Genomic DNA, 57061 nt, shown 5'->3' with positions numbered 1-57061 from the left:
GCGCCGACCTATGTCGACACCGCCATGTCGCGCGGCGGCTTTACCGACGACACGCTGATGCCGCACTGGATGGAAGGCACGCCGATGAGGCGCGTCGCCACCGCCGAGGAGATTGCCTCCACCATCCTGTTCCTGTCGACCGACGCCTCCAGCGCAATGACCGGTTCGATCGTGGTCGTAGATTGCGGATATACCATCTGGTAATTACGGGAGCGCGTCACGCCGGGGCCGGACGCCCTGCCTACATTCGGCGGTACATGTCCGGGGTGCTGACGGAAAGGACGATCCGGCCACATGGATACTCAGGCGACGAAACGCGTCGAAATCATTCCCGCAAAACGCCGGGCCATGATTCTCGAATATGTTCGGCGCAACGGGACTGCTTCCATTCAGGAACTCACCGAAAACATAGGCGGGTCGCCGTCGACGATCCGTCGCGACCTCGAACAACTCACCGAGGGCGGATATCTGGAGCGTACGCATGGCGGCGCGCTTCTCGTTCCTCCCCTGCGCGCCACATTCGAGCGTGAAACCTCGCTCAACGCGCATTTCCAGCATCGCCAGAAAAGCGCCATCGGCGACCTTGCCGCGCAGAGGCTGCGGGGCGGCGAGAGCGTGATCTTCGATTCCAGCTCCACCGTGGTGGAAGCGGTCAAGGCCGCCGCGTTGCGCCAGATCAACCTGACGGTGGTGACGAACAGCATCGAGATCGCGCGGATCGGCGCCAATGTTCCGCAATGGCGGGTTATCGTCGCGGGCGGCACGGTGCGCCCCGCGTCGCACCTGCTGGTCGGCGAGCCGGGCGAATCCTTCTTCGAGAACATTCATGCCGATGTCTGCTTCATCGGCACCTATGCCGTCACCGGCTCCCGGCTCACCGACGCGACGATGGAAGTGGCGGCGATCAAGCGGGTGATGATCCGCTCGGCGCGGCGCACGATCCTGCTTGCCGACAGCTCGAAGTTCCAGGCGCCCGCCTTTGCCACGTTTGGAGATCTATCGCAGATCGCGGAGGTCATCAGCGACGAAGGCATCGACCCGGCCGTCGCGGCAAGCATCGCCAGTTTTGGGCCGAACCTGACCGTTGTTCCGGTCCCGGCCCAGGAGGAATAGCCTCTCTTGGCTAGGCCGCGTTAGCTCGGTCCACTCCTACACCGCAGCCGCCAGGGCGCATCGCTGGATGCGGCGCGGCGACAATCTCGCCGTAGGCGCGGCAGTGGCCGCCAGCGCTTCGTTTGGGATGTCGACGGGCACCGATCCCCTCATTCTCAACCGCGCGCCGGTCCATCGCGGCGAGGACCGATAGCGTCCGGCTGGCCGCAGGAGAGGGATAACTTTCAGGAAGATAACCCTGACCGATGCCGACAACGACAGCCGCGCCTGAGCCGGCCTGTCCGACGATCGTCGAATAATCATCGATTTTCGAAAATCGCGATTGGCAGCCTTACCGAAATCGTGAAACTTAACTCACGAGTAAAGAAATCCGAAAACGTTGGATCGTCAATGGGAGATTTGCGATGCTGCAAGAGCGCATCGAAGGGCGGTGGCTCGACTGCTTCCGGCGCGTGTTCGCGCTGAACGCGATCGGCAGGGGGACGCGGGTCGCGATCCTGTCGGAGACGCAGTCGCGTCCGGTGCTGGTCCATCTGTCAGAACTCGCCCTGCACGATCTCGGCGCCGAATTCTGCATGATCCAGATGCCGACGCCACGCCAGACCGCGCCGGTGCCGGTGAAGTCGACCGGCACGTCCTGGGCGATCCAGGGCAACCGCGCCGTCATCGAGGCGCTGAAGCTCTGCGAGGTGATCGTCGACTGCACGGTCGAGGGGCTGATCCATGCCCCCGAATGGCCGGAGATCGAGGCGGCGGGCCGCACCCGCCTGCTGGTCGTCACCAACGAGCACCCGGAGATCCTGGAACGCACCGAGCCGACGGCGGAGCTCGGCCCTAAGGTGGCGCTCGGCGTCCGCATGCTGCGCGACGCCAGCGAGATGCGCGTCACCTCGCCGGCCGGAACGGACCTCGTCATCGACCTCACCGACGCTCCCTGCGGCGGCACGCCGGGCTTCGGCACGACACCGGGCGCTGTCGCGCACTGGCCGGGCGGCCTGTGCCTCGCCTTTCCGGGGAAGAACTGCGTCAACGGCCGGATCGTCATGGATATCGGCGACATGAACCTGACGTTCAAGACGACGCTGACCAGCCGCATCGACTTCACGATCGAGGACGATTTCGTCACCGCGATCAAGGGCGACGGCGTCGATGCCATCCATTTCCGCGAATACATGGAAGCCTGGGACGACCGCAACGCCTACGGCATGAGCCATGTCGGCTGGGGCATGCATCCGCGCGCCCGCTGGGTGTCGGCGGCGATGTACGACAAGCGCGACATGCAGGCGGTGGAGTTCCGGGCGCTCGCCGGCTCCTTCCTGTGGTCGACCGGCGCCAACCAGTATGCCGGCCGCTACACGCTCGGCCATTTCGACCTGCCGATGCGCAACTGCACCATCACCCTGGACGGGACCGTCGTCGTCAGGGACGGCGTCCTGCAAGGCGAACTGGCGCTCTGACGCCTGCGGAGAAAAGCATGAGCGATATTGCCGACTATTACGATCTCTCCCGCATCCGACCCGAGGTGCAGGCCAAGCTGCGGCTGGTCAACGAGCTGGGCCGGGAGAAATTCGCGGGCCGGGCCAAGGGGATCGATGACGACGCCTCCTTCCCGGTCGAGAACTACCGGGATCTGGCGGCGGAAGGCTTCCTCGGCCTGTGCATTCCGGAAGAGTTCGGCGGCTGGGGCTTTTCGATGTTCGAATACGCCATGGTCGGCGCCGAGATCGGCAAATATTGCGGCGCCACCGCGCTCACCTTCAACATGCACAACTCGTCGATGGCGTGGTCGCGCTTCATGTTCGACATGCCCAACCTGACGCCGCAGGAGAAGGCGGCTTTCGCGCCGCTGCGCGAGCGCCAGTTCCGCCGCGCCATCGCGGAGAAGGCCATCTATTCGCAGCCGATTTCGGAAGGCGGCCAGAACTGGACCTCGAAGCCGAACCAGACGCAGTGCCGCAAGGTCGACGGCGGCTGGCGGATCAACGGCTTCAAGAAGTTCGCGTCGCTGGCCGGCTATTGCGACTACTACACCATCGTCTGCACCGAGGTCTTCGAGGGGCAGGAGCCCCGCCACGAGGACACGATGCTGTTCGTCGTCCACAAGGATGCGCCGGGCTTGAGCGTCAGGGGCGAGTGGGACCCGCTCGGCATGCGCGGCACCAACAGCCGCGACCTGATTCTCAAGGACGTCTTCGTCACCGAGCGTGACCTCTTGATGCCGCGCGGCATCTTCAACAAGACGCTGCCGAACTGGCCGCACATGATGATCACGCTGTCGCCGACCTATATAGGCGTGGCGCAGGGCGCCTTCGACTTCATGGTGGACTATCTCAAGGGAAAAATCCCCGGCCAGCCGCCGATCGACCGGCGCATGTACGCCACCAAGCGTGTCGCCGTCGGCAAGATGTATGCGCGCCTCGCCAACATGCGCGCGCTGTGGTGGCAGGCCTTCGGCGAGGCGAAGGGGTTCCCGAGCAAGGGCGAGGTGCTGCGCATGTATGCGGCGCAGTACAACGTCATGGAGGGCGCGGCCGAGATGACGTCGATGGCGATCCGCACCTGCGGCGGGCAGTCGATGCTGAAGTCGCTGCCGCTGGAGCGCATGTATCGCGACAGCCGCTGCGGCGCGCTGATGCTGCCCTTCACCTCAGAGATCATGGAAGACTACCTCTCGGTGCTGGCGCTCTACGACATGGACGAGATCGACTCTGCTCCGGGCGATGAAGGCGGCGCCCGCATGTCGCTGTGGCGCGGCGAGCACGGCGCCGCGCGGTCGGCCCGGTAACGCCCATGGCGCGCGAGACGGTCGAGGTCGTCGGTGTCTCTGCCGCCTCGCCGGAGGCGGTGTGGGCCGTCGTCTCCGACTTCTGCGGCAGCTGGCACCCGGCGATCGCCACCATCCGCGCCGAGCGCGATGGCGGCGGCGCGCTTGTCCGCGCCTTCACCGTCCATGGCGAGGACACGCTCTACCGCGAGCGGCTGACCTGGTTCAGCGACAGCGACCGCACGCTCGCCTACACCCATGTCGAGGGAATCGCCGGCGCCGAGGCCTATGACGGCCGCATCGCCGTCAGCGCCGGCGAGCGCGGCGGCAGCGTCGTGCGGTGGAGCGCGGCGGTTGAGGCGGCCGAGCCGCGGCTGGCGGAGATCTGTGCCGGCACTAAAGCGATCTTCGAGGCGGGGCTTCAGGCGCTCGCCGAGGCAGCCGGAAAGGCCGGCGCCGAGCCGGCAAGGCCCCTGCCCGCCCCGGTCGCCATGCCGGAAACTCGCACAAGGCACGGCACGCCCCCTCACCAGCCCTCCGGGTCACCTCTCCCCCACGTCGTGGGGGCGAGGGGTGGTGCCAGGCCTGCGGCCGGCGCTGCTGTCCCACGCGGCGCGGGGGCAGGCTCATATGAGTCTACCCCCACCCCTAACCCCTCCCCACAAGGGGGAGGGGCACCGGCTGGCCTCTCTGCCAGATGCCAATCGTCGACGGTTTCGCATGGCATAGCGGCCGCAAAGTCCCCCTCCCCCTTGTGGGGAGGGGTCAGGGGTGGGGGTACGAAGCAGCGAAATTCATCGCCGTTTGCCTTATGCGATTGCCCTGCCCGCGGCGTGGAGGACATCGTCCTTGCTGGCGACCCGGACCTCGCACTGAGTGTAGCTCCGGGTCCCGACCATGGGCCGCTCTGCCTGTTCCTGCACGGCATAGGCGGATCGCGCCACAACTGGCTGCCGCAGTTGCAGGCCGCCGGCAGCCTCATGCGCGCCGCCTCTCTCGACCTGCGCGGTTATGGCGGCAGCGGGCTCGGCCGGCATCAATCGACGGTCGACGATTACTGCGCCGACATCCTTCGCGTACGGGAAGAACTCGGCGCGGATCGGCTGGTGCTGGTCGGCCTGTCCTATGGATCGTGGATCGCGACGTCGTTCGCCATGCGTCACCCGGAACTGCTGGCCGGGCTGGTTCTGTCCGGCGGCTGCACCGGCATGTCGGAGGCCGGGCCGGAGGAGCGCGAGGCGTTCCGCGTCAGCCGGCAGGTGCCGCTCGACCAGGGCCGGACGCCGGCCGACTTCGCGCCGGCGGTAGTGAGCGTGCTTGCCGGCCCGAACGCTTCGGACGACGTCAGGGCGAAGCTTTTCGAATCGATGGCGGCGATCCCTTCGGCGACCTATCGCGATGCGCTGGCCTGCTTCACCGATCCGCGCGAAAGATTCGATTTCTCGCGCCTGACCATGCCGGTGCTGATGATGACCGGCGAGCACGACCGGCTGGCCCCGCCGGCCGAGATCCGCGGCGTCGCCGAGCGCATCCTGGCCGAGGCGCGACGGCCGGACGTGCGCTACGAGACGATCGCCGATGCCGGGCATGTCTGCAACGTCGAGCAGCCGGAAGTCTACAGCCGTATCCTGCTCGATTTCCTCGGGAGGCTGCCGCGATGACCGCGCTGCCGAAACGCCAGCAGAACAGGATCGAGCGCGAGCGGCGCATTCTCCGGGCTGCGCTCAAGGTCTTTTCCGAAACCGGCTATTCCGGCGCGACCATGGACGCGGTCGCCGTCGAGGCGGGGCTCTCCAAGCCCACGCTCTACCAGTACTTCCAGTCCAAGGAAGCGCTGTTCTCGGCCATGATGCTGGGCGAGCGCGACCGCATGCTGGACGTGTTCGAGCATCCTTCGCCCGGCGGCATGGTCGAGGATCTCCTGGGCTTCGCCTGGGACTACGCCGACACGGTGATGCGGCCGGACATGCTGTCGCTCGCCCGGCTCATCGTCGGCGAGGTGCAGCGCTTTCCCGAGATCGGCCGCGCCTACCAGGAGGTCGGCCCCGACCGCCTGCTGCGCGGCATCATGGATTATCTGGACGGCCAGCGGCGCGCCGGGCGGCTGGCCTTCGAGGATGCCGAGCTTGCCGCCCAGGACCTGTGGGGCCTCATCCTCTCGGCGCCGCGCACGCAGGCGCTCTACATGCCCGACCGCCAGCCCTCGCGGGCCGAGATCGCCCGCTACGTCAACAACGGCCTGCGGGTCTTCCTGAAGGCCTATTCGACCGATCCCGAGGGCGACCTCGCCGAGCTCGAGCCGCTCATCCGCGCCCATTCCGTCAAGCAGGTGGACCATGACAGTTGAGGACTACCTGGCCGACCCGGCCAGCCGCTTCGCCACCGTGGCGATGACCGACACCAATGGCCTCCTGCGCGGGCAGATGGTCTCGGCCGGCAGCCTCAGGGGCATCATGAAGAACGGCATGGGCATGTCCCCGGCGCAACTGGCGCTGGACCCGACCGACGCGATGCTGACGATCCCCGGCGTCAACGACGACAGGGGCGATTTCCACGACGATCCGCTGCAGGTCGATCCCGCCTCGGCGCGCCGCCTGCCGTGGTCGAAGCCGGGGCACGACCTGCTGGTGCTGTCGAACTACACCGGCGCGTCGGCGAAAATCTGCCCCCGCGCCATCCTGAAAGCCGTTCTCGCCCGTGCCGCCGAGGCGGGGCTGGTGCCCAAATACGGGATGGAGCTGGAATACACCCTGTTCGACGAGACGCCGGAGAGCGCCAGGGCGAAAGGCTACCGCAACCTCAGGACCGCGACGGCGCATGCCAGCCACGACCTCATCCTCTACCAGGTCGTCCAGACCGAATGGTACGAGGCGGTGGCCGCGATGTGCGAGCCGCTGAGGATCGACCTCGCCAAGATGCACGAGGAGATCGGCGCCGGCTTCATGGAGGCCTGCATCGGCGCCGGCGAAGGCACCGAGCCTGCCGACCAGCTCGTCCTGCTGAAGAACTTCATCCGCGCGCTGGCGCTGCGGCAGGGCCGGTCCGTCACCTTCATGCCGCGCTGGAGCGAGAAGGCCGACAGCCAGTCGATCCATCTTCACGTCAGCCTGAAGGACAAGGCCGGCAAGCCGCTGTTCTGGGACGAGAAGGAGAAGAACGGGGTCAGCCGGACGTTCCGCCACTTCCTCGGCGGCCTGCAGGCCTATGTCGGCGACCTGACGCTGGTGTTTCAGCCGACGGTGAACAGTTTTCGCCGCTTCGCGCCCGGCACCTTCGCGCCGCCCGGCCTGACCTGGGGCTTCGAGAACCGCACCACCTGCTTCCGCCTGGTCGGCCACGACGCGGGGTCGCTGCGTGTCGAGAACCGCCTGCCCGGCGCCGATTGCAACCCGTATCTCTCCGCCGCCGCCACCATCGCGGCGGGCGTCGCCGGCGTCATCGGCGAGATCGAGCCCGATCCGGAGACCATCGGCTCGGGCTATGCGCAGGAGCCGGGCCGCGACTTCGCCCGCTCCATGCCGGAAGCGATCGAGCGACTGCGCGGCTCCGCCTTCGCCAGGGACTGGCTGGGCGAGTGCTTCGTCGAGGCCTTCACCTCCACCCGCCAGTGCCAGCACGACGAGTTCCGCCGCAAAGTTCCCGACGTGGAGCTGGAGCGGTTCTTCGATCTCGGGTGAACGCCATGGATGCCGACCTGCGCACCCGCTTCGTCGAAGGCATGAGCCGTGTGGCCGCCGCCGTCACGGTGGTCACGACCGACGGCGACGCCGGCCGATACGGGGTCACGGTCTCATCGATGACGTCGGTCTCGGCCGATACGAGCAAGCCCTCGCTGCTGATCAGCGTCCACCATCTGAGCCCGGCCTGCGAGGCGATCCGGCAGAACCGGCGGTTCTGCGCCAACGTGCTCTCCGGCAACCAGAGTTTCGTCTCCGACCTGTTCTCCGGCCGGCTCAAGCACCTCAACGAGGACCGCTTCGGCGCGATCGCCTGGCACGGCGGCGCGACCGGTGCGCCGATCATCGACAATGCGGTCGTCTCGCTCGATTGCGAGCTGAAGACCGCCCTGCTCTGGGGCACGCATTTCATCTTCATCGGCGAGGTCGAGCAGATCGACCTTTCCGCGCAACGCTCGCCGCTCGTCTACGCCAACCGGGGCTACCGGCGCGCCATCCCGATCGCGCCCGATGACCATCAGCCGCAACGGCCGGAAAACCAGCTGCATATCGGCTTCTTCATCACCCTCGGCCCCCAGCTCGTGCCGACCCTGGTCGCCGATTTCACCAGGGAAAGGCCCGACGTCGACATCCGCCTGCTGGAAGCGGATCACGACGATCTGGTCGAGCAGATGCGCGCCGGCCGGATCGAGGCCGCGATCACCTTCGGTCCGGTGGAAGAGGCCGACCTCGACGTGGAACTCATAAGCCCGCCCGCCCCTCATGTGCTGGTGGGCACGATGCATCCGCTGGCCGCGCGGTCGAGCCTCAGGCTGGCCGATCTCGCCGAGCTGCCGATGATCATGCTGGACTATCCTTCGGTCCGGACGGCAACCGCCGCCTTGTTCAAGCGCAACCGGCTCCAGCCGCTCGTCCGCCTGCAGTCGCCGTCCTTCGCCATGGTGCGGGGACTGGTCGCGCAAGACCTGGGATATTCGATCGTCCCGCAGCCGCCGCAATCGAGAACCGGGCCCGACGGCAAGGAAATTCTGGCCATACCGCTGGAGGAGGATTTTCCGGAGGGCGCGGTGGTGGCGATCGCCCAGCCGGCGGATCGCCGCAGCCAGCTGGCCGGCGACTTTCTCGCAAAGTGCAGGGCGGCCTTCGGGCATGTCCGCCAAGACAAGAAAATCCCGGTTCGACCGGGGCCAGCCGGCTGAACGGGCAACAGCCGGCGCAGGAACCAACCGCGCGGCCGGATGGATCGACAACGGGGAATACAGCTCAGAGGGGACTATGGACATGAGTAGCGTGGGGACCAATCAACTTCGCAGGAATTCGCTCGGACTGATCGCCGTCACCTTCATGGTGATCTCGGCGGCGGCGCCGCTGACCGGCGTCGCCGGCGCGATGCCGCTGGCGTTCATGCTGGGCAACGGCACCGGCATTCCGGCGACCTTCATCTTCGTGACGCTGGTCATGCTCGCCTTCGCGGCCGGCTACGTGGCCATGTCGCGGCACGTCACCAATGCCGGTGCCTTCTACGCCTATGCCGCGCGCGGCCTCGGCGGCCGCACCGCGGGTGCAGTGGCGATCGTGGCGCTGGTCGCCTACAACGCCATGCAGTTCGGGCTGATCGGCCTTTTGGGCGGCATCGCGGCCGGCGTCTTCGGCGAATTCGGCCTGGTTCTTCCCTGGTGGGGATGGAGCCTCGTCGCAATCCTTCTCGTCGGCTTCCTCGGCTATCGGCAGGTGGACCTGTCGGCCAAGGTGCTGGTGGTCATCGTCGCGCTCGAATACCTCGTCGTGCTGATCGTCGATTTCGCCATCATCGGCGCCGGCGGGGCCGCCGGACTGTCGCTGAACCTCTTCGACGCCAATGCGATCTTCTCGGGCTCGCTGACCGCCGCCGTGCTGTTCTGCCTCGGCTCGTTCATCGGCTTCGAGGCGACCACGATCTACGCCGAGGAGGCGCGCGAGCCGGAAAAGACCATCCCGCGCGCAACCTATCTGTCCGTGCTGATGATCGGCATCTTTTTCGTCTTCACCACATGGCTGATGATCGTCGGCATCGGCGCCGACCAGCTCGTGCCGACCATCCAGGGCTACGGCGACCCCTCGGCGCTGTTCTTCGATCTGGCGGGCCGCTATGTCGGCGGTCCTGTGCCCGCGATCGCCGGCGTCCTGCTGGTGTCCAGCCTGTTCGCCGCGCTTTCGGCCTTCCACAACTACATCGCCCGCTACAGCTACGTGGCGGGACGCGAGGGACTGCTGCCGGCCGCGTTCGGGCGCACCCATGACGACCATCAGAGCCCTCACATCGGCTCGGTCGTCCAGACGATCGGCGCGCTGCTCGTGCTGGCGGTCTTCGCGGGCCTCGGGCTCGATCCGATGCTCAACATGTTCACCTGGATCAGCCAGGTGGGAACGCTCGGCGTCCTCGGCATGATGACAGTGACCTCGCTCGCGGTGATCGTCTTCTTCCGCGGCAAGGCGACGGATGCTTCGGCCCTGGCGACCCTCATCCTGCCGGCGGTCTCGGGCCTGATCATGGCGGCGCTGTTCGTCTACATCTTCCTGCATTTCGGCGACCTGACCGGCACGACGGGCGGTGCCCTCGGCATCGTCCTGCCGTCGCTGATCCCCCTAGCCGCGGTCGTGGGCTATCTGCTGGCGGTCCGGCTGGAGAAGGCCGATCCGGCCCGCTTCGCCCGGATGGGCCAGAACCGGTGACGGCCCTGCATTGCCGATTTCACCTTCAACGGGACGGAGGACCATCATGAGCACCAGCGCGCCGAGCGAGCGGACAGCTTTCTATTTCGACGAAAAATGCCTGTGGTTCAGCGCCGGACCGGCGGCGCTGGTGCTGCCGGTCGGCGGCTGGGTGCAGCCTATGGCGAGCGGCGGCCACGCGGATTCGCCCGAGCCGAAGCGGCGCCTCAAATCGCTGATGGACGTGTCCGGCCTGACCGATCGGCTCGACTGGCGCAAGGCGCCCGCCGCCACGCGCGAGGACCTGCTGCGCATCCATCCGGCATCCTACATCGACGCCTTCAAGGCGATGAGCGACGCCGGCGGCGGGGCGCTTCATCCCACCGCGCCGTTTTCGGGCGGCGCCTTTGAGATCGCGCAGCAGTCGGCCGGCCTCGCCATCCAGGCCGTCGTCGACGTGGCTGATGGAAGCTGCCGCACCGCCTATGCCGTGACCCGGCCGTCCGGCCACCACTGCTCGCCGGACACGTCCATGGGCTTCTGCATGTTCGCCAATGTCGCGCTGGCGGTCGAAGCGGCCAGGGCAAGGCACGGCTTGAAGAGGATCGCGGTGCTCGACTGGGACGTGCATCACGGCAACGGCACGGAGGCCTGCTTCTACGGGCGCGGCGACGTGCTGACCATTTCCATCCACCAGGAACATTGTTTTCCGCCCGGTGCGTCCGGCGGCGCTTCCGACGCCGGAGCGGGGGACGGCGCGGGCGCCAACATCAACATCCCGCTTTGGCCCGGCAGCGGGCACGACATGTACCTCGCCGCGATGGAAGGCATAGCCTTGCCGGCGATCCGCGAATTCCGTCCCGACCTGATCGTCGTGGTGAGCGGCTTCGATGCCAACGGCGTCGACCCGCTGGCCCGCATGCTGGCGACCAGCGAGACCTTCCGCACGATGACGCGGCTGGTCAGGCAGGCCGCCACGGAGCTGTGCGGCGGCCGGCTGGTCATCGTCCAGGAAGGCGGCTATGCGGAGACCGCCGTGCCCTTCTGCGGCGTGGCTGTCCTGGAAGAGCTTGCCGGCGTGAGCACCGGGGTCGTGGACCCCTATCTCGGCCTGGTCTCGCTCCAGCAGCCCTCGGCGGCGTTCAACGCGGCCCAGCTGGCCGTGCTGAAGCAGCATCCGCGCTATAGCGCGGTCCCCGGCGAAGCAGCCCCGGCAAGCTAGCGGTCCCTCCGAGTGGCAGTCGGACCGCCAAGGTCCGGCCCGCGGTCTGTCAGTCCAAAGCGCGTCGCATCGAATCGAATTCGCACGGCACGCTTTGGTTCTCACGCATCATCCCCAAATCGATCCGCCTTGTTGCGGATATAACTTGAATGCTATAATCATATTTTAGCGCGCGGCTTTCGCACGGGATCCCTCGGGCGACACCGGGATCATCCCAGCATGGAAGCGACCTTCAGTCCGAGGATGCACAGCTCGACACACGGGTTCTCCGTGGTCGGCGCATTGAAATGGCGCATGTGGAAAGGCGTCGTCGCCGACGTCTGGGAAGTGGATTGCGCCGTCGATGCGCGCGGCGACTATGTCTCTCCGGACCCTCGCCTGTTCGTGGCGCTTGAGCTCGGCGCCGGCGGCTCCTTCGTCCTCGACCAGCCGGAGATGCGCAGGGTCGACCGGCACGACGCGCCGCTGTCGATGAGCTTCGTGCCGGCCGGAACGCCAATCCTCGGCAGGGCCGAGGGGCTGAAGCGCATGAAGCACCTCGACCTGCACTTCTCGGAGACATCGCTTCTGCAGCGCTTCGGACGCGCGCTGGACCGCGACCGGCTGCGCGAGCCCCGGCTGAGCTTTCAGGACCCGCGCATGGCAAACCTCGCGGCCGCCATCGCCGCCGAATGCGACAACGCCGATCCCTTCCACGATCTCTACGGAGAGGGGCTGGTCAACGCGCTGCTGGCGCTGCTTTTCAAGGTCGAGCGCGAGGCGGGACGGCCCAGGGCCGCGCTTTCGCGGCAGCAGTTGCGCTGCGTCACCGAATTCATCGAGGAGCATTGCTTCGAGCCCATCCGGCTGTCGGATCTTGCAGCACTTGCCGGCGTTTCCGAGAGTTACTTCAGCCACGCCTTCAAGGCCGCGACGGGCGTGCCGCCGCACCGCTGGCACATGCAGACGCGCATAAGGCGCGTCCAGGATCTCCTTTCGCCTGGCTCGGTCCTGACAGAGGTCGCGGCGATGGCGGGATTTGCCGACCAGGCGCATCTGACCCGCGTCTTCAAGGCGGTGGTCGGCGTGGCGCCGTCCACCTGGATGAAGGCGACTTTCGCGCGAAAGCAGTGACATTTCTGCATCATCGACGCGACGAGAACGTCGAAAACGCCAAAAACGAGCAAGAAGGACAGGAACGTCCAAGCCCCACGATATAAGTAGAGTTATGGAGTCCACTTATTCCGGCGCGGTGCCCGCGACGGGGTTTGGGGCTTGCAAGGGGCAATTGATGCGTAGATTTCGTAGTTTCCTGGCATGCGGCGTGTCCGCCGTCGCTTGGCTTTCGCCGGCCATGGCGCAAGACAACGGGGCGACCGTGCTGCAGGAGATCACCGTGCAGGGCGAAGGGACCGGTCAGGAAGCCGGCGTCGGCCCGGTGAACGGCGTCGTCGCCAAAAAGACGCTGACAGGCTCGAAGGTCGCGACCGACATCAAGGAGATCCCGCAGTCGGTTTCGGTCATCGGCCGCGAGGAGATCGACGAGCAGGGCGCGCAGAAGGCCGACGAGGCATTGCGCTACACGGCCGGCGTGTTCGCGCAGCCCTTCGGCGCCGACAGCGACACCAACTGGATCTACATCCGCGGCTTCGACGCCACCGCGACCGGAACCTACATGGACGGGCTGCAGCTCTTCAGCTACGGCTTCGGCGGCTTCTACGTCGATACGTTCGGGCTGGAGCGGATCGAGGTCCTGAAGGGCCCGGCATCGGTGCTTTACGGCGGCTCCAATCCCGGCGGCCTCGTCAACTATGTCAGCAAGCGCCCGACCTTCGAGCGCAAGCGCTACGTCGAGACGGGCGTCAACGACGCCGGCAACGTCTACATGGGCTTCGACGTCGGCGACGTGACGAGCGACGAGGTCGTCAGCTGGCGCGTCAACGGCCGCGTCGCTGGCGGCGATACCTACAGCGACGACCAGGACGGCTGGCGCGGCTTCATCTCGCCGAGCATCACCTGGCAGCCCGACGAGGGCACGAGGCTTACCATCCTCGCCAACTACACCCATATCGACGAGAACCACGGCGGCGGCAGCTTCCTGCCCTACGACGGAACCGTTCGGGACTACGTCGCCGGAGGCGTGAACTACGGCCGCATCCGCCCCGACTTCAATCCGACTGACACGGACATCGACGAATACAAGCGCGACCAGGGCGGGATCGGCTACGAGTTCGAGCACGCTTTCGACAATGGCTGGACGGTCCGTTCGAACGCCCGCTTCGGCGCGGCCGACATCAACGAGGTCAGCGTCTATCCGTTCGGCTGGGTTGCCGGGACGCCGAACCTGACGCTCATCGACTTCGGCCACGACTCCCAGGTGCGGACATTCCTCGCCGACAACCAGATCGAGGGCAGGTTCGAAACCGGGCCGGTCGAGCACACGCTGCTCGCCGGCGTCGACTACAAATATTACAATCTCGACCATGTGCAGGCGTCGACCTTCGGCCTCACCGCGATCGATCCCTTCACCGGGGAAGTGACGGGCACGCGCGGGGACCGCGCGGTGTACCTCAACCAGGAGATGACGCAGAAGCAGGTCGGCGTCTACGTCCAGGACCAGCTGCGCTTCGCCGACGGCTGGCTGGTGACGCTCAACGGCCGCTATGACTGGGTGGCCACCGACGCGGACAATCGTCCCAACGCCTATGGCACGCCGGCGGATTTCTCCAAGGACGACGGCGCGGCGTCGGGGCGCGCCGGCCTCGCCTATGAGTTCGACAACGGGCTGACGCCCTATGTCAGCGTCGCGACCTTCTTCAATCCGATCTTCGAGACCGACGTGCTCACCGGCCGTCCGTTCGATCCCGAGGAGGGCGTCCAGTACGAGGCGGGCATCAAGTACACGCCCACCTTCATCGACGGCTTGTTCACCCTGTCGGTGTTCGACCTGACCCGCCAGAACGTGCTGACGGCCGAGGCGCCGTCGGCCGAAAATCCGTTCCCGAGCAGCGTCCAGACGGGCGAGGTGCGCTCGCGCGGCTTCGAATTCGAGAGCAAGGTCAACATCACCGAGGACTGGAGGCTCACGGCCGCGGTCACCGCCTACGAGCTCAAGGTAACCAAGGACGCCAACCCGGCTTTGGTCGGCAAGCAGCCCTTCCTCGTGCCGGAGGTGATGGCGTCCATCTGGACCGACTACACCTTCCGGGGCGACGCCTGGTATGACGGCGTCAGCATCGGCGGCGGCGTGCGGTATGTCGGCTCGTCCTATGCCGACAGGGAGAACACGCTGAAAGTTCCGGACGTGACGCTGCTCGACCTGAAGGTCGGCTATAGCCGAGACAATTGGGGCGTCGACCTGAACGTCAGCAACGTCTTCGACAAGGAGTATGTTTCGGGCTGCCAGGGCGTCAACGTCTGCAGCTATGGCGAAGGGCGGTCGGTGAAGTTGAAGGCACACGCCAGCTGGTAGGCGGCGGCACCGCCGAATGCATGGTTGGCGGGAACGGCGCGAGCCGTTCCCGCCGCTTTTTGACAGGAACAGGATGATCCCGGCCAGTTCGAACGAGCCCCTCTACCGGATCGATGGCGTCAGCTTCGCCGTGGGCGGTCGCGCCATCCTGCAGCCGCTCGACCTGACGCTGGAGCGCTCCCGCATCTATGCCCTGGTCGGGCCGAACGGCTCGGGCAAGAGCTCGCTGATCAAGCTGCTTGCGCGCCAGCAGGCGCGGAGCGGCGGCGTCATCCGCCTGCTCGGCAGGGACATCGCCGGCTTCGGCGAGCGCGAGTTCGCCCGCACCGTCGCCTACATGCCGCAGTTCACGCCGCCGGCCGAGGCGATGACGGTGCGCGAGCTGGTGGCGCTCGGGCGTTTCCCCTGGCACGGCACGCTCGGGCGGTTCGGCGATGAGGATCATGCAAAGGTCGAAGAAGCGCTGCGCCAGACCGACCTGCAAAACTTCGCCGAACGGCTGGTCGACAGCCTGTCCGGCGGCGAGCGCCAGCGCGCCTGGCTCGCCATGATGCTGGCGCAGGACACGCGCTGCCTGCTGCTGGATGAGCCGACGTCGGCGCTCGACATCGCGCATCAGGCGGAAATCCTTGCGCTGGTCCGCGAGCTGGCCGGCAAGCGCGGCATCACCGTCATGGTCGTGCTGCACGACGTCAACATGGCCGCGCGCTACTGCGACGAGATCATCGCACTGACCGGCGGCCGGGTCTTTGCCAGGGGCGCGCCGGCGGAGATCGTCCGGCCCGACGTGCTGGCCGCGGTCTACGGTGTCGCCATGGGCACCAGCCCGCATCCGCGGACCGGCGAGCCGCTGGCCTATCTGATCTGAGCCGCATGACCACACCCATCACCAGACGTTGCCTGCTGGCTTCCGCGCTTCTGTCCGCGGCATTGCCCGGCCGGCTGCGCGCGGCGCCCCAGAGCGTGGCTGTGATCGACTGGGGCATGCTGGAGACGACGCTCGCCCTCGGCGTTCAGCCGGCGGCCGGGACCGAACTCGTCCAGTTCCGGCAGCTCGTGGTCGAGCCGGAGCTGCCCGAAACGATCGCCGACCTCGGCCTGCGCGGCACGCCCAATTACGAGCTGCTGGGCCTCGTCGCGCCGGACCTAATCGTCATCTCGAATTTTTACGAATACCAGCGCGCCGCGCTGGAGCGCGTCGCGCCGGTCCTGTCCCTGCCGGTCTACGAAGCCGGAAAGCCGCCCTATCCGCTTGCCGAGCAGGCGGCGGTCGCGCTCGGCGATGCGCTCGGAAGGGTTCAGCAAGCGGCCGCACTCGTCGACGACACTGCCAACTTCGTGGCGCAGTGCCGGGAGATTCTGCGCCCGCTCGCCGCGCGGCCGGTCTTCGTCGTCAATCTCGGCGATTCCCGGCATTTTCGCGCCTTCGGTGCCGATTCTATGGCCGGCGACATGCTCGCCCGCCTCGGCCTCGCCAATGCCTGGACCGATCCGACCAGCTACAGCGCCGCCGCGCCGGTGGGCATCGAAGCGCTGGCGCGCCAACCCGACGCGGCGATCGTCGTGATGGCGCCGCTGCCGCCGGAGGTGGCGCGCACGCTCGTCGACAACGCACTGTGGAACGCGCTGCCGGCCGTGCGGCAGGGCCGCGTCGCCGTCATCGACCCGGTCAACCATTTCGGCGGCCTGCCGTCCGCCCGGCGTCTTGCGCGCCTGCTCACCGATGCCGCGTCGCAATGGGGCCGCGATGGCTGAGCGCCGCACCGTCCTGACGATGCTTTGGGGCCTGCTGGCCGCCGCGGCGCTGGCGCTGTTTGCCCGGCAGGTCGCGGCCGCGTGGCCAGATCCGGCAGTCGCCGGCATGGATGGCGACCTGCAGCGGGTTATCCTCTGGTACACGGTGCTGCCGCGCGCCGCGGTGGCGATCCTGGCGGGCGCCGCGCTCGGCCTCGCCGGCCTGCTGCTGCAGCGCGTGCTGCGCAACCCGCTGGCAGAACCCTCCACGCTCGGCATCTCCGCCGGCGCCCAGCTCGCCATGGCGGTGGCCACCCTCTACGCGCCCGCCGCGATGGCCTGGTCGCAGGGCGCGGTCGCCTTCGCCGGCGGCGTGCTCGCGGTGGCGATCGTCATGGCGCTCACCTGGCGACGCGGCCTCGAGCCGGTGTCGGTGGTGCTTGCCGGCATGATGGTGGCGCTGACCTGCAACGCCGGCAGCGCCGCCCTGATCCTCGCCAATGGCGACTACCTGTTCTCGCTGTTCATCTGGGGCGGCGGCTCGCTGGTGCAGCAGAGCTGGAGCCCGGCCGTGGCGATCGCCCCGCCGCTCTGCTTCGGCGTGGTGGCGGCGCTGCTCATGCTGCGGCCGCTGTCGATCCTCGGCCTCGACGACGCCTCGGCGAAGAATCTCGGACTGGCGCTGAATGCCACGCGCCTGCTGGTCGTCGCGCTTGCCGTGTGGATCGCGACCACCGTCGCGGCGGAGGTCGGCGTCATCGGCTTCGTCGGCCTGGCGGCGCCGGCGCTGGCCATGCTGTCGGGCGCGCGCAGCCTGCGCCAGCGGCTCGTCGCGGCGCCGCTCATCGGCGCCATCCTGCTGTGGCTGACCGACGGGCTGGTGCAGCTCGCCGCCGGCCAGGGCGGCGAACGGGTGCCGACGGGCGCGGCGACCGCACTGCTCGGTGGGCCGCTGCTCCTGTGGCTGCTGCCCCGGCTGAAAATGTTCGAGTGGCCGTCGCTCAGCCGTGCGGCCGCCACGGCCCGCCGCAGCGACACGCCCGGCCGTGTGCTGCTGCCCGTCGCCATCGGCACGCTGACGGCAGCGGCCGTGGCGCTGCTCGTCGGCCAGAGGCCGGAGGGCTGGTTCGTCGCGACCGGCCCGCTGCTCTCCGAACTCTGGGAATGGCGCGTGCCCAGGCTCGCGCTTGCAGCGGCGGCGGGCGGCATGCTCGGCGCGGCCGGCGTGGTCATCCAGCGCATGACCGGCAATCCGCTGGCGAGCCCGGAGGTCTTGGGCGTCGGCAGCGGCGCCGGCGCCGGCCTCACCGCCGTGATCCTGCTGGACTTCACGGCGGGGCTGGGCTGGCAGCTCGCCGGCTCGGTCGCCGGAGCGTTCCTGGCGCTGCTCGCCATACTGGCGACGGCGGCTCGCAGCCATTTCGGCCCGGAACGGCTGCTTTTGGCGGGCGTCGCCATGAGCGCCCTGTTCAGCGCCGTCTTCACGGCGGTGATCTCGCTCGGCAACGCCCAGTCCTACATCCTGCTGCGCTGGCTGAGCGGCTCGACCAGCGGCGCGACCATGCCGCAGGTGTGGATGGCGGTCGTCCTGCTCGCCGCGACCTGCCTGCCGCTGCTCGCCGTGTCGCGCTGGCTCGACATCCTGCCGCTCGGCACCGGCACGGCGCGGAGCCTCGGCCTGCCCTTGCGCTGCGCCCGGCTCGTCCTCGTCTCGCTGACCGCCCTTATCACCGCAGGCGCGTCGATGTTCGTCGGCCCGCTGAGCTTCATCGGCCTGATCGCGCCGCATCTGGCGCGGCTGTGCGGCCTTGCCGGCGCGCGTCATCATCTCGTCGGCTCGATCCTGTTCGGTGCGGCGGTGATGATGGTGTCGGACTGGCTGGCGCGCATGGTGGCCTTCCCCTATCAGATGCCCGTCGGCCTGTTCGCATCGCTCATCAGCGGACCCTACCTGGTCTACCTGCTCGGCAAAGGAGTCTCGCGTCATGGCTGACATGCCCCGCTTCCTGAAGGCGTCGGCGGAGATCGCGCTGGCCGCGCCCGAGGAGGTCATGAAGCGCCTGTGCGCGCATTTCGCCGAGTACGGCCGCGCTGAAGTCCAAGGCCGGTGCGCGCGCATCGACACCGGCTTCGGCGTGGCGGAACTCGAAGCCTGCGAACGCTGCCTGAAAATTTTTGCCGAAGGCCGGGACGACACCGCGCTCGCCTATGTCAAGCTGGCGGTGGCCGAGAACCTGCTCCACCTCGCCGCCGCGGACAGGCCGCGCATCGCCTGGCAGGGCGACGGCGCCGCCGGCAGCCCCCTGCCCTATTTCCGCGAAATGCGGGTGGCACGCGCCGTCGACATCGGCCCGCACATGCGCCGGCTCACCCTGTTGGGACGCGATCTCGGCCGCTTCGCCGCGGGCGGCCTGCATGTGCGCCTGCTCATCCCGCGCGACCGCGACGCCGCGCCGGCCTGGCCGGTGACGGGCGAGGATGGCCGCCCCTCATGGCCGAGCGAAGCGCGGCCGGACGTGCGCATCTACACGATCCGCCGCATCGACGTGGACAGCGGCGAGATCGACATCGACTTCGTCCTGCATGACGGCGTCGACATGCCCGGAGCCCGCTTCGCCGCCACTGCGCAGGCAGGCGACCGCGTCGGCATGACCGGCCCGGGCGGCGGCTCGATCGGCAAGGCCGACTGGTATCTGCTGGCCGGCGACGAGACGGCGCTGCCGGCCATCGCCCGCATCCTCGAAGAGATGCCGGCCGGCAAGCATGCGGTCGTGCGCATCGAGGTCGGCGACGCGAGCGACGAGCTGCCGTTGCGTTCCGCCGCGACCCTCGACGTCCAGTGGCTGCACCGCGGCGGGTCGCAACCGGGGACGACGGGCCTGCTGGCAGACGGCGTGCGCGACACCGCCTGGCCGGACGAAACCGTTTCCGCCTTCGCCTGGGCGGGTTGCGAGCACAAGAGTTTCCGCGCCATACGCAGCCATCTCAGGCGCGAGCGAAACCTTCCCCGCGACCGACATCTTGTCGTCGCCTACTGGCGCCGCGGCGCCAGCGGCGACGAAGCCCGCAAAGAGGATTGACGGCGGACGCCGCATATCCGACAGAGCCGCCGCTATGATCCGCCGCTTCTTCGAATATTACCGCCCGTGGAAGGGACTGTTCCTTCTCGATTTCTGCTGCGCCGTGCTGTCCGGCCTGCTGGAGCTGGGCTTTCCGATCGCCGTGAAGCTGTTCGTCGACGAACTGCTGCCGACGCAGCAGTGGATGATGATCGTGCTGGCCGCCATCGGGCTGCTGTTCATCTACATCGTCAATACCGGCCTGATGGCGGTGGTCGTCTACTGGGGCCACATGCTCGGCATCAACATCGAGACCGAGATGCGGCGGCGCAGCTTCGACCATCTGCAGAAGCTGTCCTTCCGCTTCTACGACGACCACAAGACCGGCCACCTGGTCGCCCGCGTCACCAAGGATCTCGAGGAGATCGGCGAGGTCGCCCATCACGGCCCGGAGGATCTGTTCATCGCCGTGATGACCTTCCTCGGCGCGCTGGCGCTGATGTTCTGGATCGACGCCGAGCTCGCCCTGATCACCGCCGCCGTCATCCCGCTGGTCGCCTGGGTCACCAGCCGCTACGGCGCCCGCATGACCCGCAACTGGCAGGCCATCTACCGGCGCGTCGGCGACTTCAACGTGCGACTCGAGGAGAATATCGGCGGCATGCGCGTCGTCCAGGCCTTCGGCAACGAGGAGCACGAGCGCGGCCTGTTCGCCAGGGACAACGCCAACTACCGGCAGACCAAGCTCGCCGCCTATCGCATCATGGCCGCCAGCACCTCGCTGAGCTACCTGAGCATGCGGCTGATCCAGCTGATCGTGATGATCGCCGGCAGCTATTTCGTGCTGACCGGCGAGCTCACCAATGGCGGCTTCGTCAGCTTCCTGCTGCTGGTGAACGTGTTCTTCCGCCCGATCGAGAAGATCAATTCGGTGATCGAGACCTATCCGAAGGGCATCGCCGGCTTCCAGCGCTACCTCGACCTGCTCGACACCGAGCCCGACATCGCCGACCGGCCGGGCGCCAAAGCCGTCGGCACGCTGGCCGGCGACATAAGCTACGAGGGTGTCTCCTTCGGCTATGACGACGGCCGCCCCGTCCTCAAGGACATCGACCTGACGATCAACGCCGGCGAGACCGTCGCCTTCGTCGGGCCGTCGGGCGCGGGCAAGACCACCATCTGCTCGCTGCTGCCGCGCTTCTACGAATGCCAGGCGGGTGCCATCCGCGTCGACGGCATCGACATCCGCGACATGACGCTGGCATCGCTGCGGGCCAATATCGGCATCGTCCAGCAGGATGTCTTCCTGTTCGGCGGCAGCATCCGCGAGAACATCGCCTATGGCCGGCTGGATGCCCATGAGAGCGACATCGTCGAAGCCGCCCGCCGCGCCCGCCTCGACGGTCTCATCACCTCCCTGCCGGACGGCCTCGACACCATCATCGGCGAGCGCGGCGTAAAGCTGTCCGGCGGGCAGAAGCAGCGGCTGGCGATCGCCCGTATGTTTTTGAAGAACCCACCGATCCTGATCCTCGACGAGGCCACCTCGGCGCTCGACATACAGACGGAGCGCGAGATCCAGGCATCGCTGACGGAGCTTTCGCAGGGCCGCACGACGCTCGTCATCGCGCATCGCCTGGCGACGATCCGCCATGCCGACCGCATCGTCGTGGTGGCGGAAACCGGGATCGTCGAAACCGGCTCCCACGCCGAACTCGTCGGCCGCGGCGGACTGTACAGCCGGCTGGACGCGGCCCAGCAGGGCGCCTTCATGAGGACGGGCGGGGACTGATTTTCGCGCGCACGGCGTCCGCGCGCCACAGAATCACCCTGCGGCGCGCTGGCTGCCGTATCAGGCCGGGAACAGGAATGCGGCGGCGGGATCGAAGAACACCCGGCGGCCGCCCGAGGCGCCGCCCCGATGCGCGTCCGCCATGTCCGACGTCGGCCTGATGTCGATCTCCTGCCCGGAGGCGGTGCGCGCCACCACCCGGCGCCGCTCGCCGAAGAAGGCGGTGTCGACGAACTCCACCGCCAGCCCGGCGCAGGCATGGTCCGGCGTGAGGCGGAAGGCCTCCGGCCGCACCATCAGCCTCGCCTTCTGGCCCCGGCCGAAATCGTGATTGGCTCTCACGCCGGACACGACCGAACCGTCGGCGAGCCGGATCGTCGCCGCGCCATCGGCCGTCTCGAGGCATTCCGCCGGCAGGAAATTCGAGTTGCCGATGAAGCCCGCGACGAAATCGGTTGCCGGGCGCAGGTAGAGATCCTCGCCGCTGCCGATCTGCTCGATGCGCCCATCCCTGAACAGGGCGATGCGGTCGGAAAGGTGCAGGGCCTCTTCCTGGTCGTGCGTGACATAGAGGATGGTCACGCCGGTTTCGCGATGGATCCGGCGGATTTCCGCCTGGATTTCCTCGCGAAGCTTCTTGTCCAGGGCGGAAAGCGGCTCGTCCATCAAAAGAATCGGTGGGTCGTAGGCGAGCGCCCGCGCCAGCGCCACCCGCTGCTGCTGGCCGCCCGACAGCGCGCCCGGGCGCCGGTCGGCGAACCCTTCGAGCCGCACCAGCGCCAGCATGTCGCCGACCTTCCGCTTCACCTCGGCGTCCGGCCGGCGGCGGACACGCAGCGGGAACGCGACGTTCTCGGCGACGGTTAGATGCGGAAACAGCGTGTAGCGCTGGAACACCATGCCGATGTTGCGCTTGTGCGGCGGTACCGACAGGAGCGAGGCGCCCTCCAGCAGGACGTCGCCCGAGGTCGGGTCCTGGAAGCCGGCGATGGCGTAGAGCGTGGTCGACTTGCCGGAGCCCGACGGGCCGAGGAAGGTGAGGAACTCGCCTTTCGGGATATCGACGGTGACGTCGTGCACCGCCACGACGCTGCCGAACGTCTTGCGGATGGCGCGTATGGCGAGGAACGGCTGGGTCATTTCGAGAACCTCCGGCGGATCAGCGCCGCTGCGATCATGAGCAACAGGGTCAGCAGGACGAGCAGGCTGGACGCGGCGGCGATCACCGGGCTGAGATCCTGGCGCAGGCTGCCCCAGATCTTGACCGGCAGGGTCTGCAGCGTCGGGCTGGCCATGAAGATGGCGACCACCACCTCGTCCCAGGAGGCGAGAAAGGCGAAGATCGCCGCCGAGAAGATGCCGATCCTGATCGACGGCAGGGTGATCCGCAGCTTCGCCTCGAGCGGGCTGGCGCCGCAGACGATCGCGGCGTCCTCGATGGTCTTGTCGAAACCTTCCAGCGCCGTGGCGATCGGGATGATGGCGAAGGGCAGCGCCAGCACCGTGTGGGCGATGACGAAGCCGACCGTCGTGCCGCCCAGTCCGAGCCGCAGGAAGAAGGCATAGATGGCGACCGCGAAGACGACGACCGGCAGCACCATCGGCGTCAGCAGCAGCCCGCGCAGCACGTTGCGCCCGCGAAACTCGCCGCGCACCAGCGCGAAGGAGGCGAACAGCCCGATGACGACCGCCAGCGCGGCGGCAATCGCCGCGATGCGCATGCTGGTCAGCGCCGCGCCGAGCCAGGCCGGATCTGCCAGCAACTCGCCGTACCATTTCAGCGTCCAGCCTGGTGGCGGGAAGGCGAGCCAGCGCGACGACCCGAAGGACAGGAGCACGATGAACACTACCGGCAGCAGCAGGAAGGCGGTGACCAGCCCGGTGATGCCGAGAAGCATCACGCGCAGCCAGCCCATGCGGTCGTAGTCGAGCAGCACCTCAGGCCCCTCCCCCCACACGCCTGGCGCCGACGAGCCGCAGCTGCAGCGCGTAGAGCGCCATGGTCACGGCAAGCAGGACGAAGGCGGCGGCGCTGCCGAGGCCCCAGTTGAGCAGCGACTGGATCATCTGGGCGATCATCTCGGCCAGCATCATGTTCGACGTGCCGCCGAGCAGCGCCGGCGTGACGAAATAGCCGAGCGACATGACGAAGACCATGAGGCCGCCGGCGGCGACACCGGGAAGCGACAGCGGCAGCAGGATGCGGCGGAAGGCGGCGAAGGGGCTCGCGCCGCACAGCGCCGCGGCGCGCAACGTCATCGGGTCGATGGCTCGCAAGGTGCCGACAAGCGGCAGGATCATGAACGGCAGCATGATGTAGACCATGCCGATGGTGACGCCGGTCAGGTTGTTGATGAGCGGCAGCGGCTCGTCGATGATGCCGAGGCTGATCAGCGTCCGATTGATGACGCCGGTGCGCTGCAACAGGACCATCCAGGCATAGGTGCGCGTGAGCAGGTTGGTCCACATCGACAGGATGATGACGCCGAAGACGATCGAGCCGAGAGCGGGCGGCATGATCGCCAGCATCCAGGCGACGGGAAACGCCACGACGATTGTGACGGCAGTGACCACCGACGCGACCAGGAAGGTGTTGAGGAATATCCGGGCATAGGTGCCGTCGCCGAACAGGGTCGCGTAGTTCTGCAAGCCTGGCTCCGGCTCGGTGACGCTGCGCAGCAGCAGCGCCACGACGGGCACAACGAAAAACAGGGTGACCAGGACCAGGGCGGGGAGCGCGCCGCCCAGTCCGGCGGGAAAACGAAAAGGCGCTTTGCCCGGCATGGCCGCGGTCCCGGCTTGCCCCGCGGGAGCCTTCGACTCCCGCAGGGTCAGGTTGACATCCGCCACGCTATTGCGCCTGCCAGGCGTACCAGCGCGTCGCGATCGCATCGCGGTTCTCGGCCCAGTAGTTCATGTCGAGATTGATCTGCCCGTCGACAAAGGCGTCCGGCAGCGACTTGACCACCTCTTCCGGCATCTCGGCCTTGGCCGCGGTGTTGATCGGCGCGTAGCCGCTCGCCTCGGCGAAGCTCGCCTGCGCCGAGGGGCTGGTGGCGGCGGCGAGGAACTTCATCGCCAGATCCTTGTTCTTGGCGCCCTTGGGGACGACCAGCACGTCGGCCGCCGTCATGTTCTGGTTCCACGACACGCCGACATCGGCGCCCTCTTCCTGCAGCGCGAACACGCGGCCGTTCCAGAGCTGCCCGAACGTCGCCTCGCCCGAGGCGATGAGCTGCTGCGACTGCGCCCCGCCGCTCCACCAGACGATCTCCGGCTTGATGGTGTCCAGCTTCTTGAAGGCGCGGTCGAGGTCGAGCGGATAGAGCTTGTCGGCCGGCACGCCGTCGGCCAGCAGCGCGATCTCGATGACGCCTGGGGCCGACCATTTGTAGAAGGTCCGCTTGCCCGGGTATTTCGTCAGGTCGAACATGTCGGCCCATCCGACCGGCTCGCCGGACACGGCGCCCTTGTTCCAAGCGAGCACGAACGAATAGTAGAAGCTGCCGACTGCATGATCGGTGGTGAAGCGCGGATCGAGATCGGCCTTGGGCACCACGTTGAAATCGATCGGCTCGAGCAGGCCGTCCTTCGCCGCCTTGATGGCGAAATCCATCTCGACGTCGATCACGTCCCAGCTCACGCTGCCGCTGTCGACCATGGCCTTCAGCTTGCCGTAGTCGGTCGGGCCGTCCTGCAAGACCTTGATCCCGGTTTCGGCAGTGAACGGCTCCGCCCATGATTTGGCCTGCGCTTCCTGGGTGGTGCCGCCCCAGCTCGTGAACACCATTTCCTCGGCCTGTGCGGCGGTGGCGGCCAGAAGCCCGGCCATGATGCCGGCCAGTACAAGTTTCATGTCATTCTCCTCTGTGGTTTGTTCTGATTTGCTCTTGCTTCACTGTTGGCGCTCCCCATCCGAGCGCCTGCCTTCACCGCATCACGAACGGGTCGGGGATCGGCTCGTCCGAGGTCCGGATCCAGACGGATTTCGAGCGCGTGTAGTCGCGGATGGCGTCCAGGCCACCTTCCCGGCCGAGGCCGGACAGGCCGTAGCCGCCGAAGGGCACCAGCGGCGAGACGGCCCTGTAGGTGTTGATCCAGACGACGCCGGCGTGAATGCCGCGCGCCATCCGGTGCGCCTTGCCGAGATTGGTGGTGAATACGCCCGACGCGAGGCCGAACGGCGTGTCGTTGGCGAGCGTCAGCGCCTCGGCCTCGGTATCGAACGGCAGCACGCTCAGCACCGGGCCGAACAGCTCCTCGCGCACGCAAGGCAGGTCGGGGCTGCCGGCGTCGATGATCGTCGGGGCGTAGTAGAAGCCGCTCGCGCCGCCGTCGGGCCTTTTTCCGCCGGTGACGAGCTTGCCGCCTTTCGCCAGGCTTTCGGCCACGATCGCCTCGATCCTTTCGCGCTGGCGTACCGTAGCCAGCGGCCCCATTTCGGTGGCCGGATCCTGCGGGTCGCCGATGGTGATGGTTTCCGCCTTCCGCTTCAGGCTATCCAGAAACGCCTCCTTAACGGAGCGCTCGACCAGCAGCCGCGAGCCGGCGACGCAGCTCTGGCCGCTCGCGGCGAATATGCCGGCAACGACGGCGTTGGCGGCGCTGTCCAGGTCAGCGTCGGCGAACACGACGACCGGGCTCTTCCCACCGAGTTCGAGCGTCGTGTAGGCGAGGTTTTCGGCAGTGTTGCGAACGATCTCGCGCGCCGTCGACGGGCCGCCGGTGAAGGCGACGCGCGCGACCAGCGGATGGCCGGTGAGCCGCCGACCGCAATCCTGGCCGAAACCCGTCAGGATGTTCACGCTTCCCGCCGGAAAGCCCGCGTCGTGGACCAGCTCGGCGAACGCCAGCAACGGCGCCGGCCCGTCCTCCGAGGCCTTGAGCACGACGGTGCAGCCGGCAGCGAGCGCCGGGCCGAGCTTGACGGCGGACAGGAAGAGCTGCGAGTTCCACGGCACCACCGCGGCGACGACGCCGATCGGCTCCGGCCGTACCGTCACCTCCATGTCCGCCTTGTCGATGGGAACGTAGGCGCCCTCGTGCTTGTCGGCCAGCCCGCCGTAATAGCGGTAGTAGTCGCCGACATAGGCGATCTGCGCCCGGGTCTCGCGGATGATCTTGCCGGTGTCGCGGGTCTCGAGTTCGGCCAGGCGATCGGCATTGGCGACGACCAGATCGCCCAGGCGCACCAGGAGCTTGCCGCGGGCCGTCGCCGTCATCGACGCCCACGGCCCGGTGCGCAGCGCCCGGTGCGCGGCTTCGACGGCGCGGTCGACGTCGGCCGCCGTTGCCGCCGGCATCGTCGCCCAGGCCGCACCCGTCGACGGATCGACGCTGTCGAAGGTCGCCGCGGCCTCGGCGAACCGGCCGTCTATGTAGTTGCGGAATACGGCTGCGGTCATCATCATCTCGCTTACTGGAAAGCCGGCATCACCCTGTCGACGAAGAGCTGAAGCGACTTCTTCTTGCGCTCGTGCGAGAGGCCGCTGTCGATCCAGATGGAATACTGGTGGTAGCCGAGCGCCTCATACGCCTTCAGGCGGGCGATCACCGCGTCGGCCTCGCCGATCACCAGGTTCCGCCTAATCGTCTCCGGCGCATATTGCGGCATGGCCGCGATCTCGTCTTCGGTCAGCGCTTCGAGGAAACCCTGGCGCACCGGCTTCTTGTTCTGGAACCACGCCCCGAACTGGCAGTAGAAATTCGACAGGTCGCCGGTCAGCCGTTCGGTCTCGGCGGCATCCTCCGCGACGAAGGTATGCATCAACAGCATGATCTGCGGCCGCTCCACCTCGGGGTGCGCGGCGCAGGCGTCGTTGAAGCGCTCCATCAGGCTGGCCACCTCCGCGTCGCCCGACGCGAGCGGCGTCACCTGCACGTTGCACCCGCCGGCCACGGCGAAATCGTGCGAATTGGGATCGCGGGCGGCCACCCAGATCGGCGGATACGGAGTCTGCACCGGCTTGGGCGACGACGTCGTGGCGGGGAACGACCAGAACTCCCCGGACATCTCGAAATCGCCGTCCCACAGGCCCCGGATCGCCGGGATGATCTCGCGCATGCGCTGGCCGGCACCCCACGCGTCGAGACCCGGCGAAAGCCGCTGATATTCGTAGCTGTAGGCGCCGCGCGCGATGCCGATGTCGAGCCGGCCGCCGGTGGCGACGTCGGCCATCGCCGCCTCGCCGGCAAGCTTGATGGGATGCCAGAAGGGGGCGACGATGGTGCCGGTCCCCAGGCGTATCCGCCTGGTCTTCGCGCCGAGATAGGCGATGTTGATGAACGGGTTGGGCGAGATGGTGAACTCCATTCCGTGATGCTCGCCGATCCAGGCCGCCTCGAAGCCCGCTTCCTCCGCCATCAGCACGAGCTCCTCCAGCTCCGCCAGCAGCTCGGCATGCGGCTTCGCCGGATCGGAACGTTCCATGTGCACGAAAAGCGAGAACTTCATTCTTCTACCTGACACCGGGGGAAGGGACGGCGGCGGGCCTCCGCCTGGCCAGCGGCTGCACCTCGCCTTCGATCTCGCTGCCGACATAGACGCCGAATGCGTCCTCGGTGCGCTCCCGGACATAGCGGGCGAGCATGATGCGCACCGCCGGGTCGGCTATCTTCAGGTCGGCGATGCGCTCTATGTCCACGAGACGGGCCTGACGGTCGCCGGGCAAGGGCGCATCAAACGTACCACGGTAGTAGACGTGGGTGCGCGACGGCCTCGCGGTGTCGTCCCAGACCGCGAAGAGAAAGCCGAGTTGAGCGTCGACGGCCCTGGCTGCCAGGCGTCCCTTGAGGCTTGCGGCATCGCCCGGCGCGCCCAGGCCGATGCCGGCAGGCAGCTCGCAGGCGCCGTCTGCCGCCTCGAAGAACAGCACGCGGCCTTCATGTTCGAGGATGGCGCCGACCTCCATGTTCGGCGGCGCGGTCGCCAGCGCTTCCTGGCTGAGACCGAAATTGACGTAGGCGCCGCGGCAATAGCCGAGCGGCTGCGATGCATTGTGGGAAAAATCGCGGACCCGGCCGATGAGGATCGAATGATCGCCGGCGTCCACCAATTGCTCCATGTCGCAATCGAAGGCGGCGACGGAGCCGCCGATCATCGGAGAACCTGTCGAGCCCGGACGCCATGAGACCGCCGCGAACTTGTCCGCCGCCTTCGACGCAAAGACGCCGGACGCGGCCTTCTGGCTCTCGCCGAGCACGTTGACGGCAAAGCTCCGCGAGGCGGCGAACACCGGATGGCCGTGCGCCTTCTTGGCGATGCAGACCAGGACGAGCGGCGGATCGAGCGACACCGAGGTGAACGAGTTGGCGGTGAACCCCCGGGGTTCGCCGTCGGCGCCGACCGTCGTCACGATGGTGACGCCGGTCAGGAACGAGCCGAGCGCCCGCCTGAATTCCATGGCATCGACGCCCGCGTCGGCTTGCGACCCGTTCGACCATCCCGCATCGGCTTGGAGAAAATCGGCGATATGCCGCGTCACCTTCTCGGGCGAAGCGAGGGCCATCATGTGCCTTTCGCCGTCCAGCACGACACAGCGGCCAAGCGGTGCCAGCCGCGCCATCGCCGCCGACATCGCCGGCGACGAGTTCGCGTCGTCCGATCCCGTCATGAACAGGGCGGGCATCGCCAGGTCCGGCAGGCGCTCGACATGATCCGCGTCGGCATGGGCGAAAAGCCGATAGGTACGCGTGTAGCCCTCGGGATCGACGCGCGCCAGCGCGTCGCGGGCTTTCGCCGCGGCATCGGCCAGCCCGGCAGGCACGGGATCGCCGAACCAGCGCGCGATGGTGGCATCGACGCCGGAGCCGTGATGGTGACCGTTCAGGCCGGCGGCACGCTCGCGCACCGCCCGGGCGAGCGACGGCGGGCGCCGGAACACGGCGTTGAGCGACACGATGCGCCTGACGCGTTGCGGTGCGCGCAGTGCCACTTCCTGGGCGACCAGCGCGCCCATCGAATGGCCGACGATCGACACCCTGTCCAGGCCGAGATGATCGAGCAGCTCGATCACCTGGCCGGCGTAGTCGGCGAGAACCGGATTTTCCGGCGGCAACCGGGATTCGCCATGGCCGAGCATGTCGATGGCGACGACGTCGTAGCGGCCTTTCAGCAGCTCGATCTGCGGCTGCCAGATCGCCGCATTCATGCCGACGCCGTGGATCAGCAGCAGCGGCTCGCCCGCGCCGGCGCGGATATAGCCGGTCCCGGCGGAGGCGCCGCCGCGCAGGCGGGCGGGCATGGCGAGCCGCTCAGCCATGAAGGTCGCCGACCTCCTTGAGATCCTGGTAGCGGTCGCCGATGCGGTGGTGCGGACGGCCGCCGATCGACGCGCCCAGCGCCACGACGAGCTCGTCGGGTGCCGGCGCATCGCCAATCTGGAAATGCACGGTCAGATAATGCGAGCGGCGGCCCTCGTCGTTCTTGTCCATCAGCGGGATCATGATCGGGGTGTTCGGCCCGCCGCGCAGGTTGGTGAAGGCGAGATAGGTCTTGGCGCCGACCGCGCGGCGATAATGATTGCCGAAATGCAGCGTGTGGATCAGCGCCGACGCATGCTCGATCTCGCCCGCCGTGCCGCAGATGGCCGCCTTGCCATAGCCTTCGATCGCGTCGCCCGAACCGGCGACGGCGAGAATCTCGCGCGTCAGCATCTCGCCGAGCACCGGCGCGCAGGCGCGGATTTCCGGCGACAGATCCTCGGTGAAGCCACGCCCCGCCCACGGATTAGCCAGCACCGCGGCGACGCCGATCAGCCGCAGCGGCCGGGGCGCTGCCTTGCCACCCTCGACCAGCGTGTTCTCGACATAGGTGACGGTCTTTCGGATGGCAGGCGTCATGAGAGGGTACCTCGACAGGCCGGGCATGGCTCAGCCTTGCATTGTCTTATGGTATACCATATTACTGTCGACCACATACCCTGTCAATGGATCGCCGAATCTGTTTTCTTGGGCTTCGCAGAAAAGGCTTCCCGCCCGATGGACGAAACGCTCCGGATCGAACGCTCGACCAAGACCTTGCGGACGCTGGCGCTCGAGCGGATGCGCGAGGCCATCATGGATTTCCGCTTCCAGCCCGGAGAACGGCTGGTCGAGCGGCCGCTATGCGACCAGCTCGGGGTGAGCCGGTCGGTGGTCCGCGAGGTTCTGCGGCAGCTGGAGACCGAGGGACTCGTCGAGATGATCCCCGGGCACGGCCCCGCGGTCGCCAAGCCGGACCTGAACCGCACCGACGAGATCTATGAATTGCGGGCGCTGCTGGAGGGGATCGCGGCGCGCGCCTGCGCCCAATCGGCGACGGATCGGCAGATCGCCGGCCTCGATGCCGCCTTCGACGGATTGCTCGAAGCATGGGCGTCGAGCGATCCGGTCAAGGTGATGCGCGCGACGACGAAATTCTACGAGGAGCTTTTCGGGGCCGCCGGCAAGCACATCGCCTGGGAGATCGTGCAGGGACTGAACGTGCGCATCAACCAGTTGCGGTCCATGACCATCGCCTCGACGGACCGCCGCAGCCCGGCGATCGCGGAGATGACGGCCATCATGGATGCGATCAGGTCGCGCGATCCCGAGCGGGCGGAAGCAGCCGCCCGGCGGCACGTCGAGCAGGCCTGGCATATCGCGCAGAACCTGCTGCGGTCGCGGTGATGGAAGCCGGCGGCGCTCGGCCGGGTCGCCGGTCGTGCGGATAGCCGGGCAGTCCGCCGGCTTCCGGCGATCTGCCCGGCCCCTGCCCTCCGCGTCCCGCCCTGCCGGCGGCGGAACGCGGCTGTCCCGGGCGGTCTAGGCGACCGAGAAGTCGGCGTTGGTCAGCGCCAGGCCGACGGTGAGCGTGGCGAAGTGGACGCCGGCGGAACCGCCGGCGCCGTCGGCGTCGTAGAACAGCTTTCCGGTATCGCGCTCATAGATGATGCGGTCGGAAGCATCCTGCGCCAGCCCAGTCGTGTTGGCGCGGAAGGCCGCCGCCGACAGCGTGCCGGTGTCGAGCGCCGTGAAGATCGCGTCCGACAGGAGCATGCGATCGGCCGGCACGCTGAAGTCGACGATCCTGTCGACATTTCCCGCCCCGAGCTTCGAAGCGAACACGAACGTGTCGGCGCCGCTGCCGCCGCTCAACGTGTCGTTGCCGCCCTTGCCCTCCAGCCGGTTGGCGCCGGCATTGCCGATGATCTGCTGGCCGAACTCGTTGCCGGTCAGGTCGATCGCCGCCGTTCCGGCCGAGCCGTTGGTCTGCATGATCTCGACCTGGACGGCGGCGCCGAGCTTGTAGTCGACGGCGGCGATCACCTTGTCGCCGCTCCCCTGGCCGGCCTTCTCGACGATGGCGTCGCCGGAATTGAATACCCGGTAGCTGTCGTTGCCGCCGAGGCCCGTCATCACGTCGGCCTTGCCGCTGCCGCCGTCATGCAGGACGTTGGCGCCGGCGTTGCCGGTGATCTTCTGCCGCAGTTCATTGCCGGTGAGGTCGATGGCAGCCGTGCTCGTGGTGTTGGTCGTCGTCAGGATTTCGATATCGTCGGTGGACTGAAGGGCGAAGTCCACCGCGGCCGCCACCCGGTCGGCCGTCCCTTCCCCGGCGCGCTCGATGATGTTGTCTTCCCTGAAGTCCACAATATAGAGATCGTTGCCCAGGCCGCCGGTCAGGCCGTCCGCGCCGGCGCCGCCGTCGAGCAGATCGTCGCCGCCGCGTCCTTCCAGCAAGTCGTTTCCGTCCCCTCCCGACAGCTTGTTCGCACCGTTGCTGCCGACCAACCCGTCGTCGAAGCGGGAACCAGTCAGGTTTTCGATGCTTATGAGTTCGTCGCCAGCCGCATCGCCCGACACGACGAAAGTATCGTCGTCGGAGATGTTCACGATGATGGCCGAGGCGGCATTGGCATAGCTCGCCGTGTCGATGCCCGCGCCGCCGTTGATCTTGTCACCGCCGGCGCCGCCGACAAGGATGTCGCTGCCGGCGCCGCCGTCGAGTGCGTCGGCGCCGCCATCGCCGAACAACTCGTCGTCACCGCCTTCGCCCGACAGGACATCGGCGCCGTTGAGGCCGCCGAGGAAATTGTTGGCGTTGTCGCCGGCGAGCGTGTCGTTGAAATTCGAACCGACGACCTCCTCGATGCCTTCCAGCGTGTCGCCCTGCGCATCGCCGTCGAAGCCGAGCTTCGAGCCGAGAACGACCAGAACGCCGGCGCCGGAGGTGTGGTAGGAGACACGGTCGACGCCGGCGCCGCCATCGAGCGTATCCGCCCCGGCCCCGCCGACCAGGAAATCCCTGCCGTCGCCGCCGAACAACTGGTCACTGCCGGCGTCGCCGAACATCGTGTCATCGCCGGCATTGCCGGACAGGAAGTCGTCGCCGGCGAGGCCGCCGAAAAAGTTGTTGGCGGCGTCGCCGACCAGGAGGTCGGCGAAGTTCGAGCCGACGACTTCCTCGATACCGCTAAACGTGTCGCCCTGCGCGTCGCCCTGGAAGCCCAGTCCGCCGTCGAGGAAAACCTGCACGCCGGCGCCCGAGGCGACATAGTTCGCCCGGTCGATGCCGGTGCCGCCGACCAACTGGTCCGCGCCGGCGCCGCCATTGAGCAGATCGTTGCCGGCTCCGCCGAACAGCTTGTCGCCGCCGAGGCCGCCGTCCAGCGAGTCGGCGCCGTCCAGCCCGCGCAACGTGTCGCCGCCATCGAGGCCGAAGAGCACGTTGCCCCCATTGTCGCCATCCAGCGTGTCGCCGAAGCGCGATCCGATCAGGTTTTCGATGCCGGAGAACGTGTCTCCGGCCGCATCGCTGCCCGTGCCCGAGTTCGCGGCAAGGGAAACCGTGACGGCGCTGCCGGCGTTGGCATAGGACGCGGCGTCGACGCCGGCGCCGCCTATCAGCACATCCGCGCCGGCACCGCCGACGAGAACGTCGCTGCCTTCGCCGCCGTCCAGCCCGTCATTGCCGGCGTCGCCGAACAGCGTGTCGTCGCCGCCCTGGCCGAGCAACTGGTCGGCGCCGTTCAGCCCGCCGAGGAAGTTGCGATCGTTGCTGCCCTCGAGCACATCGTCGAAATTCGAGCCGACGAGGTCCTCGAACCTGATGATCGTGTCGCCCGCCGCATCACCGAACAAGGCGACGTTGCCCGCGAGGCTGACGAACACGCCGGCGGACGAACCGGCATAGCGGAGCTGGTCGATGCCGGCGCCGCCGTCCAGCAGGTCGGCATCGGCGCCACCCTCGATCTTGTCGTTGCCTGCGCCACCCTCGATCTTGTCGACGCCTGCGCCGCCCGCCAGGAAATTGGCCGCTCCATTGCCGAGGAGCTGGTCTCCATGGGTCGAGCCGAGCAGGTTCTCGATGCCGAACAGCCTGTCGCCACCGGCATCACCGAGAAAGCCGAACCCGTCGGTCAGGTTGACTGTGACGCCCTGGTTGCTGTCCGAATAGTCGGCCGTGTCGATGCCGTCGCCGCCGGTCATGACATCGCCGCCGGAACCGCCGACGAACGTATCGTTGCCCTCATTGCCGTCGAGCGTGTCGTTGCCGAGGCCGCCGATCAGCAGGTCGTCGCCGCCGGCGCCGCTCATCGTGTCGTCGCCATCGCGGCCGTCGAGCACGTTGGCTCCGGCATTGCCCAGGATGGCGTCGCGGAGGGTGGATCCGGTGACGTTCTCGATGCTGATCAGTTCGGCGCGGCCCTGTGTTCCGCCGTTGACGACGGCAAGTCCGGTTTGCAGATTGATCGTCCAGCCGAAACCCAATGCGTCGAAGAAGGCGGTGTCGACGCCCGAGCCGCCATCCAGGACATCATTGCCGAAATCCCCGTCGAGTACGTCGTTGCCGCCGAGGCCGCGAATGACGTCGTCGGAGTTGAACTCGGTCGCCTTCAGGAAATTGTCCTCGTCGTTGCCGATAATTTCAGCCATTGTCGTCTTCCTTCCAAAATTTTGCTTCGCCGCAGGAGCGGCCAGGTTTGCTGCCGGCGAGCGGCAGGGTTCGCCGGCCGATATGGCCGGCGGCGCGAAATTCCAGCTGGATGGTGAGTGGCGTCAGGTCGTTTGCGGCAAGCAGCCGGATGCATCGACCGTCGGTCGTGATCCTGGCGGCTGAAACCGCGGCGCCTTTGCCTTGTTGTTATGGTGGAGCGCTTCGATCAGCCTCCGAGCACGTGCGCCAGCATGAACATCGTGACGATCGCCTGGACGGTGATCGAGGCCGTGCGTGGCCAGTTGTAGCGGATGAGCTCAGCGATAAGGGGTTCGTTCTTGCCCAACCTCTCCAGCTTTCCGTGCCGTGGGATTTCCAAACCGACGGTCACCAGGAGGCCGACGACTCCCGCCGCTATGTTGACGATGGTCATCCACGGCGGCACGGCCGGGCCGCAGAAGGCGAGCGCGATCGGCAGCAGGAAACTGGCGAAACCCGGCAGGATCACCGGCAGCGGAATGCGCCGCGAATAGAACCCGTGGTAACCGACATAGTCGCGCTCGCCGACCTTGGCGAACAGCGGATAGATGACGATCTGCACCAGCCAGATCTGCCCGAGCACCCAGAAGGACAGCGCGGCCCACAGCAACAGATAGAGGTGCGTCTCTGGCATGATCGTGTTCCTTGGATGCGCCGCGCGGGTCAAAGGTCCAGCCGATAGGCCGCGACCAGGACATCGCCCTCGGACGGGTCGAAGTCGAAGACGCCGGAGGCAAACAGATCGTATTCGGGGCAGCGCACGAAGCCGGCGCGCTTGTACATGCCGCGCGCGATCGCCATGAAGGCGCCGGCATGGATGCCCAGCACCGACGCCCCGTCGCGGCGAGCCGTTTCGATGCAATGCTGAACCAGGGCGGCGCCCAGCCCCCTGCCGCGTGCCGATGGATGAACGGCGAGCGTGCGGAATGTCGACCAGTCCGCCGGCAGGCCGTATCCGGCTTCATGCGTTCGATCGACATAGGTGACAGTGCCGGCCAGGCGGCCTTCCGCCTCGACGACCAGGACGTCGTGGTTCCAGCGGGCAACGGCATCGCGGGAGTGTTGGATGTAGAGGTCGAGCACCTTGTCGCGGACGATGCCGCGGAACGTCTCGATGGCCGCCGCGACGAGATCGGCGATCTCGGCGATCTCGTCCCTGGCGGCGCGCCGGATGATCGGGTTGGGTCTTTCCAGCATGTCAGTTACTCACCTGCACTTTGGCCGGATCCGGCTGCCTGCCGCGGCGCAGTTCGAGCAGCCGGTAGGCGTTGATCGGCAACAGCACGATTTCCATCGTCAGCAGCGGCAGGCTGCCGATCGCCACCGCATAGGCGATGAAGAACAGGCAGCTCAGCACCGCTGCGATCCGCAGCGGCAGCATGTCCCGCATCCAGTAGGTGAGCACGGCGAAGCCGCTGCCCAGAAAGCCGATAGCTTCCGTCCAGAAGTCCATGCGATTCTCCCCACGATTGAGGCCACGACGCCGCGGCGGCGGCTTTGCCCGCCTTCGTCGCCTGGCCGCTGCCCTGGCCAAGACACCTGGTCCCAGGCAAACCTCCGGCACAGCCCTGCGCGGATGGTGCAGGCCTGTCAGCGTGACGATGGTTTGGAGGGCACCGCAGGCGCGCTCGACTGATCTATGATTTCAAGAACTGCGCCTGCTATCTTCTCTGTAGTCTGACCCGGGTCACCATGACCCCAAGGAGGTTCAAGACACCCGAAGTTGTTTCTCTTCAGACCGAAGCTTCTACTTCATATCTGCCTTTTGCATTAGTCGGCATAGACTGGATTCACCGTGCAATATTCTGCATAATGCAGGATATGCGTATCGATGAGATCACTGTCTTCGTCCGCGTCCTGGAGGCTGGCAGCTTCGCCGCCGCGGCCCGTCTGCTCGGCATGCCCACGACGACCGTCAGCGCCAAGGTCGCGGCGCTCGAAAAGCGCCTCGGCACGACGCTCATCCATCGGACGACGCGGCAGTTGCGGGCGACGTCGGCCGGAGAGCTTTATCTCGACCGCTGCCGCGCCGCGCTGCAGGAGATCGAGACCGCCGAGGCGGAACTCGCCTCCGACAACGACGAACCGACGGGCACGCTGCGGATAACCGGCCCCACGGTGTTCGGCCGCAGCCTGCTGCCCGAGCTGATCATGGCCTACCGGCAGAAATTCCCGGCCGTGAAGGTCGAGGTGCTGGTGATGGACCGGATCGCCGACCTGGTCGCCGAAGGCATCGACCTCGCCATCCGTGTCGGCCCGCTGAAGGATTCGAGCCTTATCGTGCGGAAAATCATGGACGGGTACGGCGGCTACTACGCCAGCCAGGCCTATCTCGACCGCCACGGCACGCCGCAAACGCTCGAAGATCTGGCCGATCATCAGATCGTCGGCTTCAGCCGCGACGGGAAAATGCTGTATCGCGGCGAGATCGTCGACGTAACGCTCGACGCGCCGATCACCTCCAACGACTTCTATGTGAGCCGCAGCTTCATCGACCTCGATCTCGGCATCGGCTACCTGCCGGCGCCGATGGAAAAAGCCTGGCGCGGCCAGCAGGCGCTGGTGCGCGTCCTCCCGGAATACTCGACCCCGCCGAGATCGCTGTATTTCGTCTATCCGCGCCAGCGCTTCGTGCCGGCACGGGTACGGACCTTCATCAATTTCGCGGCCGAGCGGGCCGAACTGCTGATATCGTCGCGTTGACATGATCCTGCCTCCGGCGGCGCTTAGCCCGCCGCGTGTCGAACTTTGCCGTTCAGCCGCGCGCCAGTGCGGCGGCCCGCTCAAGGCCGATCTTGCGCACCAGCGGGTCCGCATGGCGATGCACCAGGAGCCATTCCGCCTCCTGCCGCCGGTAGACCTGGGTAACCCGCAGCGACCATTCCTGGTCCGGAAGGCCACCGACCTCCCCATGCTGGCGTTCGACCATCACCAGGACGATCATGTCCCGGGTCACATGGGACTGGCTGACCTCGAGCGTTCCGTCGCCATTGCGGAAGTAGGCGGCAAGTTCGGCCAAATGCCGCGGGCTGCCGTCGAAACCGTGGCTGGCCGGACCACCGAACGGCTGCATCAGGGTGAAATCGTCCGACAGCCGGATGAGCGCCGCCCATCTTGTCATGTCGCCGGCCATGAAAGCCGCCGCCTGCTGTTCGGTGCGGCGGATGACGTCGGCAAGCACATCGTCCGCATCCGGCGACGCCTGCGCGGCGCGGGCGGACAGCGGAGCGGCAAGGGCGAGGGTCATGGCCATGCGCCGCGAGATTTTTTTCGCCGCGCGTCGCTTCGGGTTGCTGATGCGCCTGAACATGAGCATCGGGATATCCATTCGCTCCGTTGGGTCATGTGCCGGCCGGTGCCGGGCATGGCCTGTCTTCTCACTTCCGCTCTCATGAATCCAATGATATGATTTCAGCAATATGCTGCATGAAATCGATCTGTCGCGAATCGACCTCAACCTGCTGGTTCTGTTCGAAGCCGTGTTCGAGGAGCGCCATGTCGGGCGGGCGGCGCAGCGCCTCAACCTCTCGCCGTCGGCGGTGAGCCATGGCCTCGGCCGCTTGCGCTCGCTGCTGGGAGACCCGCTGTTTCTGAAGACGCCCAGGGGCGTCGTTCCGACGCAGCGCGCGGAAGAACTCGATCAGCCGATCGCCGATATCCTGTCCCGCGTCCGGGGTGTCGTCGCCACCGCCCGGCCGTTCGATCCGGCGACATCGACGCGGCGCTTCACCATCGGAGCTCCGGACGGCGTGTCCGCCGTGTTCCTGCCGCCCTTGCTCGAAAAGCTGGCGCATGCGGCACCCGGCATAGCCATCGGCATCCGCCAGTTGCTGCCCCGTCAGGGGGAAACCTCCCCCGCAGTCGCCTGGCAGGATGCCCTTGCCGAGCTGGAAGCGCGCATGATGGATGTCGCCGTCCTGCCCTATGACGATCCTCCCGTCCGGTTCTGGCGGAGCCTTCTCTACCAGGAGGATTTCATCGTCGCCGCGCGCGCCGGCCACCCGTTCGCGGCCGCCCCCAGCGTGTCGAACTACTGCCGGCTGCGGCACCTGGTAGTGTCGCAAACCGGAGACTCCCACGGCTTCGTCGACAATGTCCTTGCCGGGCAAGGGCTTTCGCGGCGAGTTGCGCTGACGGTTCCGAATTTCATGTTCGCGCTCGCGGTGCTTGCCGACAGCGATCTGATCTCAGCGTTGCCGCGACGCTTCGTCGAGCTGCATGCGAGCCGCTTCGGCGTGATCGGCATCGAGCCTCCCCTGCCGCTCGGCAAGTTCGCCCTGACGATCGTGGCGCCGCAGCCGGCGATGCGCGACGCCGGCATGGCGTGGCTGGTCACCCTCCTCGAAGGACTGGGCGGAGGAGCCCAAAACCCGGCCGACCGCCGAGTTCGATAGGCTGCCGGCGCGGCGGCCGCGCCGGCGATCATCAGCGCTACGGCAAGACCGCTCGCCTCACACCACCCGCACCTCGAGGTCGCCGATGCCGTCGACATGGCCCTTGAGCACGTCGCCGCGCTTGACGGCGCCGACGCCGGCCGGCGTCCCCGACAGGATGACGTCGCCGGGCTTCAGAGTGAACAGGCCGGAGAGGTAGCTGATCATCTCCGGCACCTTCCAGATCATCTGGTTGAGGTCGCCGGTCTGCCGGCGCTCGCCGTTGACGTCGAGCCAGATGGCGCCGCTGGACGGATTGCCGATTGCGCTGGCCGGAACAAGCGCAGAGCAGGGCGCCGACGCCTCGAAGGCCTTGCCGACCTCCCAGGGCCGGCCCATGTCCTTGGCCTTGCCTTGCAGGTCGCGCCGCGTCATGTCGAGGCCGACGCCGTAGCCGAACACGCAGTCCAGCGCCCTGTCGAGCGGGATGTCCCTGCCGCCGCCCTTCAGCGCCACCACCATCTCGATCTCGTAGTGGACGTCGTTCGAGGCGGGCGGATAGGGGAACTCCCCGCTTATATTCAGATTGTCGGGATTCTTCTGGAAGAAGAACGGCGGCTCCTTGTCGGGGTCGTGCCCCATCTCGACGGCATGCGCGGCATAGTTGCGGCCGACGCAATAGACCCTGCGCACCGGGAACAGGTCGTCGGAGTTGGCCACCGGTATCGTCGGGATGACGGGCGGCTCGATGACGTAGGTCGCGGCCTTGGTATGAACGGTCACTGTCTAGCTCCTGCGTAATATTCGACCTTGGCTTCGGCCCTCTCGATCAGTTCGGCGATCAGCAGGGCGAAGGCGAAGAGGATGATGGTGAGGGCCCAGAACTCGGCCATGCGGAAGTTGCGCGAGAACGTCTCGAACAGCGCCCCGTAGCCGATGATGGAGACGAGCAGCTGGCCGATCACGACGCCCTTGACGCCGCGGATGAGGCCGAGCCGGATGCCGGCGAGGATTTCCGGCAGCGCCGCCCACAGGATGATCTTGGCGTAGAGCGCGCGCCGCGTCGCGCCGTAGGAGCGCGCCATCTCGATCAGCGACGGCGAGATGTGGCGGACGCCGGCGCGGGTATCGAGCACGATGATCCAGATCGCGAACAGGAACACCGCCGCCACGATGGTCCGCTCGCCGAAGCCGAACAGGATCATCAGCACCGGCACCAGCGCCGACAGCGGCGCGCTGGAGAAGATGTTGACCCACATGCCGAGCAGGTCGTCGGCCACCCGGACGCGGCCCATCAACACCCCGAGCGGCACGCCGATCACGATCGCCAGCGTCATGCCGGTGACGAAGGCACGCAGCGTCGTCAGCGTCGCACCCTGCCAGGACGGCGTCTGCACGAGACCGACGACGGCCCGAAGCACGTCGCTGAAGGGCGGCAGCAGGAACACCAGGTCGAGCCGGCCGACGATCTCCCATGCCAGGCACCAGACCAGCAGCGAGGCCATCATCGGCACGCGGTAGCCGAACAGCGTCATGGCCGGTCACTCCACATATTGCCGCAATCCCTGCCATATCTCGTCGACCGTATCGAGGTAGTGCTTGTCGCGGTGGATGCGCTCGGGATCGCCGGAGCGGTCGATGTCCGGCTCGATGATCTGCGAGACCCGGCCGGGACGCGGCGACAAGAGCACGATGCGGTCGGAGATGTAGACCGCCTCCTCGATCGAATGCGTCACGAAGATGAAGGTCTTGTTCTGGGTGGCGCGCAGCCGGATCAGGTCCTCCTGGAACTTTCGCCGGTTCTGCTCGTCCACCGCCGAGAACGGCTCGTCGAGCAAAAGCACGTCGGCATCGACCGACAGCGCGCGCGCCAGGCCGACGCGCTGGCGCATGCCGCCCGACAGCTCGTGCGGATACTTGTCCTCGAAGCCGGCGAGCCCGACCTCCGACAGATAGTGGCGGGCGATCTCCTCGCGCTCCGTCCTGGCCCTGCCGCGCAGTTCGAGGCCGAAGGCGACGTTGCGCAGCGCCGTCGCCCACGGCATCAGCGCGAAATCCTGGAACACGAAGGCGCGTTCCGGGCCGGGCGCCCTGACCACCTTGCCGTCGATCGTGACCGTGCCGGCGTCGGCCTCTATCAGGCCGGCGATGATTTTCAGCAGCGTCGTCTTCCCGCAGCCGCTCGGGCCGAGCAGGCTGGTCAGCTTGCCCCTGGGAAAGTCGAGGTCGATGCCGCGCAGCGCCTCGACGTTTCCGTAATTTTTCGAGATGCCCCGCACCCCCACGATCGTGTCGACTGCTGCGGGTATCGTCGACGGTTCCTTTCGCAAGACGGCCGTGCGCATCTCAGGCTCCTCTCTTTTCCGGCCTGAAGACACGCACCTCGACCCACTGCAGCGCGACGAGCGTCAGGGTCGAGAGCGCGATGATCGAGGCGATGGTTGCGTACATCTCGGCATAGTCGGCGCGCGAGCGGTGGAAGGTGATGAGGTCGCCTATGCCCGTCGGCGTGATCAGCAGTTCCGCCAGCACGACGCCGACGAAACCCGCCGCCACGCCGAGGCGCAGTCCGGCGAAGATGACCGGGCTGGCGTCCGGCAGGATGATCTTTTCGACCACCTGCCATCGCGTGCCAAGGAACGAGCGGCACATCACCAGCAGGGATTCGTTGACGTTGCGCACCGCCTTGTAGGTGTTGAGCACGATCACCGGCAAGGCGAGGATCATCACCGCGAGCGTCTTTGCCGTCATGCCGATGCCGTAGACGAAGGTGACCATCGGGATGAACGCCGCGACCGGCGCCGCCTGCAGCACGATGAAGATCGGGATCACAAGCCACTCGCCGGGGCGCCACAGCCCGCAGATCGTGCCGAGGCCGACGCCGAGGAAGGCCGACAGCACCACCCCGAGCAGCAGCGGCTGCAGCGTCGATAGATAGGCCATCGGCAGGCTGCCGTCGGCGATCAGGCCGAAGAAGGCGGCAAGCGTGTCGAGGAAGGTCGGAAACGCAAAGCTCACCGGTATCCGGCCGGCGATTTCCCAGACCATCGCGAACAGCACGATCGAGATGATCCTGAGGAGTATCGGCCGGTCCCGCCACCCTCCGGCCTCGCTGCGGGCCGGAGCGGAGGCGAGGCCGGCCGACCCCTCCTCCCCTGTCCTGATGCCGATCGCCATCCCAGCGCCTACTTCGCGCCGAGCTTGCCGGCGGCGCGATCGATCGCCGCCACGTCCCAGAACTCCTCGACCTTGAGGGTCGCCGGATCGCCATCGATCTGCCCGGACAGGCTGAAGAAGGCGAAATCGTCCTTGGCCGCCTCGGCGCCGCCGCCGTTCAGCACCAGGCTGCCGGCGTCGGCGCTCTCCTTGTAATATTCGGAGATCTCGGTGTCGGCCTCCGCCCCCAGGTCCGGCAGCAGCTTGTACTTGTTGCGAAACTCGACGGCGACGGCCGGGTTCGCGGCGATCTCGCGCGCCGTCTTCATCAGCTCCTCGACCAGGATGTCGATGTCGGCCGCGTTGTTCTTCAGGTAGTCGGCCGTGGCGAACAGGCCCTCGTCGGTCGCCTTCAGGTCGTCGACCGGCAGCACGATGAAGCGGCCCGGCGCCTCGGCTTCGAGCGCGCGCCGGTTGGCCGCGTCGACGATCGAGGCCTTGATCGTGCCCTGGATGAGCGCGTTGCGGCGCACTTCCGAGCCCGGCACGTAGCTGACCTTGCCGAGCGTGATGCCGTGGTTCTTGGCCATCAGCAGCATGACCGCCTCGGTGCCGGAGCCGCGGGCCTGGACGGCGACCTCCTGCCCGTCGAGATCCTTCCACTCCTTGTAGTGCTCGCCGTTGACGACGGGAAAGAAGCGCAGCGTCGATATCTGCGCGAACAGGCGGATCGGCACGCCGGCCTTCTGGATGAGCGTGTAGGGCGCGCCGATGCCAACATCGGCCTGGCCCGAGACGATCGCCTGGGCGGCCAGATCCTCGTCGTTGAGGATGATCAGCTCGACGTTCACCCCGCGCTCCCTGGCGCGCTCGATGGCGGCAAGCGTCTGGATCGATTCGATGCCGGGCAGGTCGCCAAAGGCGATGCGCATGTCGCCGGCGCTGGCGGCTCCCACCGGCATGGCGCCGGCGAGCCCCAGGGCGAAGGCACCCGCTAACAGGACACGTCTGCAAAGGCTGGTCACGGCTGTTCCTCCCGTTGGTTTTTGTAACCAATTTTTCTAATGGTTAAACACCAAGCGCGGATTGGTCAAGAGATGCTTGTCACGAAAGCGGGAAGGGCTCACCATGGAGAGGCCAGGCGCTTGGAACATTGACGGAATCTGCCATTCGATCTAACACCGCGACGAGATCATCGGGATTGGTCAAACCAATGGAGACGATTGGAAACGGCGGCCACGCTGCCCTGGTGCAGCTGCAGGCCTATCTCGCGCAGATGGAGCCCGCCGGCGAGACGCGGCTGCCGCCGGAGCGCGAACTGTGCGAGACGCTGGGCGTGTCGCGCGGCGACCTGCGCAAGGCGCTTGCGGTGCTGGAGAAGGACGGCCGCATCTGGCGCCATGTCGGCAAGGGCACCTTCGTCGGCAGCGGCCCGGTCGAGGAGACGATCGGCATCTCCGACATCGCCCAGCGCACCAATCCGAGGGACGTGATGCGGGCGCGGCTGATCGTCGAATCCGAGATCGCGCGCGAGGCGGCCCTGCACGCCACGCTGGATGACATCGCGGCGATGCGCCAGTCGCTCGCCCAGACGCGCGAGGCCGCGACGTGGCGGCAATACGAGAACATCGACAACCTGCTGCACCGCCAGATCGCCCAGGCGAGCGGCAACACGGTGCTGCTCGGCCTGTTCGACGTGCTCAACGCCGTGCGCCGCACCGTGGTCTGGGGCCGCCTGCGGGCGGACGGCGCGCGTCCTCCGGCCGACCATCACAGCTTCGCCGATCATGAGAAGATCGTCGACGCAATCGCCGAGCGCGACCTCGCCGGCGCCGCGGCGGCCATGCGGCTGCATCTCCAGCAGGTGGAACGCCGCCTGATCCCGGTCCGCGAGGCGGCCGAGTAGGCTGGATCACGGCGAGGTCTCCGGCCTCGCGTAATCGGCGCTACAACATCGGCAGTCCGATCTTGCTGCGTCCGGCGGGTCCGGCGCGCTGTGATCCTACGATGCGGCTCAGATCGCCCGCGCCGTCCGGTCGAGAATGTCCAGATAACCCTCGGCGGTCCACGCGCTGCGGCCGATGAACAGCCCGTCGATCGCCGGCTGGCCGATCAGCTCGGCGCAGTTGTCCGGGTTGACGCTGCCGCCGTAGAGGATCGGCACGGCGACCCCGAGCGCGGCCCTGGCGACCGCCGCGATCTTCTCGTGGCGTGCGTTGGCGTAGTCCATGGTCGCCGGGATGCCGTTGACGCCGATGGCCCAGACGGGTTCGTAGGCGAGCAGGACGGGAGCCTGCTTCTGCTCGCCTTCCAGCGGCGCCAGCGCCGCCTCCACCTGCCGCTTCAGCACCTCGTCGGCGCGGCCCGCCTCGCGCTCGGCAAGCGTCTCGCCGATGCAGACGAGCGGGACGAGGCCGTGGCGGACGGCGGCCGCCGTCTTGCGCCCGACCGCCTCGTCGGTCTCGTTGAAGAACTCGCGCCGCTCGCTGTGCCCGATCTCCACCAGGTCGAGGCCGCAGTCCTTCAGCATCACCGGCGAAATCTCGCCCGTCCAGGCGCCGCCGTCCTCCCAGTGCATGTTCTGCGCGCCGACCTTGACGCTGGTGGCCGACAGCCGCTCCTTCACCTGCCTGACCGCCGTGAAGGGCGGGATGACGAAACGCTGGACGCGCGGGTGCCGGCGGTCATCGGCGGCGGCGAGCCGCTCGGCGAAGGTCATCGCCTCGGCCAGCGTCTTGTTCATCTTCCAGCTCGTGCCGACCCAGAACGTCTTCGTCATGCCCGCTCTTCCCTCCTGCGCGGCCACGCCGCGTCGTCTTTGCGTCTTGCCGGCCTCGACCGGCGCGAAATAGCTCAGCGGCCGTTGAAGCCGGTATCGATGTGCGGCTCCCAATAGGCGACCGATTCACGGATCATCTCGACGACGTTGCTGTCGGTCGGCTCGCGCTCGCGGAAGGAGAGCTCCATGCAGATCTCGTTGTCGGTGCCGCCGGCTTCCTTCACCGTCCGGATCAGCTTCTCCGGCTGGATGCGGCCGTCCTTGTTGTGCTGGGCGGTGAAGGGCCAGTGGCCACCCTTGTTCATCGACGACTGCTTGACATGGATGATGGGCGACTCCCGCGGGAAAGCCGCGGCCCAGGCATAAGGATCGGTATCGTCCGGATTGGACGAGGTGACGTCGCCGTGGTCGATGTCGACGATCATGCGGAAGGGAATGGCGAGGCCGGCCGCCGCCAGCCGCCGGTCGAAGGCGCGGCACTCGGCGATGGTGTGGCCGAACTCGCGGCCGACCGACATCGGCTCCCAGAAGAGATAGGAGAGGCCGGCCGCCCTGCCCTGCTCGGCGACATCGCGCCAGCAGTCGATCACCGTCTCGATCAGCGCCTCGCGGCGCCGCGGATCGTCGTAGTCCTTCTGCGTGAACACGGCGAATTGCGAGCCCATGCCGTCGGCGCCCAGTTCGCCGGCGATGTCAGCCAGGGTGCGGAACCACTCGACATAATATTTGCGCACGTCAGCGTCGGAATGGCCGAAATGGTTCAGGCGGCCATAGGTGCTGGTCATCACCGAGGTGATCCTGATCCCGGTCCGGTCGATCGCCTTGCGGAACTGGCGCAGCCGCTTGGTGATGACCGAGGCCGGCCAGGACGGGTTGATGAACTCCGGCGTCAGCTGGACGTAGCCGATGCGGATGCGCTCGGCCAGCGTATCGACGAGGTCGTCGACATCGGCGAACCGGTTGACCAGCGGATTGGTATTCAGCGACAGCCTCAGCGCCATGGTCTTCCTCTCCTGATGCGCGGCGCGCGCTGCCCCGGCGGGCTTGCGCGTCCGCGATCGTTCCCTTTCGTCACGCCGCCTTCCAGGAGGCGACGAGGATTGCATCCAGCGCCGCCGGCAGCTCGTCAAAACCGTCGATCAGCGCGTCCGGCTCCAGGCTGGTGAGCGGAACCTTGGAGTATCCGTAGCTCAGCGCAATCACCGGGACGCCCGCCGCCTTGGCGGTGGCGATGTCCACCTCGGAATCGCCGACGAAGACGACCGGCGCGCCACCGCCGGTTGCGCGTGCCGTCTCGGTGAGGTGGCGCGGGTCCGGCTTGCCGACGCCGAAAGTGTCCGGTCCGGCGACGACGGCGAAATAGCGGCCGAGGCCGAGATCGTCGACGATGGCGCGGGCGAAGCGCTCCATCTTGTTGGTGCAGACCGCCAGCCGCCAGCCTTCCGCCGCAAGCATGGCGAGCACGCGTTCGACGTCCGGATAGGGACGCGTCTCGCGGGACAGGCGCGTCGCATAGATCTCGGTGAAACGCTTCACGTCGGCGGCGCCCTGCTCGTCCCGCCAGACGACACCGCGCAGCGTCAGCGCGCTGCGCACCAGATTGGGTATGCCATGGCCGATCAGCTTGCGTGCCGCCGGGATGCCGATCGCCTCGAGGCCCTTTTCCGCCATCAGGCTGTCGAGCGCGCCGGCGAGGTCCGGCACGCTGTCGACCAGCGTCCCGTCGAGATCGAAGATGATCGTTCCCCTGGCACCCGTTGTCGTCCCGATGTCCATCGCGGCCATGTCCTCTGATGCGTGATCCCGAAGTCTTTCCGGAACTATGCGGAAAAGACGAAGAATTGGAGTCGGATGATCGGCTTCATCCACATTTCATCCAGCATCAGGGCATGAGCCTGAGCAATCGAAGGCGTTTCGAACAAGGATCATGCTGCAAAAACAGATAGATGGAACCGGATTCCGATTCATTTCGATAACATCCCGCTAGGCGTGGATGGCGCGGCCGTCGGAAGCCAGCACGGCCTCCTGCAGCGCCTCCGACAGGGTCGGATGCGGGAACACCGTCGCCAGCACCTGGTCGCGCGTGGCGCCGAGCGTCAGCGCCAGCGAGAACACCGGAACGAGTTCGCTGGCGCTCGGACCGATAATGTGGGCGCCGACCAGGCGCCCGCTGCCGCGCTCGCAAAGCACCTTCACCAGCCCGTCGGTCTCGCCGAGCGTCACCGCCTTGCCGTTGCCGCGGAAACCGAAACGCCCGACATCGACCGCGAGCCCGGCGGCCGCCGCCGCCTCTTCCGTCAGCCCGACCGACGCCACCTGCGGATGCGAGAACACGCAGGACGGCACCGGCCCCGCCGCCGCATGGGTGGGCCGTCCGGCGATCGCCTCGACGCAGCGTATGCCCTCGTGCTCGGCCTTGTGGGCGAGCATCGGCGCGCCGGCGACATCGCCGATGGCGTAGAGGCCGGGAACGTTGGTGCGCCCGGCGCCGTCGACCGCGATCGCGCCGTTTCTGACGTCGACGCCAAGCCGCTCCAGCCCGAGGCCGTCGATGTTGGCGACGACGCCGGCGGCCGACAGCAGCCGCTCCGCCGCGACCCGGCGGGTTTCGCCCTGCGCGTCGGCGATCACGGCAGTGACGCCGTCCGCCGCCGGGATCAGGCTGGAGACGCCGGCGCCGCAGATCACCTCGACGCCCTTCTTGCGTAACGCCTTCGCCATCAGCTCGGCGATCTCCGCGTCCTCCTGCGGCAGCAGGCGGGGCATACGCTCGACCAGCGTGACCATCGTGCCGAGCGTGGCATAGAGGCTGGCGAACTCGACGCCGATGGCGCCGCCGCCGACGATGACGAGCGAGGCCGGGACAACTGCCAAGGTCATGGCATGGTGATAGGACCACACGCGCTCGCCACCGGGCTCGATGCCCGGCAGGCGGCGCTCGCGCGCGCCGGTGGCGACGATCACATGCGCCGCGCGGTAGTCGCCGGGCGGCAGCGCGCCCTTCGGCGCATCGACGATAGAGGGTCGCACGCGCACCAGGCCTGGCTCCGAAATCTCGGCCTCGCCCCATATCGTGTCGACCTTGTTCTTGCGCAGCAGGAACTGGACGCCCGAATTGAGCTGGGCCGCCACCGCGCGCGAGCGATCCACCATCTTCGCCAAGCTGACCGAAGGCTCGGCCACGCCGATGCCGAAGGTCGAGGCGCGGCGCAGGCCGTCGAGCAGCTCGGCCGAATGCAGCAGCGACTTGGTCGGAATGCAGCCCCAGTTCAGGCAGACGCCGCCGAGATGGCTGCGCTCGACGATCGCCGTGCGCAGCCCGAGCTGGCCGGCCCGGATGGCGGCGACATAGCCGCCGGGACCGGCACCGACGATGATGACGTCATAGGCCGACATCGGGCCTTCCTTTCAGACGCTGAAGCCGGGGCGGGTACGACCGCGATCCGGAACCGACCGCCGCCACGCGCCGGAACGGCGCGCGGCAGGGCCGGGAGGAGAAGCGCCGGATCAGCCGGCGCTTCGGACGGTTTCGGTGACGAGGCGGCCGACCAGCGCGGCGGCCTCGAGTTGCGGCAGGTGGCCGACCTGCGGCAGCCGGTGCAGCGCCACATGCGCCGGCAAGCCTTCGGCCTGCGCCGCCGGAATGATCCGGTCCTCCGTGCCGACGATGACGCGGGTCGGCCCGCCGAAGCGCTTCAGCGCGTCGCGCACCGAGAACAGCTGCGTGCTGCCGGCAAAGACGCCGCTTGCCAGCCTCGCCTGGTTGTCGACCATGGCCGTGCCGTCGCGACCGGCAAGCGTCGCCCGCACCAGCACCCCCGGAAGGGTCGCCGGATCGTGGACCAGCAGCTCGAGCCACACCCTCAGCGCCGCCTCGGAGCTTGCCGACAGGAAGCCCGCGACATAGTCGCCGTTGATCTTCGGGCCGAGCCCGGCCGGCGAAAGCAGCGACAGCGAGCGCACGTCCAGGTCGCCGCCGCCGGCGATGCTTGCGGCGACCGCGGCACCCAGCGAGTGGCCGACCAGGTGCAGGCGCTCGACCTTGTCGGCGGCCAGGGCGCCATGGACCGCGGCGACCAGCGCCTCGAAATCGCTCGCCGTCACGCCGGCCGCGGAGCCGTGCCCGGGCAGGTCGAGGGCAAGCACCGGATTGGCGAGGCCGAGATGCGCCAGCAGCGGCCGCCAGGCCGACAGCTCGCCACCAAAACCGTGGATGAAGACGACGGGATCGCCGGTACCGGACTGCAGCGTGCGCAGCGGCAGTGTTCCGCCCGCAGCAGGGCGCGCCGGTCCGCCGCTGAAGGCGACCACGGAGGTCGGGCCGCCCTTGCCGCTGCGCTGATAGGCTTCGACGTCGCGCTTGACGACGGCGCCGCGCGGGCCGCTGCCCTGGATCGCCGCGAGATCGAGCCCGGCGGCGGCAGCGATGCGGCGGGCGAGCGGCGAGGAGCCGCCCGTCCCGGTCCTGAGCAAGGCCTCGGCCTGGTGGCCGGCCTCGACGGGCAGGACGGCGACGCTTTCCGCGGCCTTGCCGACGATCGCCTGGGCGTCCTCGCCGGAGAAGCCGGCGGCAGGCACGCTCGGCACGGTCTCGCCCTCCTCGCCGACCATGATCAGCGGTTCCAGCACGGTTGCCATCCCGCCGACCGCGCAGCGGATCTCCAGCACCGTGCCGGTCTCGAAGGCCTCCACCTCGAACACCGCCTTCTCCGACTCCACCTCGGCGACGATGTCGCCTTTCCCTACCGTATCGCCGACCTTGACGTTCAGCGCCGTGACCTTGCCTTCGGTCAGATCCTGCCCGACCTGCGGCATCAGAATGGGACGTGCCATGACGGTTCCTCCCTCAGGCGACGCGGCGCAGCGCGGTTTCGACCGACTGGGCGACGAAATCCACCGTCTTGCGGGTGGCGGCCGCGAACTCCGCCGCCGTGCTGGCGAAGGCGCCGAAGCGCGAAAACTCCTCCGGCTTCATGCCGTCGAATTCATAGGCCTGGCGGAAATACGGAATGCGCATCAGCTTCTCCAAGGTTTCGGCTGGAGCGTCCTCGTCGATCGCGCCCGCATCGAAGGGAGGAAGGCGGTCCTCGGCCTGCATGAGCTGGGCGATGTAGCCGGGCGGGCAGGTGTAGACGAAATCGCCGCCGGCGATCTTGGCGATGTGCCAGCTCGACGCCGTGCCGCCGGGGCCGCTGTCGGCGACCCGCATCGAGCATTGCAGCATCTTGCTGGGATGGCTGCGCTCGCGGCCGTAGCGGTAGGCCCGCTTCAGCACCGCCAGCTCGCCGTGAATGATGTCCTCGGGCGACAGCGCGATGCCGCGCGCCTCGGCCTGCGCCTTGAGGTCGCCGACATTGCCGAGCCGGGCCGACATGTGGGTGATGACCGAGCGCCACCGCGACAGGTCGACGCCGTTCGCCCGGGCGCGCTCCAGCCCACGCGACACTGCGTCCATGCAGGCGACATATTGCGGCACGGTGAAGGAGGTCGTGTTGTTGGTCGGGATGCCGCGCGCCGTCAGTTCCTCGATGACCTCGTAGCCTTCCCTGGAGCCGGGTATCTTCACCATCACGTTGGGCGCGATCGCGGCAAGCTCAAGGCCCTGCTCCAGCATGCGCGCCCCGTCGGAGACGAAGCGCGGATCGACCTGGCCCGAGACGTAGCCGTATTTTCCGCCGGAGACGTCGAACACCTTGCGGATCATCGCCGCGCCGCGGCGCACCACGTCGAGATAGATCGCCCAGTAGATGCCTTCGACGTCGCCGGCTTCGCTCTGCGCGGCGAGCCTGCGGATCTCGTCGGCCCAGAAGGCGGGATCGGCCTGGATCGCCTGCAGGCAGAGCGGCGGGTTGGTGGTGACGCCGCGAAACCCCATCTCGCCCGTTTCGGCCGCGTGGCCGGCGCCGAACAGGCGGGCGAGTTGCGCTTCCCACTCCGCCCGCTTGGCCGCCGGCGCGTCCTTCAGCACGGCCGCCTTCCAGCCGGCATAGATCAGCGGCGAGGAATCCCACCAGATCTCGCAGTCGGGGTTGGTCGCGGCGAGCTTTTCCAGCACATGAAGAGCCATCGTCGTGTCCCCCGTCACTCGGCGGCCAGCGCGAGCGGCTTGGCGTGCAGCGCCCGCCGGGCGGCGGCGACGATGTCGTCGACCTGCGGAACGCTTGCCTTCTCGAGCTCCAGATTGAACGGGATCGGTATGTTCAGCCCGGCGACGATCTCGATCGGCGCGTCGAGTTCGAAGAAGGCCTCCTCCTGGATGATCGAGGCGATGTCGGAGGCGACGCCGCCGCGCCGCACGGCCTCCTGCGCGATGACCACGCGGTTGGTCCTGGCAACCGAGGCGAGGATCGCCTGCTTGTCCAGCGGCACCAGCGTGCGCGGGTCGAGCACCTCCGCCTCGATGCCCTGCTCGGCCAGCTTGGCGGCGGCTTCGAGCGCGCGCGGCACCATGTTCGACCAGGCGATCAGGGTGACGTCGCTGCCCGGCCGCTTGATGTCGGCCTTGCCGAACTCGACGACGTGCTCGTCGTCGGGCACCAGGCCCTTGGTCATGTAGAGATGCTTGTGCTCCAGGAACATCACCGGATCGGACTGCCTGAGCGCGTATTTCAGCAAGCCCTTGGCATCCGCCGGCGTCGACGGCATGACCACCTTCAGGCCCGGAATGTGGTAGAACAGCGCCTCCAGGCTCTGCGAGTGCTGCGCCGCGACGCCGCCGCCGGTGCCGCCCTGGGTGCGCATGACGAAGGGCACGCGGCCGTCGCCGCCGGTCATCAGCCGGAATTTTGCCGCCTGGTTGACCAGCATGTCCATGCCGAGCATGGCGAAGTCGATATAGAGTATCTCGACGATCGGGCGGGCGCCGGCGATCGCCGCGCCGACGCCGACGCCGATCATCCCGGCCTCGGCGATCGGTGTGTCGCGCACGCGCTTGGCCCCGTATTTCGCCAGCAGGCCCTCGGTGACCTTGTAGGAGCCGCCGCGCTCGGCGATGCCCTCGCCCAGGATGAACACCGTGGCGTCGCGCTCCATCTCCTCGTCGATGGCCTCGCGCAGCGCATCGCGATACATGATTTCTCTGGCCATGATGGCTCTCTCTCCCCGGAAACTCAGTAGGCTTCGACGAATTCGCGGAACTCGGCGAGCGAGATCTCGCGGCTCGCCTTCGAGAACACGACGGCGTCCTCGAACTCCTGCCTGATCTCGCTCTCGATCGCGTCGATCTCCGCCTTGTCGACATCGGCCATCTCGACCAGCGCGTTGCGGGCGCGGTCGACGGGGTCGCGCTCCTTGTAATAGGCGAGCCGGTCGGCCGGCATGTACTTGCCGGGGTCGTTCACATGGTGGCCCATGTGGCGGTAGGTCTTGGCCTCGATCAGGATAGGCCCCTCGCCGCGGCGGCACTTCTCCACCGCCTGCTGCGTCAGGTTGTAGACGGCGAGCGGGTCGTTGCCGTCCACCTGGTGGCTCTCGACGCCGATGCTGAGGCCGCGCTTGTAGAGCTCGACCTCGCGGGTCGATTCCTCGATGCGGGTCGACACCGCGTACTGGTTGTTCTCGATGACCAGCACGAAGGCGAGGTTCCAGATGGCGGCGAGGTTCAGCGATTCCAGGAAGGTGCCGTTGTTGGAGGCGCCGTCGGTGGTGAAGGTGACGGTCACCGCATCGGAACCCTTGATTTGCGCGGCGAGCGCGGCGCCGACGCCGAGCGGCGTGCCGGCGCCGACGATGCCGTTGGCGCCGAGATTGCCGGCGCTGATGTCGGCGATGTGCATCGACCCGCCATAGCCGCGGCAATAGCCGCTCTCCTTCTGCAGCAGCTCGGCCACCATGCGGTTGACGTCCGCGCCCCAGGCGATGCAGTGGCCGTGGCCGCGATGGGTGGAGGCGATGAAGTCACCCTCGCTCAGCGCCGCGCAGACGCCGGTGGCGATGCCCTCCTGGCCGAGATAGGGGTGGAAATAGCCACGGATCAGGCCCTGGCGGTAGAGCTTGATGCCCTCGGTCTCGAAAACGCGGATCTTGTAGGCCGTCCTGAAAAGTTTTTCCAGAAGCGCCCGCGAAGGGGCGTTCGCCTTGCTGGCCTGCGCTGACATGGATGCTCACTCCCCGGATTTCCATGATTTTCCGATGGAAACCTGCCTAACATTCCACCCTCGCCTTGTCGAGAAAATTTTCTTCAAGATTGCGGACCATATCCCCGACCACCTTGCCGGCACACCAGAAGAAACCCGTTAACAGACTATAGACGTTACTTTTTATGGCCCCTCAAATCGGAAAATCGTCGCCGAGAAGCATGCATCCGAAGGGCAAGGCGCCGGACCGCTCATCTTGGAGCGCGGACAATTCGGAAAATTTCTTTCAGACACCGTCTCACATTCGTCGCATCCACCCGAAGGGGACGCCAACGCCATCCCGCCGGCGCCGCATCGCCCCCGGCTGGCCGCCGGCGCCGACGCGTCGACCGATTGCGGGTAAACTTTTCTTCTACAGATAGAGATGATAGTTAGCGGCCCATGCCGCCGTTTGCGGCGCCCTCTGACATGACGAAGCGCGCATGACGGACACGCCCTCGACCCCTGATCTCAGGCATAGCGACCTCCTCGAGCGCATCCAGGAGCGTTACGGCACGCTGCGCAAGTCCGAGCGCATCGTCGCCGACTTCCTGCGCAACAATTCCGACAAGCGCCTCGACAGCTCGATCACCGAGCTCGGCCGTACCCTCGGCGTCAGCGAGGCGACGATCAGCCGCGTCAGCCGCGCGCTCGGCTATGGCGGCTACCCCGACATGAAGCTGTCGCTGGCCGAGGGAACGCGCAACCGCAGCGCCTTCGTCAACCTGCCGCTGGAGATCGACGAGACCGACTCGCTTGTCAGCACCAGCGGCAAGCTCGCCTCGCTGCTGATGGCCGGCCTCGACGGCACGCAGCGCATGCTCGACGCGCACCGGCTGGAGCTCGCGGTCGAGGCCTTGCGGAAGGCGCGCAAGATCGTCTTCGTCGGCGTCGGCGGCGCCGCCGCGATCTGCGACGAGGCGGCGCATCTGTTCATGAAGGCCGGCCTCGATGCGACCAGCTATCGCGACGGCTATACGCAGACGATCGTCGCGGCGACGCTGCAGGCGGGCGACGTGATGGTCGGCGTCTCGCACACCGGAACCACCGAGACGGTCGCCGACGCGCTGGTTCTGGCCCGCGACAATGGCGCGACGACGATCGCCATCACCAGCAACGCCGCCTCGGACGTGGCCAGCGCCGGCACGGTCGCCCTGATCACCTGGAGCGCCGGCCATCAGCTCGTGCCGCTGCACGGCGACTTCCTGGAGGGCCGTCTCAGCCAGCTCTTCCTGATCGACCTGCTCTATGTCGCGACGCTGTTCCGCACGGGCGAACGAACCGCCCAAGGCCTGCGCACCACCGGCGCGGCCCTGGAAAGGCGCTATCGCCGGCGCGGCGGCAAGACCGGCTGAGACGGCGCCGGCGCCGCGGGGTCCGGAGCCGTGGCTATTTTGGCAATGGCGCTCCCCCTCTCCGTCTCGGGCTTCGCCCTCGACACCTCTCCCCACATTCGTGGGGCGAGGAACCGCTGCCGCGAAGGCGGCGCTCCTCCAGCCTGGGTTCCTCGCCCCCACGCAAGTGGGGGAGAGGTGTCGAGCCCGTAGGGCGAGACGGAGAGGGGGAACGCCGCATCTGCAATCGCCGCTTGAGCCCGAAGGGCACAAGCCCGACGGCCACCCTGACGAGCGACCTCAGGCGGCAGCCGGTTCCTCGACCAGCGCCCGGCACACGGCGATATCGATCCCGCCGGCGTCGAGATCCGGCACGACCCGGTCGGCGCGCGAAAAATCCTCCGCGCCCGTATAGGACGACACGGTGACGATGCAGCGCATGCCGGCCGCCTTGGCGGCGCTGAGGCCGTTGTTGCTGTCCTCGACCACCAGGCAGCGCGACGGCGTCAGGCCGAGCGTCGTCGCCGCCAGATCGTAGATGTCGGGCGCAGGTTTCTTGGCGGCGACGGCGTCGCCGGCAAAGACGGCAATCCTCTCCGACCGGTCCGGCCCCAGCATGACGTCGACCACCGCCTGCACGGCCTTCTCGTTGGAGGTCGAGCAGACCGCCAGCGTGATGCCGGCGGCAATCGCCTCGTCGACGATGCGCCGGATGCCCGGCCTGAGCGGCAGTTCGCCGGTGCGGATGAGGCGCATGAAGATGTCGGTCTTCAGCCGGTGGATCGCCGCGATCAGCGCATCCCTGTCCGGATGTCCAGCCGGCCATCCCGTCTCGTCGAAATGACGGCGCATGCGCTCCTTGCCGCCCGCCGTCGTCAGCAGCTCGCCATAGCGCGCGACGCTCCACTCGGTACCCAGGCCGAGCTCGGCGAAGGCCTGGTTGAAGGCGATGCGATGGCCGTCGCGTTCGGTGTCGACGAGCACGCCGTCGCAGTCGAAGATCAGCGCCTGCATCACGGCCGGGCCTCCAGGCCCGCCGCATGTGCCGCCCTGCCGGCCGAGCCGAAGGCCCTGATCATGTCGAGCACGTCCTTCTTCATCGCCTCGTACTGGCCGGCGATGAAGGGCAGCGGCTCCTCCAGTTTCGGCTTCTCGGTCCGCACGCCGACAAAGCCCTCGATGAAGCGATGCTTGTGCATGGTGGAGATGTTGACCTTGGCGCAGCCATTGGCGATGCAGCGGTCGAACTGCTCCTGGCTGAGGCCAGTGCCGCCATGCAGCGCGATCGGGATGGGAACCGCCGCGGTTATCCGCGCCAGAAGGTCGTAGGCGATCTTCGGCTGGCCCTTGTAGAAGCCGTGCGCCGTGCCGATCGCCGGCGCGAACACCGCGAGGTTCGGCATGTCCTTCACGAACGCCACGCATTCGTCGTAGTCGGCGAGGATCGCCGCATCCTCGGCCACGAACTTGTCGTCCTCGACGCCGCCGATGGCGCCGATCTCGGCCTCCAGCCCGACGCCCGCCGCCTCGGTCATGCGATAAATCTCCTGCGAGCGCGCCCGGTTCTCGGCGAACGGCAGCGCCGAGCCGTCGAACATGACGGAGGTCCAGCCGGCGTCGATGCAGCGGCGGATGACATCGGCGTCGCTGCAATGGTCGAGATGCAGCGCCACCGGCACGTCGACGTCGTCGGCCAGCATGCGCACCCAGCCGGCGATCGCCTTGTAGCCCCAGTGCTTGATCGTCTTGACCGAGACCTGGACGATGATCGGCGCATCGAGCGCGGCCGCGCCCTCGACGATCGAACGGGCGCTGTTGTAGTCGATCATGTTGAAGGCGGCGATGCCGTAGCGTGCCGCCTGCGCGCGCTTCAGCAGCGGCCCCATCGTCACGAGTGCCATGGTGTCCATCCCCGGTCAGGTGGTTGTCGTTGCGCCGCGGTTCCGGCGCGAAAGCCGTTGCAGCCCCGGTCCTCTCCTAGACAAACGAGTGTGTTTTGTAAATAATTTTCTTGTCTTGGATACGATGGAGGATCGGCGAAAGCAAAGTTGGATAAGGGGTATGTGTCGGACTCACTTCTATCCTTCTATAGGACATTGCCAGGAGCACGCCCGCTCACGCACATTTGGAAAATAATTTTATGATACTTGCCACCTGGCGGCATCCTGAGCCGCTGGAGCGTTTCGTCACCGGCGCGGCATGGATCCTATGGTCTCCGCGACGGACCTACGGTCCTGCTTCGCCCAGGATAATGAAGTGAAGGGCGTTTCCGCCAATCTCCAGCGTTGGCGATTGGCTGTGAACCCCATTGCCTTCGTCATCCTATGGCGGAGCAGGACCGAAGGTCCGTCGCGGAGACCATAGGATCCATGCCGTGGCGGCAGCGACACGCCCGGCGGAGCAGAACGATGTCCAGAGCGGGAGCGGCTGAAGCCGCCCCCACTCATGGAGCAGCCTATTTCGACCAGCTCTTCACCAGTTCGTCATAGTTGACGGTGATGGGCTTTTCCTTCTCGTTGTCGATCTTGAGCTGGGGTGCGAGGTTGCCGGCCTTGACGGCTTCGGCGTTCCAGTAGGCGAGGTCGTGCTCGTCGGCGAGTTTGGGGCCGGTGTCGCCGAGCACGCCGGCGCGCTCGAGGCGGCCGAGCACCTTCTCCTGCTCGGCGCACAGCGAATCCATCGCCTCCTGCGCGCTCTTGGCCCCCGACGAGGCGTCGCCGATCGCCTGCCACCACAATTGCGCCAGCTTCGGATAGTCCGGCACGTTGGTGCCGGTCGGCGACCATTGCAGCCGCGCCGGCGAGCGGTAGAACTCGATCAGCCCGCCGAGTTTCGGCGCCCGCTCGGTGAAGCTTGGGTGGTCGA

At 67.4% G+C, this 57061-nt stretch carries 50 protein-coding genes and 1 pseudogene (1 of these 51 cut by a window edge); 22 read left to right on the top strand and 29 right to left on the bottom strand.

Features of this window, described 5'->3' with window-relative positions; translation table 11 throughout:
• From C7I84_RS23260 to C7I84_RS23180, 17 genes are all read left to right on the top strand, one after another.
• A protein-coding gene (locus C7I84_RS23260; RefSeq protein ID WP_106774612.1) for an SDR family NAD(P)-dependent oxidoreductase crosses the window boundary here: on the top strand, positions 1-204 show its 3' end. It extends 567 nt beyond the left edge of the window; 204 of the gene's 771 nt are visible here — the last part of the coding sequence; its start codon lies off the left edge, out of view; the stop codon is at positions 202-204.
• Between the two features lie 144 nt (positions 205-348).
• The gene (locus C7I84_RS23255; RefSeq protein WP_245428576.1) at positions 349-1113 is read left to right on the top strand and encodes a DeoR/GlpR family DNA-binding transcription regulator; all 765 of its coding nucleotides are present in this window, start codon (positions 349-351) and stop codon (positions 1111-1113) included.
• A gap of 404 nt (positions 1114-1517) precedes the next feature.
• The gene (locus tag C7I84_RS23250; protein ID WP_106774610.1) at positions 1518-2570 is read left to right on the top strand and encodes a 2,5-dihydroxypyridine 5,6-dioxygenase NicX family protein; all 1053 of its coding nucleotides are present in this window, start codon (positions 1518-1520) and stop codon (positions 2568-2570) included.
• 17 nt (positions 2571-2587) lie between these two features.
• A complete protein-coding gene (locus tag C7I84_RS23245; protein ID WP_106774609.1) occupies positions 2588-3898 on the top strand; it encodes an acyl-CoA dehydrogenase family protein in 1311 nt (436 codons plus the stop codon).
• Between the two features lie 5 nt (positions 3899-3903).
• Entirely contained in the window at positions 3904-5538 is a 1635-nt protein-coding gene (locus tag C7I84_RS23240) for an alpha/beta fold hydrolase (protein WP_106774608.1), read from the top strand.
• Positions 5535-6224, top strand: coding sequence for a TetR/AcrR family transcriptional regulator (locus C7I84_RS23235; RefSeq protein WP_106774607.1), 690 nt, complete (start codon positions 5535-5537; stop codon positions 6222-6224). Before C7I84_RS23240 ends, C7I84_RS23235 begins: the two co-directional genes overlap by 4 nt.
• Positions 6214-7554, top strand: coding sequence for a glutamine synthetase family protein (locus C7I84_RS23230; RefSeq protein WP_106774606.1), 1341 nt, complete (start codon positions 6214-6216; stop codon positions 7552-7554). The genes C7I84_RS23235 and C7I84_RS23230 overlap by 11 nt, the downstream gene beginning before the upstream one ends.
• 5 nt (positions 7555-7559) lie before the next feature.
• Complete coding sequence (locus C7I84_RS23225; RefSeq protein WP_106774605.1) at positions 7560-8753, top strand: flavin reductase; 1194 nt, start codon at positions 7560-7562, stop codon at positions 8751-8753.
• Between the two features lie 82 nt (positions 8754-8835).
• On the top strand, positions 8836-10266 hold the full coding sequence (locus tag C7I84_RS23220) for an APC family permease (protein ID WP_106774635.1): 1431 nt from the start codon (positions 8836-8838) through the stop codon (positions 10264-10266).
• A 46-nt stretch (positions 10267-10312) separates the two neighbouring features.
• Entirely contained in the window at positions 10313-11467 is a 1155-nt protein-coding gene (locus C7I84_RS23215; RefSeq protein WP_106774604.1) for a class II histone deacetylase, read from the top strand.
• Between the two features lie 294 nt (positions 11468-11761).
• Positions 11762-12580, top strand: coding sequence for a helix-turn-helix transcriptional regulator (locus tag C7I84_RS23210; RefSeq protein ID WP_245428575.1), 819 nt, complete (start codon positions 11762-11764; stop codon positions 12578-12580).
• 157 nt (positions 12581-12737) lie between these two features.
• A complete protein-coding gene (locus tag C7I84_RS23205) occupies positions 12738-14918 on the top strand; it encodes a TonB-dependent siderophore receptor (protein WP_106774602.1) in 2181 nt (726 codons plus the stop codon).
• Between the two features lie 73 nt (positions 14919-14991).
• Positions 14992-15786, top strand: a complete 795-nt coding sequence (locus C7I84_RS23200) for an ABC transporter ATP-binding protein (protein WP_106774601.1) — start codon at positions 14992-14994, stop codon at positions 15784-15786.
• Between the two features lie 5 nt (positions 15787-15791).
• Entirely contained in the window at positions 15792-16673 is an 882-nt protein-coding gene (locus C7I84_RS23195) for an iron-siderophore ABC transporter substrate-binding protein (RefSeq protein WP_106774600.1), read from the top strand.
• Positions 16666-18645, top strand: coding sequence for a Fe(3+)-hydroxamate ABC transporter permease FhuB (gene fhuB, locus C7I84_RS23190; RefSeq protein WP_245428574.1), 1980 nt, complete (start codon positions 16666-16668; stop codon positions 18643-18645). Before C7I84_RS23195 ends, fhuB begins: the two co-directional genes overlap by 8 nt.
• Positions 18638-19732, top strand: coding sequence for a siderophore-interacting protein (locus C7I84_RS23185; RefSeq protein WP_106774599.1), 1095 nt, complete (start codon positions 18638-18640; stop codon positions 19730-19732). The genes fhuB and C7I84_RS23185 overlap by 8 nt, the downstream gene beginning before the upstream one ends.
• Positions 19733-19766: 34 nt before the next feature.
• Positions 19767-21503 (top strand): ABC transporter ATP-binding protein, encoded by a 1737-nt coding sequence (locus C7I84_RS23180; RefSeq protein WP_106774598.1) that lies wholly within the window; start codon positions 19767-19769, stop codon positions 21501-21503.
• A 60-nt stretch (positions 21504-21563) separates the two neighbouring features.
• Here C7I84_RS23180 and C7I84_RS23175 read toward each other — a convergent pair whose 3' ends face one another.
• The 8 genes from C7I84_RS23175 to C7I84_RS23140 all read right to left on the bottom strand — a co-directional run bounded on the left by C7I84_RS23175 (position 21564) and on the right by C7I84_RS23140 (position 30344).
• The gene (locus tag C7I84_RS23175; RefSeq protein WP_106774597.1) at positions 21564-22643 is read right to left on the bottom strand and encodes an ABC transporter ATP-binding protein; all 1080 of its coding nucleotides are present in this window, start codon (positions 22641-22643) and stop codon (positions 21564-21566) included.
• Entirely contained in the window at positions 22640-23440 is an 801-nt protein-coding gene (locus tag C7I84_RS23170) for an ABC transporter permease (protein ID WP_106774596.1), read from the bottom strand. The genes C7I84_RS23175 and C7I84_RS23170 overlap by 4 nt, the downstream gene beginning before the upstream one ends.
• A gap of 1 nt (position 23441) precedes the next feature.
• Positions 23442-24287, bottom strand: coding sequence for an ABC transporter permease (locus C7I84_RS23165; RefSeq protein WP_106774633.1), 846 nt, complete (start codon positions 24285-24287; stop codon positions 23442-23444).
• Between the two features lie 67 nt (positions 24288-24354).
• Positions 24355-25359 carry an ABC transporter substrate-binding protein gene (locus tag C7I84_RS23160; RefSeq protein ID WP_106774595.1) on the bottom strand — a complete coding sequence of 335 codons (1005 nt, stop codon included), beginning with the start codon at positions 25357-25359 and terminating at the stop codon, positions 24355-24357.
• Positions 25360-25432: 73 nt separating this feature from the next.
• Positions 25433-26908 (bottom strand): aldehyde dehydrogenase, encoded by a 1476-nt coding sequence (locus tag C7I84_RS23155; protein ID WP_106774594.1) that lies wholly within the window; start codon positions 26906-26908, stop codon positions 25433-25435.
• A gap of 11 nt (positions 26909-26919) precedes the next feature.
• A complete protein-coding gene (locus tag C7I84_RS23150) occupies positions 26920-27957 on the bottom strand; it encodes an LLM class flavin-dependent oxidoreductase (RefSeq protein ID WP_106774593.1) in 1038 nt (345 codons plus the stop codon).
• A 4-nt stretch (positions 27958-27961) separates the two neighbouring features.
• Positions 27962-29764: an alpha/beta fold hydrolase gene (locus tag C7I84_RS30905; protein WP_106774592.1), complete on the bottom strand. Its 1803-nt coding sequence runs from the start codon at positions 29762-29764 to the stop codon at positions 27962-27964.
• Entirely contained in the window at positions 29757-30344 is a 588-nt protein-coding gene (locus C7I84_RS23140) for an amino acid synthesis family protein (RefSeq protein ID WP_106774591.1), read from the bottom strand. The genes C7I84_RS30905 and C7I84_RS23140 overlap by 8 nt, the downstream gene beginning before the upstream one ends.
• A 138-nt stretch (positions 30345-30482) precedes the next feature.
• Between C7I84_RS23140 and C7I84_RS23135 the strand changes: the two genes are divergently transcribed.
• Positions 30483-31151, top strand: coding sequence for a GntR family transcriptional regulator (locus tag C7I84_RS23135; RefSeq protein ID WP_106774590.1), 669 nt, complete (start codon positions 30483-30485; stop codon positions 31149-31151).
• 135 nt (positions 31152-31286) lie between these two features.
• Here the strand turns inward: C7I84_RS23135 and C7I84_RS23130 are convergent, their stop codons facing one another.
• From C7I84_RS23130 to C7I84_RS23115, 4 genes are all read right to left on the bottom strand, one after another.
• The gene (locus C7I84_RS23130; protein WP_106774589.1) at positions 31287-34400 is read right to left on the bottom strand and encodes a beta strand repeat-containing protein; all 3114 of its coding nucleotides are present in this window, start codon (positions 34398-34400) and stop codon (positions 31287-31289) included.
• 227 nt (positions 34401-34627) lie between these two features.
• The gene (locus tag C7I84_RS23125) at positions 34628-35074 is read right to left on the bottom strand and encodes a hypothetical protein (RefSeq protein WP_106774588.1); all 447 of its coding nucleotides are present in this window, start codon (positions 35072-35074) and stop codon (positions 34628-34630) included.
• 29 nt (positions 35075-35103) lie between these two features.
• Positions 35104-35637 carry a GNAT family N-acetyltransferase gene (locus C7I84_RS23120; RefSeq protein ID WP_106774587.1) on the bottom strand — a complete coding sequence of 178 codons (534 nt, stop codon included), beginning with the start codon at positions 35635-35637 and terminating at the stop codon, positions 35104-35106.
• Position 35638: 1 nt separating this feature from the next.
• A complete protein-coding gene (locus C7I84_RS23115; RefSeq protein ID WP_106774586.1) occupies positions 35639-35893 on the bottom strand; it encodes a YgjV family protein in 255 nt (84 codons plus the stop codon).
• Between the two features lie 368 nt (positions 35894-36261).
• Between C7I84_RS23115 and C7I84_RS23110 the strand changes: the two genes are divergently transcribed.
• Entirely contained in the window at positions 36262-37143 is an 882-nt protein-coding gene (locus C7I84_RS23110) for a LysR family transcriptional regulator (RefSeq protein WP_165816184.1), read from the top strand.
• A 52-nt stretch (positions 37144-37195) separates the two neighbouring features.
• On the opposite strand, the gene C7I84_RS23105 is transcribed toward C7I84_RS23110, so the two are convergent.
• Positions 37196-37756 carry a YybH family protein gene (locus tag C7I84_RS23105; protein ID WP_106774632.1) on the bottom strand — a complete coding sequence of 187 codons (561 nt, stop codon included), beginning with the start codon at positions 37754-37756 and terminating at the stop codon, positions 37196-37198.
• Positions 37757-37859: 103 nt separating this feature from the next.
• Here C7I84_RS23105 and C7I84_RS23100 point away from each other — a divergent pair, with 103 nt between their 5' ends.
• Positions 37860-38834, top strand: a complete 975-nt coding sequence (locus tag C7I84_RS23100; RefSeq protein ID WP_106774584.1) for a LysR family transcriptional regulator — start codon at positions 37860-37862, stop codon at positions 38832-38834.
• A gap of 57 nt (positions 38835-38891) precedes the next feature.
• Here the strand turns inward: C7I84_RS23100 and C7I84_RS23095 are convergent, their stop codons facing one another.
• From C7I84_RS23095 to C7I84_RS23075, 5 genes are read right to left on the bottom strand one after another with little or no spacing between them, the layout of a single operon-like run.
• Complete coding sequence (locus tag C7I84_RS23095) at positions 38892-39596, bottom strand: fumarylacetoacetate hydrolase family protein (RefSeq protein WP_106774583.1); 705 nt, start codon at positions 39594-39596, stop codon at positions 38892-38894.
• Complete coding sequence (locus C7I84_RS23090; RefSeq protein ID WP_106774582.1) at positions 39593-40348, bottom strand: ABC transporter permease; 756 nt, start codon at positions 40346-40348, stop codon at positions 39593-39595. The genes C7I84_RS23095 and C7I84_RS23090 overlap by 4 nt, the downstream gene beginning before the upstream one ends.
• Before the next feature lie 6 nt (positions 40349-40354).
• Entirely contained in the window at positions 40355-41158 is an 804-nt protein-coding gene (locus C7I84_RS23085) for an ABC transporter ATP-binding protein (RefSeq protein WP_106774581.1), read from the bottom strand.
• A 1-nt stretch (position 41159) separates the two neighbouring features.
• Entirely contained in the window at positions 41160-41990 is an 831-nt protein-coding gene (locus tag C7I84_RS23080; RefSeq protein WP_106774580.1) for an ABC transporter permease, read from the bottom strand.
• 8 nt (positions 41991-41998) lie between these two features.
• Positions 41999-42994 carry an ABC transporter substrate-binding protein gene (locus tag C7I84_RS23075; protein WP_106774579.1) on the bottom strand — a complete coding sequence of 332 codons (996 nt, stop codon included), beginning with the start codon at positions 42992-42994 and terminating at the stop codon, positions 41999-42001.
• Positions 42995-43182: 188 nt separating this feature from the next.
• On the opposite strand from C7I84_RS23075, the gene C7I84_RS23070 reads away from it, so the two are divergent.
• Complete coding sequence (locus tag C7I84_RS23070) at positions 43183-43875, top strand: FadR/GntR family transcriptional regulator (RefSeq protein ID WP_106774578.1); 693 nt, start codon at positions 43183-43185, stop codon at positions 43873-43875.
• 108 nt (positions 43876-43983) lie between these two features.
• On the opposite strand, the gene C7I84_RS23065 is transcribed toward C7I84_RS23070, so the two are convergent.
• From C7I84_RS23065 to C7I84_RS23030, 8 genes are all read right to left on the bottom strand, one after another.
• Complete coding sequence (locus C7I84_RS23065) at positions 43984-44748, bottom strand: triose-phosphate isomerase (protein WP_106774577.1); 765 nt, start codon at positions 44746-44748, stop codon at positions 43984-43986.
• A 74-nt stretch (positions 44749-44822) separates the two neighbouring features.
• Positions 44823-45749, bottom strand: a complete 927-nt coding sequence (locus C7I84_RS23060) for a sugar phosphate isomerase/epimerase family protein (protein ID WP_106774576.1) — start codon at positions 45747-45749, stop codon at positions 44823-44825.
• A 70-nt stretch (positions 45750-45819) separates the two neighbouring features.
• The gene (gene gph / locus C7I84_RS23055) at positions 45820-46524 is read right to left on the bottom strand and encodes a phosphoglycolate phosphatase (RefSeq protein ID WP_165816183.1); all 705 of its coding nucleotides are present in this window, start codon (positions 46522-46524) and stop codon (positions 45820-45822) included.
• Positions 46525-46731: 207 nt separating this feature from the next.
• Positions 46732-48144, bottom strand: a complete 1413-nt coding sequence (gene lpdA, locus C7I84_RS23050) for a dihydrolipoyl dehydrogenase (RefSeq protein WP_106774574.1) — start codon at positions 48142-48144, stop codon at positions 46732-46734.
• A 111-nt stretch (positions 48145-48255) separates the two neighbouring features.
• On the bottom strand, positions 48256-49581 hold the full coding sequence (locus C7I84_RS23045) for an acetoin dehydrogenase dihydrolipoyllysine-residue acetyltransferase subunit (protein ID WP_106774573.1): 1326 nt from the start codon (positions 49579-49581) through the stop codon (positions 48256-48258).
• 13 nt (positions 49582-49594) lie between these two features.
• Positions 49595-50815, bottom strand: a complete 1221-nt coding sequence (locus C7I84_RS23040; RefSeq protein ID WP_106774572.1) for a transaldolase family protein — start codon at positions 50813-50815, stop codon at positions 49595-49597.
• A 14-nt stretch (positions 50816-50829) separates the two neighbouring features.
• Positions 50830-51834, bottom strand: a complete 1005-nt coding sequence (locus tag C7I84_RS23035) for an alpha-ketoacid dehydrogenase subunit beta (RefSeq protein WP_106774571.1) — start codon at positions 51832-51834, stop codon at positions 50830-50832.
• A gap of 23 nt (positions 51835-51857) precedes the next feature.
• The gene (locus C7I84_RS23030; protein WP_106774570.1) at positions 51858-52844 is read right to left on the bottom strand and encodes a thiamine pyrophosphate-dependent dehydrogenase E1 component subunit alpha; all 987 of its coding nucleotides are present in this window, start codon (positions 52842-52844) and stop codon (positions 51858-51860) included.
• Positions 52845-53305: 461 nt separating this feature from the next.
• Between C7I84_RS23030 and C7I84_RS23025 the strand changes: the two genes are divergently transcribed.
• The gene (locus C7I84_RS23025; protein ID WP_106774569.1) at positions 53306-54217 is read left to right on the top strand and encodes a MurR/RpiR family transcriptional regulator; all 912 of its coding nucleotides are present in this window, start codon (positions 53306-53308) and stop codon (positions 54215-54217) included.
• Between the two features lie 279 nt (positions 54218-54496).
• Here the strand turns inward: C7I84_RS23025 and C7I84_RS23020 are convergent, their stop codons facing one another.
• From C7I84_RS23020 to C7I84_RS23010, 3 genes and pseudogenes are all read right to left on the bottom strand, one after another.
• Positions 54497-55210, bottom strand: coding sequence for an HAD-IA family hydrolase (locus C7I84_RS23020; RefSeq protein ID WP_106774568.1), 714 nt, complete (start codon positions 55208-55210; stop codon positions 54497-54499).
• On the bottom strand, positions 55210-56097 hold the full coding sequence (locus C7I84_RS23015) for a class II fructose-bisphosphate aldolase (protein ID WP_165816182.1): 888 nt from the start codon (positions 56095-56097) through the stop codon (positions 55210-55212). The genes C7I84_RS23020 and C7I84_RS23015 overlap by 1 nt, the downstream gene beginning before the upstream one ends.
• 554 nt (positions 56098-56651) lie before the next feature.
• Positions 56652-57061: pseudogene (locus C7I84_RS23010) on the bottom strand (carbohydrate ABC transporter substrate-binding protein); the annotation flags it as partial.

Origin of the sequence: Kumtagia ephedrae (assembly GCF_003012745.1) — a bacterium.
In the GTDB taxonomy this organism is placed as follows: domain Bacteria; phylum Pseudomonadota; class Alphaproteobacteria; order Rhizobiales; family Rhizobiaceae; genus Kumtagia; species Kumtagia ephedrae.
Note: the sequence above shows the minus strand (reverse complement) of the source record. Positions and strands in the feature narration are given on the sequence as shown.

Bases quoted from the DNA above. Each gene is read 5' to 3' on its own strand.
- C7I84_RS23255 (WP_245428576.1), top strand. From the start codon at position 349: ATGATTCTCGAATATGTTCGGCGCAACGGGACTGCTTCCATTCAGGAA.
- C7I84_RS23250 (WP_106774610.1), top strand. From the start codon at position 1,518: ATGCTGCAAGAGCGCATCGAAGGGCGGTGGCTCGACTGCTTCCGGCGC.
- C7I84_RS23245 (WP_106774609.1), top strand. From the start codon at position 2,588: ATGAGCGATATTGCCGACTATTACGATCTCTCCCGCATCCGACCCGAG.
- C7I84_RS23240 (WP_106774608.1), top strand. From the start codon at position 3,904: ATGGCGCGCGAGACGGTCGAGGTCGTCGGTGTCTCTGCCGCCTCGCCG.
- C7I84_RS23235 (WP_106774607.1), top strand. From the start codon at position 5,535: ATGACCGCGCTGCCGAAACGCCAGCAGAACAGGATCGAGCGCGAGCGG.
- C7I84_RS23230 (WP_106774606.1), top strand. From the start codon at position 6,214: ATGACAGTTGAGGACTACCTGGCCGACCCGGCCAGCCGCTTCGCCACC.
- C7I84_RS23225 (WP_106774605.1), top strand. From the start codon at position 7,560: ATGGATGCCGACCTGCGCACCCGCTTCGTCGAAGGCATGAGCCGTGTG.
- C7I84_RS23220 (WP_106774635.1), top strand. From the start codon at position 8,836: ATGAGTAGCGTGGGGACCAATCAACTTCGCAGGAATTCGCTCGGACTG.
- C7I84_RS23215 (WP_106774604.1), top strand. From the start codon at position 10,313: ATGAGCACCAGCGCGCCGAGCGAGCGGACAGCTTTCTATTTCGACGAA.
- C7I84_RS23210 (WP_245428575.1), top strand. From the start codon at position 11,762: ATGTGGAAAGGCGTCGTCGCCGACGTCTGGGAAGTGGATTGCGCCGTC.
- C7I84_RS23205 (WP_106774602.1), top strand. From the start codon at position 12,738: ATGCGTAGATTTCGTAGTTTCCTGGCATGCGGCGTGTCCGCCGTCGCT.
- C7I84_RS23200 (WP_106774601.1), top strand. From the start codon at position 14,992: ATGATCCCGGCCAGTTCGAACGAGCCCCTCTACCGGATCGATGGCGTC.
- C7I84_RS23195 (WP_106774600.1), top strand. From the start codon at position 15,792: ATGACCACACCCATCACCAGACGTTGCCTGCTGGCTTCCGCGCTTCTG.
- fhuB (WP_245428574.1), top strand. From the start codon at position 16,666: ATGGCTGAGCGCCGCACCGTCCTGACGATGCTTTGGGGCCTGCTGGCC.
- C7I84_RS23185 (WP_106774599.1), top strand. From the start codon at position 18,638: ATGGCTGACATGCCCCGCTTCCTGAAGGCGTCGGCGGAGATCGCGCTG.
- C7I84_RS23180 (WP_106774598.1), top strand. From the start codon at position 19,767: ATGATCCGCCGCTTCTTCGAATATTACCGCCCGTGGAAGGGACTGTTC.
- C7I84_RS23175 (WP_106774597.1), bottom strand. From the start codon at position 22,643: ATGACCCAGCCGTTCCTCGCCATACGCGCCATCCGCAAGACGTTCGGC.
- C7I84_RS23165 (WP_106774633.1), bottom strand. From the start codon at position 24,287: ATGCCGGGCAAAGCGCCTTTTCGTTTTCCCGCCGGACTGGGCGGCGCG.
- C7I84_RS23160 (WP_106774595.1), bottom strand. From the start codon at position 25,359: ATGAAACTTGTACTGGCCGGCATCATGGCCGGGCTTCTGGCCGCCACC.
- C7I84_RS23155 (WP_106774594.1), bottom strand. From the start codon at position 26,908: ATGACCGCAGCCGTATTCCGCAACTACATAGACGGCCGGTTCGCCGAG.
- C7I84_RS23150 (WP_106774593.1), bottom strand. From the start codon at position 27,957: ATGAAGTTCTCGCTTTTCGTGCACATGGAACGTTCCGATCCGGCGAAG.
- C7I84_RS30905 (WP_106774592.1), bottom strand. From the start codon at position 29,764: ATGGCTGAGCGGCTCGCCATGCCCGCCCGCCTGCGCGGCGGCGCCTCC.
- C7I84_RS23140 (WP_106774591.1), bottom strand. From the start codon at position 30,344: ATGACGCCTGCCATCCGAAAGACCGTCACCTATGTCGAGAACACGCTG.
- C7I84_RS23135 (WP_106774590.1), top strand. From the start codon at position 30,483: ATGGACGAAACGCTCCGGATCGAACGCTCGACCAAGACCTTGCGGACG.
- C7I84_RS23130 (WP_106774589.1), bottom strand. From the start codon at position 34,400: ATGGCTGAAATTATCGGCAACGACGAGGACAATTTCCTGAAGGCGACC.
- C7I84_RS23125 (WP_106774588.1), bottom strand. From the start codon at position 35,074: ATGCCAGAGACGCACCTCTATCTGTTGCTGTGGGCCGCGCTGTCCTTC.
- C7I84_RS23120 (WP_106774587.1), bottom strand. From the start codon at position 35,637: ATGCTGGAAAGACCCAACCCGATCATCCGGCGCGCCGCCAGGGACGAG.
- C7I84_RS23115 (WP_106774586.1), bottom strand. From the start codon at position 35,893: ATGGACTTCTGGACGGAAGCTATCGGCTTTCTGGGCAGCGGCTTCGCC.
- C7I84_RS23110 (WP_165816184.1), top strand. From the start codon at position 36,262: ATGCGTATCGATGAGATCACTGTCTTCGTCCGCGTCCTGGAGGCTGGC.
- C7I84_RS23105 (WP_106774632.1), bottom strand. From the start codon at position 37,756: ATGCTCATGTTCAGGCGCATCAGCAACCCGAAGCGACGCGCGGCGAAA.
- C7I84_RS23100 (WP_106774584.1), top strand. From the start codon at position 37,860: ATGCTGCATGAAATCGATCTGTCGCGAATCGACCTCAACCTGCTGGTT.
- C7I84_RS23090 (WP_106774582.1), bottom strand. From the start codon at position 40,348: ATGACGCTGTTCGGCTACCGCGTGCCGATGATGGCCTCGCTGCTGGTC.
- C7I84_RS23085 (WP_106774581.1), bottom strand. From the start codon at position 41,158: ATGCGCACGGCCGTCTTGCGAAAGGAACCGTCGACGATACCCGCAGCA.
- C7I84_RS23080 (WP_106774580.1), bottom strand. From the start codon at position 41,990: ATGGCGATCGGCATCAGGACAGGGGAGGAGGGGTCGGCCGGCCTCGCC.
- C7I84_RS23070 (WP_106774578.1), top strand. From the start codon at position 43,183: ATGGAGACGATTGGAAACGGCGGCCACGCTGCCCTGGTGCAGCTGCAG.
- C7I84_RS23065 (WP_106774577.1), bottom strand. From the start codon at position 44,748: ATGACGAAGACGTTCTGGGTCGGCACGAGCTGGAAGATGAACAAGACG.
- C7I84_RS23060 (WP_106774576.1), bottom strand. From the start codon at position 45,749: ATGGCGCTGAGGCTGTCGCTGAATACCAATCCGCTGGTCAACCGGTTC.
- gph (WP_165816183.1), bottom strand. From the start codon at position 46,524: ATGGACATCGGGACGACAACGGGTGCCAGGGGAACGATCATCTTCGAT.
- lpdA (WP_106774574.1), bottom strand. From the start codon at position 48,144: ATGTCGGCCTATGACGTCATCATCGTCGGTGCCGGTCCCGGCGGCTAT.
- C7I84_RS23045 (WP_106774573.1), bottom strand. From the start codon at position 49,581: ATGGCACGTCCCATTCTGATGCCGCAGGTCGGGCAGGATCTGACCGAA.
- C7I84_RS23040 (WP_106774572.1), bottom strand. From the start codon at position 50,815: ATGGCTCTTCATGTGCTGGAAAAGCTCGCCGCGACCAACCCCGACTGC.
- C7I84_RS23035 (WP_106774571.1), bottom strand. From the start codon at position 51,834: ATGGCCAGAGAAATCATGTATCGCGATGCGCTGCGCGAGGCCATCGAC.
- C7I84_RS23030 (WP_106774570.1), bottom strand. From the start codon at position 52,844: ATGTCAGCGCAGGCCAGCAAGGCGAACGCCCCTTCGCGGGCGCTTCTG.
- C7I84_RS23025 (WP_106774569.1), top strand. From the start codon at position 53,306: ATGACGGACACGCCCTCGACCCCTGATCTCAGGCATAGCGACCTCCTC.
- C7I84_RS23020 (WP_106774568.1), bottom strand. From the start codon at position 55,210: ATGCAGGCGCTGATCTTCGACTGCGACGGCGTGCTCGTCGACACCGAA.
- C7I84_RS23015 (WP_165816182.1), bottom strand. From the start codon at position 56,097: ATGGCACTCGTGACGATGGGGCCGCTGCTGAAGCGCGCGCAGGCGGCA.